At 39.4% G+C, this 45,173-nt stretch carries 37 protein-coding genes (1 of these 37 only partly in view); 5 read left to right on the forward strand and 32 right to left on the reverse strand.

The genetic code is table 11. From position 1 onward, the window contains the following. The 8 genes from VMW01_12835 to VMW01_12870 form a co-directional block, all read right to left on the reverse strand. Positions 1-915, reverse strand: the 5' portion of a protein-coding gene (locus tag VMW01_12835) for a YitT family protein (GenBank protein ID HUW07137.1). The gene continues 12 nt to the left of window position 1, outside the view; the window shows 915 of its 927 coding nt (coding positions 1-915); the start codon lies at positions 913-915; the stop codon falls past the left edge of the window. 49 nt (positions 916-964) lie between these two features. Then, on the reverse strand, positions 965-2,224 hold the full coding sequence (locus VMW01_12840) for a peptidase U32 family protein (protein HUW07138.1): 1,260 nt from the start codon (positions 2,222-2,224) through the stop codon (positions 965-967). 143 nt (positions 2,225-2,367) lie between these two features. Further along, a complete protein-coding gene (locus VMW01_12845) occupies positions 2,368-3,354 on the reverse strand; it encodes a glycosyltransferase family 9 protein (GenBank protein HUW07139.1) in 987 nt (328 codons plus the stop codon). A 5-nt stretch (positions 3,355-3,359) separates the two neighbouring features. Next, positions 3,360-4,091: a hypothetical protein gene (locus tag VMW01_12850; protein ID HUW07140.1), complete on the reverse strand. Its 732-nt coding sequence runs from the start codon at positions 4,089-4,091 to the stop codon at positions 3,360-3,362. 9 nt (positions 4,092-4,100) lie between these two features. Further along, positions 4,101-4,355: an ATP synthase F1 subunit epsilon gene (atpC, locus tag VMW01_12855; GenBank protein ID HUW07141.1), complete on the reverse strand. Its 255-nt coding sequence runs from the start codon at positions 4,353-4,355 to the stop codon at positions 4,101-4,103. Between the two features lie 11 nt (positions 4,356-4,366). Further along, positions 4,367-5,869: a F0F1 ATP synthase subunit beta gene (gene atpD / locus VMW01_12860; GenBank protein HUW07142.1), complete on the reverse strand. Its 1,503-nt coding sequence runs from the start codon at positions 5,867-5,869 to the stop codon at positions 4,367-4,369. Between the two features lie 85 nt (positions 5,870-5,954). Continuing rightward, positions 5,955-6,929, reverse strand: coding sequence for a polyprenyl synthetase family protein (locus VMW01_12865; GenBank protein HUW07143.1), 975 nt, complete (start codon positions 6,927-6,929; stop codon positions 5,955-5,957). Between the two features lie 11 nt (positions 6,930-6,940). Continuing rightward, complete coding sequence (locus VMW01_12870; GenBank protein ID HUW07144.1) at positions 6,941-9,334, reverse strand: efflux RND transporter permease subunit; 2,394 nt, start codon at positions 9,332-9,334, stop codon at positions 6,941-6,943. Positions 9,335-9,524: 190 nt separating this feature from the next. Here VMW01_12870 and VMW01_12875 point away from each other — a divergent pair, with 190 nt between their 5' ends. Next, positions 9,525-11,270, forward strand: coding sequence for a Na/Pi cotransporter family protein (locus tag VMW01_12875; protein HUW07145.1), 1,746 nt, complete (start codon positions 9,525-9,527; stop codon positions 11,268-11,270). Positions 11,271-11,330: 60 nt separating this feature from the next. Here the strand turns inward: VMW01_12875 and atpG are convergent, their stop codons facing one another. From atpG to VMW01_12925, 10 genes are all read right to left on the reverse strand, one after another. After that, positions 11,331-12,209, reverse strand: coding sequence for an ATP synthase F1 subunit gamma (gene atpG / locus VMW01_12880; GenBank protein ID HUW07146.1), 879 nt, complete (start codon positions 12,207-12,209; stop codon positions 11,331-11,333). Between the two features lie 10 nt (positions 12,210-12,219). Continuing rightward, complete coding sequence (gene atpA, locus VMW01_12885; protein ID HUW07147.1) at positions 12,220-13,803, reverse strand: F0F1 ATP synthase subunit alpha; 1,584 nt, start codon at positions 13,801-13,803, stop codon at positions 12,220-12,222. Between the two features lie 26 nt (positions 13,804-13,829). After that, on the reverse strand, positions 13,830-14,372 hold the full coding sequence (atpH, locus tag VMW01_12890; GenBank protein ID HUW07148.1) for an ATP synthase F1 subunit delta: 543 nt from the start codon (positions 14,370-14,372) through the stop codon (positions 13,830-13,832). Between the two features lie 5 nt (positions 14,373-14,377). After that, positions 14,378-14,872 carry a F0F1 ATP synthase subunit B gene (gene atpF / locus VMW01_12895; GenBank protein ID HUW07149.1) on the reverse strand — a complete coding sequence of 165 codons (495 nt, stop codon included), beginning with the start codon at positions 14,870-14,872 and terminating at the stop codon, positions 14,378-14,380. A gap of 18 nt (positions 14,873-14,890) precedes the next feature. Continuing rightward, entirely contained in the window at positions 14,891-15,151 is a 261-nt protein-coding gene (gene atpE / locus VMW01_12900; protein ID HUW07150.1) for an ATP synthase F0 subunit C, read from the reverse strand. Between the two features lie 24 nt (positions 15,152-15,175). Further along, positions 15,176-15,955, reverse strand: a complete 780-nt coding sequence (atpB, locus tag VMW01_12905) for a F0F1 ATP synthase subunit A (GenBank protein HUW07151.1) — start codon at positions 15,953-15,955, stop codon at positions 15,176-15,178. An 845-nt stretch (positions 15,956-16,800) separates the two neighbouring features. Continuing rightward, positions 16,801-17,208, reverse strand: coding sequence for a polymer-forming cytoskeletal protein (locus VMW01_12910; GenBank protein ID HUW07152.1), 408 nt, complete (start codon positions 17,206-17,208; stop codon positions 16,801-16,803). A gap of 70 nt (positions 17,209-17,278) precedes the next feature. Then, complete coding sequence (locus VMW01_12915; protein ID HUW07153.1) at positions 17,279-18,007, reverse strand: rhomboid family intramembrane serine protease; 729 nt, start codon at positions 18,005-18,007, stop codon at positions 17,279-17,281. Between the two features lie 385 nt (positions 18,008-18,392). After that, positions 18,393-19,397: a two-component regulator propeller domain-containing protein gene (locus tag VMW01_12920; GenBank protein HUW07154.1), complete on the reverse strand. Its 1,005-nt coding sequence runs from the start codon at positions 19,395-19,397 to the stop codon at positions 18,393-18,395. Between the two features lie 128 nt (positions 19,398-19,525). Next, positions 19,526-21,766, reverse strand: coding sequence for a tetratricopeptide repeat protein (locus VMW01_12925; protein HUW07155.1), 2,241 nt, complete (start codon positions 21,764-21,766; stop codon positions 19,526-19,528). A gap of 44 nt (positions 21,767-21,810) precedes the next feature. Here VMW01_12925 and VMW01_12930 point away from each other — a divergent pair, with 44 nt between their 5' ends. Together VMW01_12930 and VMW01_12935 are read left to right on the forward strand one after the other, a co-directional pair. Beyond that, a complete protein-coding gene (locus tag VMW01_12930; GenBank protein HUW07156.1) occupies positions 21,811-24,429 on the forward strand; it encodes an AsmA-like C-terminal region-containing protein in 2,619 nt (872 codons plus the stop codon). Between the two features lie 66 nt (positions 24,430-24,495). Next, entirely contained in the window at positions 24,496-25,653 is a 1,158-nt protein-coding gene (locus VMW01_12935) for a HAMP domain-containing sensor histidine kinase (GenBank protein HUW07157.1), read from the forward strand. Positions 25,654-25,726: 73 nt separating this feature from the next. On the opposite strand, the gene VMW01_12940 is transcribed toward VMW01_12935, so the two are convergent. The 14 genes from VMW01_12940 to VMW01_13005 form a co-directional block, all read right to left on the reverse strand. Continuing rightward, entirely contained in the window at positions 25,727-27,382 is a 1,656-nt protein-coding gene (locus VMW01_12940) for a S41 family peptidase (protein HUW07158.1), read from the reverse strand. A gap of 298 nt (positions 27,383-27,680) precedes the next feature. After that, the gene (locus VMW01_12945) at positions 27,681-28,106 is read right to left on the reverse strand and encodes a ribonuclease P protein component (protein ID HUW07159.1); all 426 of its coding nucleotides are present in this window, start codon (positions 28,104-28,106) and stop codon (positions 27,681-27,683) included. 28 nt (positions 28,107-28,134) lie between these two features. Beyond that, entirely contained in the window at positions 28,135-28,893 is a 759-nt protein-coding gene (locus VMW01_12950; GenBank protein ID HUW07160.1) for a uroporphyrinogen-III synthase, read from the reverse strand. A gap of 18 nt (positions 28,894-28,911) precedes the next feature. Beyond that, positions 28,912-30,015, reverse strand: coding sequence for a DUF4271 domain-containing protein (locus VMW01_12955; GenBank protein ID HUW07161.1), 1,104 nt, complete (start codon positions 30,013-30,015; stop codon positions 28,912-28,914). A 189-nt stretch (positions 30,016-30,204) separates the two neighbouring features. Beyond that, a complete protein-coding gene (uvrC, locus tag VMW01_12960) occupies positions 30,205-32,001 on the reverse strand; it encodes an excinuclease ABC subunit UvrC (protein HUW07162.1) in 1,797 nt (598 codons plus the stop codon). A gap of 3 nt (positions 32,002-32,004) precedes the next feature. After that, on the reverse strand, positions 32,005-33,642 hold the full coding sequence (gene ade / locus VMW01_12965; protein HUW07163.1) for an adenine deaminase: 1,638 nt from the start codon (positions 33,640-33,642) through the stop codon (positions 32,005-32,007). A gap of 64 nt (positions 33,643-33,706) precedes the next feature. Continuing rightward, positions 33,707-35,581 (reverse strand): tRNA uridine-5-carboxymethylaminomethyl(34) synthesis enzyme MnmG, encoded by a 1,875-nt coding sequence (mnmG, locus tag VMW01_12970; GenBank protein HUW07164.1) that lies wholly within the window; start codon positions 35,579-35,581, stop codon positions 33,707-33,709. Between the two features lie 42 nt (positions 35,582-35,623). Then, the gene (gene ybeY, locus VMW01_12975; protein ID HUW07165.1) at positions 35,624-36,046 is read right to left on the reverse strand and encodes an rRNA maturation RNase YbeY; all 423 of its coding nucleotides are present in this window, start codon (positions 36,044-36,046) and stop codon (positions 35,624-35,626) included. 1 nt (position 36,047) lies between these two features. Beyond that, positions 36,048-36,443, reverse strand: a complete 396-nt coding sequence (locus VMW01_12980) for an ATP-binding protein (GenBank protein HUW07166.1) — start codon at positions 36,441-36,443, stop codon at positions 36,048-36,050. 88 nt (positions 36,444-36,531) lie between these two features. Beyond that, entirely contained in the window at positions 36,532-37,707 is a 1,176-nt protein-coding gene (locus tag VMW01_12985) for a peptidoglycan DD-metalloendopeptidase family protein (GenBank protein ID HUW07167.1), read from the reverse strand. Further along, a complete protein-coding gene (locus VMW01_12990) occupies positions 37,708-39,408 on the reverse strand; it encodes a hypothetical protein (GenBank protein HUW07168.1) in 1,701 nt (566 codons plus the stop codon). 37 nt (positions 39,409-39,445) lie between these two features. Further along, a complete protein-coding gene (gene dut, locus VMW01_12995; GenBank protein HUW07169.1) occupies positions 39,446-39,877 on the reverse strand; it encodes a dUTP diphosphatase in 432 nt (143 codons plus the stop codon). Further along, a complete protein-coding gene (locus VMW01_13000; GenBank protein HUW07170.1) occupies positions 39,858-41,357 on the reverse strand; it encodes a polysaccharide biosynthesis C-terminal domain-containing protein in 1,500 nt (499 codons plus the stop codon). The genes dut and VMW01_13000 overlap by 20 nt, the downstream gene beginning before the upstream one ends. Then, entirely contained in the window at positions 41,344-43,659 is a 2,316-nt protein-coding gene (locus VMW01_13005; GenBank protein HUW07171.1) for a patatin-like phospholipase family protein, read from the reverse strand. The genes VMW01_13000 and VMW01_13005 overlap by 14 nt, the downstream gene beginning before the upstream one ends. A 54-nt stretch (positions 43,660-43,713) precedes the next feature. Between VMW01_13005 and VMW01_13010 the strand changes: the two genes are divergently transcribed. Continuing rightward, the gene (locus tag VMW01_13010) at positions 43,714-44,532 is read left to right on the forward strand and encodes a peptidylprolyl isomerase (GenBank protein HUW07172.1); all 819 of its coding nucleotides are present in this window, start codon (positions 43,714-43,716) and stop codon (positions 44,530-44,532) included. 1 nt (position 44,533) lies between these two features. After that, a partial coding sequence (locus VMW01_13015; protein ID HUW07173.1) for a hypothetical protein occupies positions 44,534-45,173 on the forward strand: 640 nt, incomplete at its 3' end.

Consider the following 45,173-nt stretch of genomic DNA (forward strand, 5'->3'; position numbering starts at 1 on the left):
CTGAAGCGGTTTAAACCCATTCCCTAATATTTCCGTTGCATCAAGTACGGTAATAAATGCCGCGTTATCGACCTCTCGAATATAATCGGTTAGCATTGACAACTCCCGTCGGTTGACAACCGTGTAAATAATTTTTTTCTCCTCCTTTTTGTATAGCCCAACACCGGGTATATAGGTGCCACCACGATTAATGTCAAAAAGAATTTTTTCGCGAATCTCTTCGTGCTTGTCTGAGACTATTAGCATACACTTTTCTGCACTAATACCAGCCAAAACGGTGTCTATAACTTTCCCCGTAACAAAAATGGTAATCCATGAATAGAGTGGAATTCTCCAGTCGCGGAAGACAGCGAGGCCAAATATTACAATGATTGAATCCACCGTCATAAGGAGTTGTCCGAGCGGCATTTTGGTATACTTCTCCAGTATCATTGCAATGATATCAGAACCACCAGAGGTAGCCTTTGATTTAAAAATAAGCCCAAGTCCAAAGCCGATAAGAATGCCTCCAAAGATACTCGACAGAAGTGGGTCAACATCGCTGTTGGCAATGAGTGGACGTACTGTAAGCCAACTGTAGTCCATAAATACCATGCAAAGCACAAAACCCACAATAGTTTTAACGCCAAACTTTGGTCCAAGCACCCTAATTCCTATAATAGTAAGCGGAATATTTAATAAAAAGCCCAAGGTGCCGATGGGGAACCCACCATTTTCTGCACCAAGATCTGGAAACATTCCTGCAGTGAGGTAATTCACCGCAATACCAATACCGTAAACACCTCCAGGAACAATGTGGTGGGGAGAAATAAAGTAGTTGAAACCCACTGACATTATGAAGCAACCCAATACAATAAGGCCATATGCCTTAAACCATCGCTTAGAGAAAAGCTTCTCCTTTGTAACGTATGTCATATAAAGTTAGTTATTAATTTTTTTACTTAAATCAAAAACAACAAGCTGCTTAAACGTTACCCTGTTCTACCTCAACCAGCTTATATAAACGATCTGCACGACGTACGGGCGTGGACACTTTAACAGAAAAAACATCTCCTTTGGCGGCCGCCTCCACTGGACCATTATTTCCGTGTATCTCCATTGCCACTCCTTCAACAACCCCGGTTGTTGGACCAATAATGACAAAATCATCGCCTCTTTTAAAGTAGTCGCTTTCTACCAACAGCTCAGCAACACCAATATTAGAAAAGTAATTTACCACTCGAGCAACATATACCTTTCGTGTTGTAGCCTTAGATCCATAGGCATCATTCCACTCTCCCAACTTTTGGCCAAGATAGTAGCCATCCCAAAATCCTCTATTAAAAACTCGGCTAAGACGAACCATCCAACCATCAACTTTCACCTTGCCAAATGTACCGTCAGCCACGGCTATAATCGCCTCGTCGTAACAGCGAACCACCGTTTTTACATAATCGGCAGATCGAGCACGACCCTCAATTTTCAAAACACTTACACCCGAAGCAATCATCTTATCAATAAAACCTATTGTACATAAGTCCTTAGGAGACATTATATACTCATTATCTATTTCAAGTTGATATCCACTTTCCTTTTCCGTTACGGTGTAAGCCTTTCGACAGGTTTGCTGACAGGCGCCCCGGTTGGCCGATGAGTTTTTCTCATGAAGGCTCATGTAGCACTTGCCAGAAATGGCCATGCATAACGCTCCATGGGCAAACATTTCAATCTTAATTTGCCGTCCTGAAGGACCAGTAATATTTTGAAGTGAAATTTGTCGTGAAATTTCAGCCACCTGGGTTAGATTCATCTCCCGGGCTAGCACCGCCACATCTGCCCAGTCAGAATAAAATCTTAACGATTCAGAATTGCTAATGCTTAGCTGGGTTGAAATATGTACCTCAACCCCCTTTTGGCGAGCGTAGGAAATGGCCGACTGGTCGCTCACAATAACAGCAGAAACGCCAGCAGAAGCAGCGGCGTCTACCACCTCCTTCATCAACGCAAGCTCCTGTTCGTATACAATAGTGTTAACAGTCAAATAAGACCTCACGCAATGCTCCCGACAAATCTGAACAATTTCAGGCAACTCGTCCAGCGAAAAATTATTGGCCGAACGTGACCTCATGTTTAGCACATCGGCGCCAAAATAAACTGAATTGGCCCCCCCCTGGATGGCTGCCAGCAAGCACTCCCTGTTACCCACTGGTGCCATCAACTCTATATCGTTCCTTTGAAATAACATTCCACAGAATTTTGGGCAAAATTACTCATTTCGTGCTATTTTCATTTTAAAAGCACACCGAATGTTGTAAAACACACATGCAGGGTGCTGTGGTGGAAAGAAACGCCACCATTAATAATGAAGTAAGCGAGAAAAGATGAATATCAATTGGTGAGCTTGTGCACTAGGTCAATAATAGCAGAATAGTCAATATTCTCCATGCACCGAAAGTGACCCTTGGGGCATTTATCGTATCCAATTTTTGAGCAAGGTCGGCACGATAATCCAGAAACCTCAAAAATTTGACTTCTATCGCCGCTGCGGTAAGGATACATCCCCAGCTCAGGTGTCGTGTTCCCCCACAATGAGATTACGTTTCGTTTATATGCGGCTGCAATGTGCATTAGACCAGTATCGGAGGTAATAACCAAGCGTGCATCCTTTATTGCCGCAGCGCTCTCCATCAATGACAACTTGCCGCAGGCACTAATTACATGAGGTCCGGACTCTAAAGCAACCGCATTCCCAAGTGTTTCATCTTCCGGACCGCCCAGAAGAACAATGGGTGTTTTTATTGATGAGCACAACTCTACAATTCGATGTTGCGGTATTCGCTTGGTAAAATGCTTGGCGCCTACAACAATTGCAATATAACCGTTATGAAAAATGGTTGGCATCACATCGAACGGACTCTTTAAGTCCGGAGGCAAAAAAAAGTCAAGTCCAAGCCCATCGTTATGAACATCGAGCGAATCAACGGATTTTAGGTATCGATCAACAATATGAACAGCGGGCATAACTTGCCATTTCGTTCTTATGTAAATCCATTTTCTAAAATTAAGTTTACTAAATGTAAAGGATTTAACACCAATCAGCTTAAGTTTCAGTATGGTTGTTCGAAGATTATGGTGCAAGTCTATGATATGGGTATACTTTTCACTGCGAAGTGCGTTAGCAAGGTGTGATAGGCTTTCATCTAGCTGGAAAACTTTATCTATATAAGGATTATGCCGAACGAGGTCAACAAAGGCTCTCTTAGTAACAAAGTGAACCTCTGAATTCGGAAATCTATTCTTAATGGCCCTTACAACAGGAGTCGTAAGCACAATATCGCCGATTGAACTAAAGCGAATGATTAAAAATTTCGGCATATACCTTACTTGGGTAGTCTATTGAAAAAGAGGGTTAGTGCTAACCACATATCTTTGCTCTCCGGGCTCGACTCCCAAAAAGTTTTAGCACCGTGGCAACCCCGAAAATTCCCTGGTCCATTAATAACCAGATTTGCCTGAGGAATGGACGATACCATGCGTTTTATATAGGGAATTTCGAGCTGCGTCCCGGTAATAAAAACATTTTTTTTGGGAAGTTTAATTCGAGATTGTACATAGGTTGTGTCTCCAAAATATTCTCCTGGCGAACAGGCTATTACACCACCTACCTTAACTGATTCAGAAGCTATAATAAGGCTAAGAGATGCGCTATAACTTGAGCCAAATAAAATTACAGGTTTTCGAACAAGCGCTCTAGCGTAGTCAATAGAGGCAAGTATATCAGGAATAGCATCTAGGTAATTTTGGGAGAGTTTTTCCTCTTTTGCCCTTTCTGCGGTTTCATTCACAACAAAGTTTTCCTCCCCCCCAGATCGTAAATCAACGGCAAGGCAACTGTAGCCAAGGTTAACCAACTTTGGTGCAATTGCACGATACTCGCCTCTACTTGAACCGGCTTGGTGTAGCAGAATTATTATGGGTGAGTTCGGCTTCCCCAAATAGAGGTCGGCAGTTACTTGCAAACCATCAGCTGCGTTGTAAGTCACCTTCTGCTGAGCGTAAGAAGCGGCTACAAGCAAAAACAGGAAACAAAAACTAAGCAACCTTTTAACCATGCTATTAACCTATGGAACTACGGTAACCTTCTCTCCACAAATAGTTACTTTGCTATTGACTACCTCAACAAAACCAGACTCCACGTCGAATAGCAAAAAATCCTCATTCTTCATGGTGATTTTTACTACGCCGCTTTCCAACGAAGAAATTAAAGGAGCATGGTTGTCGAGCATTGAAAAAGAGCCCTTTTTCCCAGGGACTCTAACCATTTTACATTCTCCAGAGAAATAAACTTTTTCGGGTGAAACTAGCTCAACAATCATTCCTTTAGTATTTATTCAGCACGCATTTTTTTTGCTTTTTCAATGGCCTCATCAATTGTTCCAACGAAGCTAAAAGCGTTTTCAGGCAAATCGTCTACATCGCCATCCATAATCATGTTGAAACCACGAATGGTCTCTTCAATTGAAACCAACACACCCTTAAATCCAGAATATGCTTCAGCCACATGAAATGGTTGGGAAAGGAATCGTTGCACGCGCCGTGCTCTGTGCACCACCAACTTGTCCTCATCTGAAAGTTCTTCCATGCCAAGAATAGCGATAATATCTTGCAACTCACGATAGCGCTGAAGGAGCCTTTTTACTCGTTGCGCAGTATTGTAGTGAACCTCTCCAACCACTTCCGGAGATAGAATTCTAGAAGTGGAATCGAGCGGATCAACGGCAGGATAAATACCCTGCTCCGAAATTTTCCGATTGAGGACGGTGGTTGCGTCGAGGTGACTAAAGGTGGTTGCTGGAGCGGGGTCAGTTAAATCATCAGCTGGCACATACACTGCCTGAACTGACGTAATAGATCCCTTTGTTGTGGAAGTAATTCGCTCTTGCATTCCCCCCATCTCTGTCGCCAACGTTGGCTGATAACCCACGGCAGAAGGCATGCGTCCCATGAGGGCAGAAACCTCCGAACCAGCTTGGGTAAACCTAAAGATATTGTCGATAAAGAATAGAATATCCTTACCACCACCCTCGCCACCACCATCGCGATACGACTCAGCGATAGTAAGCCCAGAGAGTGCAACGGTAGCACGAGCTCCGGGTGGCTCATTCATCTGCCCAAAAACCAAGGTCGCTTGTGATTTTTGTAGCTCATCTCGATCAACTTTCGAAAGATCCCATCCGCCTTGCTCCATGCTGTGCCTAAACTCGTCACCGTAACGAATAACACCTGACTCAATCATCTCGCGGAGTAGGTCATTGCCCTCGCGGGTTCGCTCGCCAACACCAGCAAAAACGGATATTCCATCATGCTTCTTTGCAATATTGTTGATGAGCTCCATGATAAGCACTGTTTTCCCAACACCTGCGCCACCAAAAAGGCCAATTTTTCCACCTTTAGGATACGGCTCAAGCAGGTCAATAACCTTTATTCCAGTATATAGAATTTCATTTTTTGTTGAAAGGTGCTCATAAGAAGGCGGCTCTCGATGTATTGGGTAGGAATTTTTGTAAGACAACGGGCCAATACCATCAATCGCTTCTCCGATCACATTCAGCAAGCGCCCCTTTACTTGATCACCAACGGGCATACTAATGGACGAACCAAGACCCAGCGCCTCCATTCCTCTTTTTAGACCATCGGTGGAATCCATCGCAATACATCGAACGGCATTTTCGCCAATATGCTGCTGGCATTCTACAATTAATGCACGTCCATCTTCACGAATAATTTTGATTGCATCATGAATACTGGGAAGTTCTTCTGAGCCCTTGTCGAAAACGACATCAACGACAGGACCAATCACCTGAATAATTTTCCCTTGCTTATTTTCCATACTATCATGCATTATTGGAAAAAAAATAAATTCTGTGTGGCAAAATTAGCACAAAAAACAACCAATGGTTAAACGATCTTGCTTTTTAGCTATTCCTTGCCATCATTTTATTTGCCAAATTTTCTAATACAGCGATTCTCCCGTCTGATGTGTTAATGCGCCTTAGGTTGTCAAAGCTAAGGGTGAAGTGTTTATCAATTAACTCTTCCGCCAGGTAGTCTACCTTTAGCTCTTTGTAAATGGATAATATACCACTTATTTTTTTCTCTGGTTCAATTTCCGTAATGTTTAAATAGCTGTTTAGGAGATCGTGCTGACTTCCTCTTGCCAGTCGCAGCGCATTAATTAGCAATATGGTTTTCTTGTTTGCGACAATATCACCTCCAATCTTTTTCCCAAAAACATGAGTATCGCCAAACGAGTCAAGCAAGTCGTCCTGAAGTTGAAACGCAATACCAAGATTAAGCCCAAAGTTTTTCATCAGCTCCTGGTCTGTTTCGCTCGCGCCGCCACAAATGGAACCGATGGAGCAGCAACCGGCAAGGAGTGCAGCGGTTTTCAACTCAACCATTCGAATATATTCGTCCTCGGTAACGTAGGTCTCCTTCTCAAAATTCATGTCCAGCTGTTGCCCTTGGCATACCTCCAATGCTACCTTGTTAAAAACAGGAAGCAGCTTGGCAATAAAGTTTTTATCCGACTTTTGAAGCATTTCATAGGCAACAACCATTAATGCATCGCCAGAAAGAATTGCCGTATTTGTATCCCATTTCCGGTGAACAGTATCTTGGCCTCGACGCATGTCGGCACCATCCATAATATCATCATGAATTAAGGTGAAATTATGAAACAGCTCCAACGCCAAGGCCGGCTCAACAGCGCCCTGAACATTGTCGTTAAAAATATTGCAAGCCATTAAGGTAATAATAGGGCGAATGCGTTTCCCTCCAGCGGAAAGCAAATACCTAATTGGAGCAAAAAGTTCAGAAGGTTCACGGTCAAGCTCTAACCCCAAGAGGCCTTTTTCGGCAATTTTCTGCAGATCCTCAAATGAATACATGCGTAAACAGTTTATTGGTTATCAACATCATCCTTAATCTTAAGTTCGCTGAGCTCGATATCCAGCTCCTCATCGTATATGGAAATAAGGGGATCGCTGAAGAATTGTTTTTTCCTTATCTTTTCTAAGGTAAGCAATAGCGTTGGCAACACAATGAGATTACTAAACATAGCAATTAGCAGGGTAAATGAAATTAGAACGCCGAGTGCCACGGTACCACCAAAGCTGCTAGCCGCAAAAATTCCAAAGCCAAAGAAAAGAATTATGGAGGTATAAAGCATGCTCACGCCCGTCTCCCGAATGGCAAACCTTACCGATTCTCCAATATTATTTCCGGAAAGCAGCATTTCCTGTTTATACTTTGCTAAAAAGTGAATGGAGTTATCCACTGAAATTCCAAAAGCAATGCTAAAAACTAGAACGGTAGACGGTTTCAGCGATATACCCAAATAACCCATAAGCGCGGCCGTTAACAGCAGAGGAATTAAGTTTGACAGCAGTGCAAAAAGGACCATTTTAGTTGAACGAAACATGCCCGCCATAAAGACCACAATAAGCAGTACGGCTAGAATTAAACTCGATATTAAATTGTGGACGAGGTATTCACTCCCCTTGGCGTTTACCACGCTGCCACCCGTTATGGAAACTAACGATGATTTAGCGCCATAAACGTCGTGAATATTTTGCGAAATACTATCGAGAAGGACGTTCATCTTCTGGGTTCCAACGTCGGCAACATTATACATAATGCGCGCATACCGGCCAGAGGAGTCAACAAAGTTGTTAAATATTGCATTGTCCGATTCCCCCCTAGGTAAATAGGACATAATAAAACCCACCTCCATAGAAATTGGAAATCGATACGCCGAGGCCTGTCCGTTAAAGTATCCTTGCCGAGCAAACGTCACTGCCTCAACAATTGAAAGAGGCTTGGAAAGTTCAGGGTAGCGTTTCAACTTGTTCTGGAGCTCATTTATATGCTTTAGATTCTCGTATTGCATTAAACCCTTGGGTCGTTGAGCATCTATCAGAATTTCAAAGGGCATCAAACCAGAGAAGTTTGACTCAAAAAATTTTAGATCACGGTAAACCTTGGAGTTATGGGGTACATCATCAACCATGTATCCATTGCTCTTAACCATTGATAGCCCAATGATGCCGACCAGAATTAAAAAAGCAGCGATGCCAAAAATAACTTTTCGATGATAGAAAGTAATGTCCACAATAAACTTGGTTACCCTTCGCATATACCTGTTTTCGAGATGCTTAAGGTGCTTGTCGGTGGGTGGTGGGAGAAAGCTGAAAATGACAGGAATAAGGGTTATGGAAACGATAAAAACGCCCAGAATATTAACAGAGGCAACTAGTCCGAACTCCCGCAATATTTGTGTTCCAGCAATAACAAAAGTTCCAAAACCCGCGGCCGTTGTTAAATTTGTCATAAAAGCAGCGCTACCAACTTTTTGAATTACACGCTGTAGCGCCTTGATCTTATTTCCGTGGTAACGGTATTCTTGGTGATATTTATTTAGAAGAAAGACACAGTTGGGGATGCCAATTACAATTATCAACGGCGGAATTACTGCAGTAAGAATTGTTACCGGATAACCAAAAAACGCCAAGGTGCCCATTGCCCAAATTACAGAAACACCAACAACAACAAGAGAGAATAGGACGACCTTAAACGATCGAAAAAACAGGTAAAGAATCAGTGCTGTTACTGCTATGGCAAGAAAAATGAAAAAAAACATTTCCGACTTAACCATCTCCGCCATGGTAACTCGAATGTATGGAAGGCCTGAAACGTGGGCTGTCAAACCAGTTTGACGCTCGTAGTGGTTAATCGTCCCCATAATGCTATCGAGAAGGGTGACGCGTTGGGCACTTTGGAGAATTTCCTTATCCAACGAAACCATCATGATGAAAGTAGAGGCGGTGTCGTTATAGAGAAATCCCTTATAAAATGGCAAGGTGTATATAACCTGCTTTATGCTATCAAGTTGTTGCTGGTCTTCAATGCCAACCTGTACAATTTTGGTCAGCTGAAACTTTTTTGGCTCAGTATTTTTCTTGAGGGTATAAATGTCGTAAATTGAAAAAGCCTCTTTAACTCCCGTTATCGTCTTGAGGGAATGTTGTAAGTCGCGCCAATAACAATAATGCTTATAAGTAAAAAATTTGTTGTCGGTAATACCAATAAAGATAGCGTTGCCACCAGCGCCAAACTTCTTAGTAAACCGATCGTAGTTTACCTGAACGCTATCGTCAGCTGGCAGAAGTGAGGCCGGTTCATAAAGCATTTTAAGCTGGGTTGCCTTATATCCCATCACCAGCGTAATTAAGGAAATAATAACAATAACAACAGGCCGGTTCTTCAGGATCAACCTAGCAATAATTCGAAACATCAGAAGTGACATTTAAGAATATGGTTTCTTATTTACTTGAAGAAGGCAAAGATAGTAAAGTAACAAAAATTCTCCTGCTGTTTTGATCCACCACTAAAAAAGGAATGTAGAAACCTGCCCCAAAAGTTTGTACTTTCACAGTGCAACAATTTGTTTTACATTTGTCTGCTTCACTTGAAAAGAACGAGTAATGAGTAATGCTTTTTTTAGTTTTTTAACACTTGTTGGCTCCTTGGGCTTATTCCTATTTGGAATGAAGCTGATGAGTGAATCATTGCAAAAAGTGGCAGGAGACAAGATGCGGAATATTCTTGCCGCCATGACCACGAATAAGGCAACACGCATACTTACAGGGGTTATGGTAACGGCTGTAATCCAATCATCTTCTGCTACCACAGTAATGGTCGTAAGTTTCGTCAATGCCGGTTTAATGTCTCTTACACAGTCTGTTGGCGTAATAATGGGGGCCAACATCGGAACCACAGTAACCGCATGGATTATTTCAATTCTCGGTTTTCAAATTGACATTAGCCATATAGCACTACCACTTATTGGAATCAGCTTTCCGCTTCTGTTTTCGAAGGTTCATCGTTATAAATTTACTGGTGAACTTATTACCGGTTTTGCGCTCCTCTTCATTGGATTGGGCTATCTAAAAGATTCCGTTCCTAGCATAAACGACAATCCCCAAATTCTTGAGTTCATTAAAAACTATACTAACCTAGGATTACTCTCCACCATAATTTTTGTGGCCATTGGTACCCTGCTCACCATTATCATTCAATCATCAAGTGCAACGATGGCGCTTACCCTTGTTATGTGTTCAAACGGTTGGATTTCCTTTGAAAGTGCGGCCGCAATGGTGCTGGGCGAAAATATTGGAACCACAATAACGGCAAATATTGCAGCCATGGTGGCCAATGTTTCAGCTAAGCGCGCCGCAAGATCCCACTTCATCTTCAATGTTTTTGGTGTAGTTTGGGTAATTGCACTATTTCATCCATTTTTAAAGTTCATTTCGTTCATTCTCACCTCAGCTGGAGCATCATCGCCATTTATTTCAATTGCGTCAATTCCAATAGCGCTATCCCTTTTCCATACTGTTTTTAATATCACCAACACGTTGCTTTTGGTGAATTTTACTGGACTAATAGTAATGGTGGTTACTAAAATGGTCCCAGCAAAGGAAGATGAAGAAGAAAATTTCAGACTCAAACATTTGGAAATTGGATTACTTTCAACATCAGAACTATCTCTTCTTCAGGCAAAAAAGGAGATTATCACCTATGCTAGAAGAACCAACAAGATGTTCTCTTTTGTAAGAGAGCTGTTTAAGGAAACTAATGGGAAAAAATTTGAACAAATACTTAACAGAATAATTAAGTATGAGGAGATAAGTGATAGAGTTGAACTTGAAATTGCCACATATCTTACGCAGGTTGCCGAGGGGGATTTAAGCGAAGAGGGGGCAAAGCGTATTCATGCCATGCTAAAGGTGATCAGCAACATGGAAAGCATTGCTGACTCGGCCTACAACTTAGCCAAGACCCTTGACCGAAAAAGGCAAAACAATATCTGGTTTCCGCAGGAGCTGCGCAACAACATTAATGGAATGTTCGATAGGGTGGATGAGGCATTTGCAGTAATGCTTGAAAACTTAGAGCTCGGCTATGGTAAAATCTCGCTTGATAAAGCAAACGGAATAGAGCAACAGATTAACTTGAAGAGAAATATGCTACGGGAAGAACATATACAAAACGTTGAAAGCAATAAGTACAAATATCTTGCGGGTGTAGTTTACAACGATCTTTTCTCTGAAAGCGAAAAATTGGCCGACTACATAATCAATGTCTCAGAGGACATTTTCTCCATAAAGCCAATCCCTTATGAATCGAAGCCCCAAAATAAGCACATACCTAACGAACAAGATAATTAACATACAAAGCCCGCTGAAGACTTTTCCTCAACGGGCTTCGCTATCCCAATTTTAGGGCAATTAATTCTTTAGTGCTTCAGCTCCAGTGGTAATCTCTGAAATTTCATTTGTAATTGCTGCTTGACGAGCCTTATTATACTGCAAACTAAGTTGTTTTATCAGGTCTGTTGCATTCTCGGTTGCAATATGCATTGCTGTAGTTCTTGCGCCATGCTCAGAAGCAACCGACTCAAGTAGGGCGCTAAAGAGCTTTACCTTTATTGCTTGGGGAATAATTTCTTCCAAAAGTCCCGCCATGTCAGGTTCTAGAATATACTTTGGCATGAACTTAGAATTTTCATTCACCTTTGCAGTAAATGGTAGTATTAATTCCCTGCAAGGCTGCTGTATTCCAGCGCTGATAAACTTGTTGTAAATCAACTCAACACGCTGAGTTTTTTCCAATGAAAAAGATGAAATTAACCCATCTGCTAAAACGGAAAGTACTTCCCTGTTTGGCTTGTCAACCAATGACCGGTAAGGTCCAGAAACATTAATTCCCTTTTTTACAAAGTGCTCGTGCCCATGCCGACCTAAAACAATAAGATTTACGCCAATCCCCGCATTGCTTGTTTTGTATTCGGCCATGATCTTCTCTGCCAATTTTATGGCATTGGCATTGAATGTTCCACAAAGGCTTCCGTTGGCAGTAAATATCACAAGCGTCACATTCGAAAGTTTGACAGGCGTTTTGGCAAGGGGAATATTCTGCACAATCTCCTTGTCTGCCGCCAAATTCGAAACCATATCGAACAGCTTAGTGCTGTAAGGCCGAATTCTAAAGATGGAATCCTGTGCCTTTTTTAGCTTGGCTGCGGACACCATTTTCATAGCGCTGGTTATCTTTTTTGTGGAAGTAACCGACGTAATTCTACTTCTGATCTCCTTTAGAGATGGCATCCTTCATCAATTATTTAGAAAATCGTTTAGCAACATCTGTAGCAACGTCTGTCAATATTTTGGCAAGGTCGTCGTTTATAATACCGCTTTGTAAGGGTGCGAGCACCGAATCGTTATATTTTGAATCAAGCAACTCAAAAAGTGACAACTCGAACTCCTTCACTCGTTCGGCGGGCACATCCTTCAATAGCCCCTTTGTACCGCAGAAAATAATAGCAATCTGCTTTCCAACTGGCATTGTAGCGTGAAGCCCTTGCTTTAGAATTTCAACATTTTTAGCCCCTTTATCCAAAATTGCCTTTGTTCCGGGGTCAAGGTCACTGCCAAACTTCGAAAAGGCCTCCAGCTCTCTGTATTGTGCCTGGTCGAGTTTTAAGGTGCCAGCAATTTTTTTCATCGATTTCAACTGGGCGTTTCCGCCAACTCGAGAAACAGAGATTCCAACATTAATTGCCGGTCTGATTCCTGCATTAAAAAGATTTGACTCAAGAAAAATCTGGCCGTCGGTAATGGAGATTACATTTGTTGGAATGTAGGCAGAAACGTCACCAGCCTGTGTTTCAATAATGGGTAATGCCGTAAGTGATCCTCCGCCCTTAACCATCCGACGAATTGATTCTGGTAAGTCATTCATCTGGATGGCGATATCATCAGATTTAATTATTTTTGCTGACCGCTCGAGAAGGCGGCTATGTAAATAAAAGATATCGCCAGGGTATGCCTCACGTCCGGGAGGACGACGGAGTAGTAACGAAACTTCACGATAAGCAACAGCCTGCTTAGAAAGATCATCATAAACAACCAGTGCGTGTAGACCTGAGTCTCTAAAAAACTCGCCAATTGCAGCACCCGCAAATGGGGCATAGAACTGCAATGCCGCGGGATCAGAGGCCGGAGCAGCAACAATAATAGTATACTTTAAGGCGTCATGCTCCTCAAGAGTTTTTACGATGTTAACAACGGTGCTGTTTTTTTGACCTATTGCAACGTAGATGCAGTAAACAGGGTCGCCATTTTCAAAGTATTGCCTCTGATTTAAAATAGTATCAATGGCAATTGTGGTCTTGCCTGTTTGCCGGTCCCCAATAATAAGTTCGCGCTGCCCCCGCCCAATTGGGAACATGGCATCGATTGCAATCAAGCCTGTTTGCAGAGGCTCATTCACCGGTTGTCTAAAAATAACACCCGGGGCCTTACGCTCTAGCGGCATTTCGTAGAGCTTTCCGGCAATTGGTCCTTTCCCATCTATGGGTTGGCCGATGGTATTTACCACACGTCCGAGCAATCCTTCTCCCACATGAATAGAGGCGATTCGACCGGTTCCTTTTGCAGTAAAGCCCTCCTTGATTTCTTCGGAAGAACCCAGCAGCACAACCCCAATATTGTCTTCTTCGAGGTTAAGAACGATACCCATAATACCATTTTCAAACTCAATGAGCTCATTTGATCGCACGTTGGTCAGCCCATAGAGACGAGCAATGCCATCACCCACCTGCAGCACTCTTCCAATTTCCTCAAATTGGCTATCTGCCTTTAAACCGGCTAACTCCATTTTAAGGATTTCGGCTATTTCCCCTGGCTTAATATCGGCCATATTGCTTTTTTGTTAAATTAATTACTCTAGTTTGCCTCAAGTATCCTATTTTTCAGACGCTTCAACTTGGTTGCAATACTTGCATCTAACATAATATCGTTCAGGGCAAGAGTAAAACCACCAATTAATTCAGGCTTTGTTATAAAGTCCAGCTCAACTGTGCCAACCAGCAACTTCTTTAAATTGATGATAATACTTTTGCGCTCCTCTTCGTCCATCACCACCGCAGAGGAAAACGCTACTTTCACAATTCCTGCGGATTTTCGATAAATTAAAAAGTAGGAAATCAATATGTTTTTCAGAAAGACCTCCCGTTTTTTCTCCACAAGAAACTTCAAAAATCGAAGTGACACCATTGAAACTTTCCCCGTAAAGATTTTCTCAACAATGCCAGATTTCATTGAGGGAAAGATAACGGGAGAACTAAAGAGTTCCTGTAGTTCAGGGGTTGCATTTAGCACTGAATAAACTTTTACCATATCGCCATACACCACATCGGTTGCATGTTGGTCAACAGAATACTCATGCAGAGCACGAGCGTATTTTACAAAAAGACGACTTTGGTTCATTTTTGTCAGCTTAGCTTAATGTCTTTCAGCAGCTCGTTGATCAGTTTTTCCTGCTCGGTGTTATTTGCAAGTTCCTTTTTTAAAAGTTGCTCGGCAATATCAATAGAAAGAAGGGCCGCTTGGCGCTTTAAATCAGCCATCGCCTTCTCCTTTTCTTGCTGAATCATAATTTTGGCAAGCTCCATCTGCTTTCGCGTCTCCTCTTGAGCCGCTGAACGAGCCTCCCCAATAATATTTTCTTTTAGCACGCGAGCTTCTTTCATTATTTCCTCCTGCTGAGCACGAGCGTTGGTCAAAACAAGACTTCCTTCCTTTTGCAACCGACCAAACTCTTCCCTTGCTTTTTGTGCCGATTCAAGGGAATGCTTTATGGTTTCCTCCCTGCTCGTTAGGGCACGAAGAACGCTTGGCCAAGCATATTTTTGGAGGATAAAGTAAACAATTGCAAAAGACAATACCATCCAAAAAATCAAGCTGAAGTCGGGTATTAGTAGTCCCATATTACGACTGTTTACCTTTTAGAGAATGAGCGCTAAAAATGAAATAATAATGGCGAAGAAAGATACACCCTCAACCAACGCGGCACCAAGAATCATGTTCGAACGAATATCCCCAATTGCTTCTGGTTGACGGGCAATAGCCTCAAGAGCAGAACCACCAATTAGTCCGATTCCGATACCTGCACCAACAGCAGCCAGACCAGCACCTATTGCGCCACCCAACTTTGCTAAACCAATACCTGTAGAGGCTGCCTGAAGAATAATGCCTAATGTTACCATGTTCGTTATTTTTTTTAGGTTAAACTATTTATTGTGATGCCTCAACTCTACTTTAGCCATACCAAAATAGATAGCGGAAAGCATTGTAAACACATACGCTTGAATAAAAGCAACAAGCAACTCCAGCAAAGTCATAAATACGGTAAATGCTATAGTGAAAACAGAAAAACCGTACCCTGCCACTGCTGACATTTGCCCAAAAATGAAGATAAGTGAAAAGAAAACAATTGCCACCATATGTCCAGCCAGAATATTTGCAAATAAACGAATCATCAAGATGATTGGCTTTGTGAATACGCTTGTAATTTCAACTAATGGCATCAATGGAATTGGATATTTTAAAAACCAAGGGATTTCCGGATTGTTGAAAATTTCTACCCAGTAATCCTTATTGGTGCTTATTGTGGTAATAATAAAAATAAGCACAGCCAAAACCATTGTTATTGCAATATTTCCCGTCACGTTTGCACCACCTGGAAATACAGGTATAATTCCTAAAAGATTTGAAAACCAAATAAAGAAGAATACTGTTAACAGCAATGGCATGAACTTATTATATCTTTCCACACCGATTGAAGGGATTGCTATTTCATCGCGAACAAAGATTATGATTGGTTCAAAAAGATTCTGTATCCCATGCGGTGCTGTATCTGGATTTTTTTTATACCGGTTAGCAATGGTTAAAAATACCACAAGCATTATCGCCGAAATAACGAATAGGGATACCACGTTCTTTGAAATCGAAAAATCGAGGGGTCTCGACTCTTTGGTGGCACCATTAGCACCAACTACTGATTCAACCAACTTTCCTTGGTACACCCCCTTTTCGCTGATGTGAAAGCTTCCGTATTTTCCAGAATGAAGTTGCGATGAGAGAAAAAAACAAAATCCGCTATGTTTTGAGTAAAGCATGATTGGTAGCGGAATGGTTATTTTTTTACTACCAATGTCGGTAATATGCCATTGGTACGAATCCTGAATGTGCTCCATCACAAAATCACCCGGCAGGAATTTTTTTGTGGATTCAGTTCCGTTTTCTTGACACATCGCTGGCACGAAAAGGGCCAAGAAGGTAAGTGTTCCTAATAGTTTCTTAAAACCAATCACGATATTTTTTTGGGCGAAATTTAATTCTTTTTCTTGGTATGTGCCTCCGATTTTTGAAGTAATATGAAAATGTCAAAGATTAGAAAAGCTAAATACAAAATTGACAGAGAGATAAGAAATGGTACTGCTTGAACTTTTATCAGAAAAACGTAAGTTGCCATAAGTAGAATCATTAGAAACATTTTCAATGTGCTGAAAAGGAGAAATCTATTTAAAAAAAGGCTAGGGTGACCGCTCATGGCTTTGCCAAGAACCCGTTGGCTAATAAAAGAATAGGCGGAAAACAAAAACAGGAGAAAGGGAAAGAATGTAAAATATGAGCGAGGTGAAATAAAAACAAAAATAACAATAGCCGCAAGCGCTATCGCTCCAACGAACATAAAGAGTTTATAATCCTGACCCGAAAAAAATTGTTTCTTCATTTCTATATTATGGTTAGAAGAAAATTCTGCTCATCTTTTAAAAAAGAATATTGGGTGCATGAGTAACAAGATAAGCGGGTGAGGCATTAATGCCTCACCCGCTTATGAAATTGTGACACCCTACATAGTGTCATTTTCTTTTTTGGATATTTCCCCTGTAAAGATATTTTGAGCAACATCGGTGTCGGTCATATTACAGTATCCAGTAAACCTTGAGCCGGGTTCCACTGAAAATTTCCCTGTTGTAATATCTCCAATAACACGACTTGAAGATTTAAGTGCAAGAAGGTCGACAACAGAAATCTTGCCCTCAACCGACCCGGATACATCAGCATTCTTGCAAGAAATTTCTCCTTTAATACGTCCTGTTTCGCCCACTACAACTTTCCCTTTTGTTGTTATGTTCCCAGTCAGAATGCCATCAATTCGAAGATCACCGTTTGAATTGATGTCTCCTGTTATTTCAGTTCCACCACCAATTAAGTTGATGTTTGCAGAGATTGTTTCTGTTTCGTTGTACTTAGCCATAGCAATGAAATTAATGAGTCTTTTAATCGTGACAAATATAAAAAAATTGAACGGTACCTAATAATAAAAATTACGAGGTAACTTGCAGAAAGAGGTAAACCCAAGCGATATCTACGAATGAATGGCTTGTTAGTTTCCCTTCACCCTCTATTTTTTCGTCTTCGTCACTCATATTTGGCGATTCCATATCGTCTGCATCACCTTCGTCAACATCATCAAGCCAAACATTTCTGGGAAATTCCGGTCCCTTATTTCTCAAAATAAAGGCAAGAACAAATCCAGCTGCACCTCCAAACAAGTGGCCTTCCCACGAAATTTCAGGAAAAATGGGCAACAACCCCCAAACCATACCGCCATACTCAAGCACGACAATGAGTGAAACTGCCAGTAGTCGAACATTCTGCCGAATCAGCCCACTAAAGAAAAGAAACGACGCTAAGCCATATACCACTCCAGATGCCCCAACGTGGTATGCTTCTCTACCATAAAACCAAGTTAAGGCTCCTCCAGCAAGCCAACAGCCGACCAACACTATAATACCAAGATCCTTGTAGAAATAGAATACCCCCGTAAGCAAAACAAAAAATGCAATGCTATTGGAAGCAAGATGGCTCCAGCTTGCATGAATAAATGGAGAAGTTAAAATTCCAATTGCACCATGCAGATCTCGTGGCAATATGCCAAACTTGTAGCCAACAAAAAGACCGTTTTGCTCCAATATAAAAATCAAAAAAAATGAAAAGATGAACATAAATGGGATTACTGAACTTAACAATAATCGCTTAGGAGAATTATCCATATGTATGCAATCTTTCTGCTACGATCAACAAACAGTTTATTTTCATTACCTCGACATTGTTTCTCTTCTTAAAAACAGATACCCTAAGCCACTATTATTAATTAATTGAAGGTGAAATCAAAGCCTAAGAGATTTCTCCTTTGGGGTCTGCATTATATTCATTTTTAAATTCATAAAAAAGCGCAAAAGAACAAATAGCTTGCAATTGTTACAAGCTATATTTCAATCAAGAACATGTTTTCTAACCACCAAACTCCGTTTTTGTAACAGGGTAAATAACAAATCGTTAAAAAAAGTACCGCGCTAAATACCACAACATTCGAACCGAATACTTTTTTTTACTAGCCAAATAAATATGTTAATTATTCTGAACAATTACATTAAGTTAATTCGTCAATGACTTGTTAATTAAATTTATATCGCCAGTGAATACTCCTTTAATTGTAGAAACCCATAGAGTACCTTCAGCATCTTCAAACAAGTAGAATACACGGTCATTGGTTATTCCCTCCTTCATCCCAAACTTATGCCATTTGCCTAGTTTGTAATACGATAGCCCAAGTCGGCTCCTTTCCTTTAAACTTCCACCACACCAAATTCCGCCGAACCTATCGGCAAGCAAACAATCAACAGAATACTTTCCAATTTCAGGGAAAGAATAAGTATGAAATTGCCCATTGTTCAACATTGTTATTCCGCCAGATTGATTATCGTAATAACCGCCAAACCACATTCGGCCAAGATAATCCTCCACAATTGTCCCAACGCAGTTGTCAACTAAACCATCATTCATGGTATAGGTGTGCCACTTTAGGCCATCATAAACACTAATACCTTGGTTGTCAAATTTTCCACCAGCCCAAATGTAGTTGCGGGTATCTTCATACAGGATAGTCGCCTCCGGTATTATATAAGCATCTTCAAACCCATGAAATCGTCCTTCGGAGTACTGACAAATTCCCGATTCGGTGGCGATCCAAATTCGACTGTCTCTATCTACCAAAATATCATTAATCTTAATGTCGGGCAAGCCATAATTTTCACCAATTGTAGTCCAGCCGGTATCGTTTTTCTGCAATATTCCGCCAAAGGTTGCCACCCATATTTCATTTTTCGGAATTTCGCAAATCTTGTTTATAACTGGAAATGCAGAGTAGTTTTTTATCGACCAGGTTGTCCATTTTGAATGCCTATAGTTTGCGAGAACAATGGCATTGGATTGTTGAGATGAAATGCCACCCACCCAAATAGATCCATCCGTGGCTACCATTACTTTTTGATATGTAGCCACCGGTAAACCATCGTCCGTTGTGAAAAACTTTACCTCGCTACCCTTCTCCATTACGACCCCTCCTTGGCCATATCCATCGCCTGTTGCAAACCAGAGCACGGAGTCGGTAGTTTCACAAGCAGAAAATACGAGAAATTTAAAGGCGGTTTCTGGTTTAAATAAATTCTGAGCAAACCCTGATCTGAAAGAAAATAAAAATAAAGTAAGAAGGTAAAAGCGATACATACCTACAGTTTTATACCAACCACTAATATATCGTCTATCTGCTCGTTGCTACCTTTCCATTGTAGAAAAACATCCTCGAGTAATGCTGGTTGATCATAAATCTTAGAATTACTAATATCGAGCAATGTGTTTACGAAGTTTTGACGCATAAATTTTTTTCTATTCGCCCCGCCAAACTGGTCGATAAAGCCATCGGAAAAAAGGTAAATGATATCATTCGATTTCAGCTGAACCTGATGACTCGTGAAGTGTCTATTCAGTTTTCTGATAGAAATGCCAATTGAACAAGAATCCGGTTTGATCTCAAATGTTTTCCCGTCTCTTATATAAACAAGGGGGCTTAATGCGCCACTATATTCGAGCATTAAGGTTGTGGTGTCGAGCGAACAAAAAGCAATATCCATTCCATCCTTAAGAACAAGGTCCTCTTCATCCTTCCGTAATGAAACACGTATTTGGTCATTCAGGTATTCCAAAATGTCAGCCGGCCGAGTAATGCCATTTTCATTCACGGCACGATTAATCAGGTCATAGCCAACAATACTCATAAATGCACCAGGTACGCCATGGCCTGTGCAGTCAGCTACCGCAAAAAGAATTTTATTATCACGCCGACCAAACCAATAAAAGTCTCCGGATACGATATCTTTGGGTTTAAGGTATATAAACGACTGCTTGAATAGTTCGGTGATTACCTTGGCCGGAGGAAGAATTGCCTTTTGTATTTGCTCAGCATATTTTATACTATCGGTAATCTTGTTTATGTAGTCCTCAATTATACGATACGCCTCCTCAAGGTGCTTGTTTTTCTGACTGATACTGTTCCTTTGCTTTTCAATCTCCTCCTTTTGTGCAAGAGTTTCCTCTTTCTGCATACTGAGCGCAAGGTTGATTTCTTCTATCTCCTGCTTTTGTCCTTGCAGCCTAAGTGCAGCACGTCGTTTGATTCTGAAGGCATTATAGACCAACGTGACAAGAAGAAGCGCCATAACAATTCCAACAATCAGACTAACTGTAATAACCCCCTGGCGCTTTATCTCCTTGTCCTGAATTTCCTGATTTTTCCGTAAGAGCTGATTTTCCTTTTCTGCCTTCTCTGTTTTATAAAGTGTTTGAAGCAGCGTTATACTCCTTTGCGCTTTTTCGTTGAGGATTGAATCCTTATAAAACATTGCCGTGTGAAAATAGCGTAGCGCTTTGACTGGGTCTTGGCGTTTTTCTTCTAGCACCGACAACAACTGGTAGACCTGCTGCAATTCCCACTTCGCGCCAATATCACGAGCCTTTCTCTGTCCCTCAAACAGAGAAAGAGATGCCTGATCGAGGTACCCAAGGGCAAGTTTTGCTTTGCCAATGTTAATGTAGCTATCCGCTATAAACTTCTTATCGCTCAAAATTTTGTCAATGGACAGTGCTTTTTGATAATAATCGAGTGCAGTAAGGTAGTCACCAACGTTAAAGTATGTATTTCCAACACCATTGTAACATATAGCCAAGCCTTTTAGGCTGTTAATGCTCTTATTTATCTTTAAAGATTCAAAATAGTAGGAACGTGCGGATTTTTGATCACCCTTATATTCATATACCTCACCTATATTATTCAGGTTTATTGCAATACCAAGTTGGTTATTTTCACTTTTGGCGATTTTCAATGCTCGAACAAACATTTCTAGGGCACCCTCGTAGTTCTTGTTAAGGTTGTAAATGTTTCCAAGGCTATTTAACGAAATAGAAATACTATACTGATCACCGACCTCTTCAGCATAGTTGAGTGCTTTGTGGTGGTAAAAAGCGCCTAATGAAAATTCATCCATTCGACGATATACAACTCCAATATTATTGTAAATTTTTGCTAAAAGGTGTTTATCCTGAAGCCGTTCAGCTATTTCCAATGCTTTATTATGAAAATCCAAAGCATTATCGTAACTTGAAATATCACGGTAGTAAACGCCATAAAGATCATAAGCATACGCTGTGAGAACGGGGTTTTTAATTTTTTTTGCAGTATTAATAGCCTCTTGCAGATAGAGACGTACATCACCAAATTGCTGTGGTGTCTTAATAAGTTTTTCAGAAATTTTGAGAAGAAGTTGCACCTTTGTGCTATCATCGTTGGGCGAAAGCGAAAGCTGCATATAGAGAGAATCAATCTCTTTAATGGGTTCCGCCGAATACAATCTACCTACACCTAAATAAAAAGTGCAAAAAATAGTATAGATAATTAGTTTTGTAGTGATTTTCATGGGTGATTTTACACAACTTGCAAGATAATAACTTTTACAGTCCAATGCGTGAAAATAAACAGTTTTCGTTAAGGATGCTGCCTGCTTCTACCTGGCGAGCGTTTCAGAATATTCTCAAATGGGCAATTCCTTCAATAATTGCATTTATTACCATACTTATCTTGCTTGGTGCAATTTTTCAACAAAGAGTTATCATCTGGGTAACCAACAATATCAAGAATGAAATTGCGATTCCAGTTAATGTGGCCAATATAAAATTTTCACTAATTGAAAACTTTCCCAATGCCTCAGCAATACTAAGTGATTTTGTAGCCTATTATCCTGACGTTTCTCACCCCGATACTCTAATAAGTGTCAATAAAATTTACCTGAATATAAATATCCTTTCGCTGCTAAAAGGAACGGTTTCAATTCGTAGTATCGATCTCAAAACAGGAAGTGCAAACTATATCGAAAACGCAAACGGCTCGGCGCCCTCGATTAAAATATGGAAAAGCAAGCTGTCCATTTCCAACACCCCTTTTAGCATAAGAAGCATATATGTAAAATCACTCGCTCTACGATATTGGAGAACGGGGGACGAAGCAAAAAAAGTCATTTTTGTTGATAAACTCAACTTCCACGGAGACGTGCTAAGTGACAGAATTCGGGGAAATGCAACCATCGGCATAACTGATTGTCACGTTGATTCAGGTTTTATAGATCAGGCAATTGACAACTCGGCAAAAATAAAACTCACCGGCGAGTATGTGTATCTTCAAGGTATATCGCTGAAAAATATAACCGTCATAACGACCAAAATAGAGGCACGTGGAACTCTTACTGTTCAAAACAAAGAAGGTAAAAACAGAGGTAAGTTTCAGTTCATAGTGCAAAAAACAGATCCGAAATTTATCCAACGCTTGGTCGGAATAAACAAGCTAAGTATCGGCACCCTCGGGCAGCAAAAGATAACCTTCAACGGAAATATTTTCGGACCCGGCCTCACCGATCTTCATTTTGTTGCCAATTGGGAAATACATGGTGGCATCATTAACATTAGCAACGATTTAACGATTAATAATATATCTTACAATGCCTATTTTGAAGGTAAAATTAATCACAATATTATTCATCCGCTGAAGATTACTTGTGATGACCTAATTTTCAACTTAAATGGAAAGTCTATTATTGGGAAGTTCTCTATTATTCCTCCAACTAAAACGGTTACCATAACTTCTCAGGGAGATATTTCACCCGCCATCCTAGCGCGTATACTTCATATTAACTCGCCTAATTTTTCAGGAGACAATATTAATTTTTCACTTTCATTAATATCAGATAATTTATTAATTAGTAAAGTAGTATATTCTGATCTGAATATAAAAGGATCAATAGATCTTAATAAACTAAATCTCCAATTAAATCATTTTAATCTGCATGATATTTCTGGCCGATTGGAAATTGGAGATACTCTATCGTTTAAAAATCTAAGCATTGACGGTGATTTAGGCAAGCTTAACCTTGACGGAATTATACCACACTGGAAACAATCCTTTCTATCTTCGACAAACCGCTCGCCGATTGAAATTATAGGAAGTGTGAAAAGTCCGCTACTCAACCTTGACCTCCCATCGTGGGGAATTAGCCAGGACAACAACAACACAATACCCGTCGAAGACACATTGGGAACCCCCCTGAAAATTGGACAGATAAAGCTGGACTTTTTTGCCAACAATTTTATTATTTACCGACTTAGGGGTGATAATGCTCGAGGAACCTTAACCTATATTCCAGGAGAGTTATTTTCCATTGCTAACACATCGCTGAATTCGTTTGGTGGACAAATAAATTTTTCACTTGTAAATAGGCTAAAGGCGAAAACTACTCCTATATCTATTGAGGGGAATATCGAAAAGGTTGATATCGATAGTCTCTTTAACGCCTTCAACAATTTTAACCAAAAGTTTATAACATCTGAAAACATTTCGGGAAAGATCACGCTTGATTTTCATCTGTTGGGGGAAATGCAAAAGGGTACCTTGCTTAACGACAGCCTTCACTGCATAACCAATTTAGCTATTGAGAATGGTGTTTTGAAACATTTTGAACCGCTAAAAAAACTATCTAAATTTATTAGCCTAAAGGAATTGGAGACCATAAAATTTCAAAAGCTTACAAACGCCATTCACATTGATAAAGGAATAATTACAATTCCAAAAATGTATGTTGAAAATAGTGCCCTCAACCTGAGTGTTTCTGGCACGCACGAACTTAGGGGCACCTTTGATTACCGGCTACAACTTAGGCTGAGCGACGTGCTGTGGCGTAAAAAAAAGGAATCGTCCACTTTTCGTCCAGACTTAGGAATTGTTGAGCAAAAAGAAACGAGTGGTGGTTCCGTTTATTTAAGGCTTTTTGGAAATATCGACAGCTACAAAGTTGTCTACGACAAGAAAATGGCAATAGAATTGCTCAGCAACAAGCTGAAGGACGAAGGGGCTGAACTTATTAATATTTTCAAGTCCAATAAAAAGACTACTAAACAAGAGTCACAAAGCAAGAAGAACAGCAAATTTGTGATCAAAGAGGAGATAACCAACCCAAATCAAAATGTGGAAAGCGATACCTCGCAAGCTGCTCCCCTAAAGAAAAATTCCGGGTTTAAAATTGACTGGGACTAAACTTGCACCGGATGATAATATGTGGGGATTATTTTCGTTATTGTTTTTCACAACAATAAATGGCCCATGATAAAATTTTACAGCAAAAAGTTTAGAATAAAGATATTAATCCTGTTCGTTCTCACAATTATAGCCATATCTTCTTTATGGGTTACCCGCGATCTTGTTCACAGTTTAGCCGTTGAAGAAAAAAAGAAAATTGATTTATGGGCGGCGGCCACAGAAGAACTAGCAAATCAGCAGGGGGAAGAGAATATGGACTTTTCTTTTGTATTCCGTGTACTGGAGGAAAACAACACCGTTCCAGTAGTGCTTACCACTCAAAAACGAGAAATTGTAGCATTTCGAAATGTTGATTCAGCAAAAATTTCCACCCCCAAGCGCGCGAAACAGCTGCTGGACATCATGGAAAAAAATCACAAGCCTATTGTTGTTAATTTGCCAAACAATGAAATAAATTTGGTTTTTTATGAAGATTCAAATATCCTAAAGAAACTTTATTACTTTCCAATTGTTCTGCTGTCCGTCTTGTTTCTATTTATTCTAGCTGCCTACATTGCCTTTTCCTCAATCCGAAATTCTGAGCAAAACCTTGTGTGGGTAGGTTTGGCAAAAGAAACAGCACATCAACTTGGAACTCCTACTTCCTCTCTCCTCGCATGGCTTGAAGTTCTTAAAAATCAGGATATTCCGCCAGCATATCTTGATGAACTCGAAAAAGATATTCATCGACTAGAAAAAATAACCGACAGGTTTTCAAAAATCGGCTCAGCACCTTCACTAAAACCTGTTAACCTAGTAGAACAAATCAACCAAATTATCAGCTATTTAGATAAAAGAGTCTCAAGTAATATTACGTTTATTAAAGAATATAACGCTCACGATGAGATATATATAAATATTAACGATTCCTTGTTTGAGTGGGTTATTGAGAATATTGTAAAAAATGCAATTGATGCTATGCAAGGAAAAGGAACCATTTCCTTTAAGGTGAGGGACGATATTCAGGTGGCCTATGTTGACATTACCGACCAGGGGAAAGGAATACCCAAAAAAATAGCGAAGACCATTTTCAAGCCTGGCTTTACCACTAAGGTTAGAGGCTGGGGGTTGGGGCTTTCATTATCGAAGCGCATAATTGAGGATTATCACAAGGGGAAAATTTTTGTTCTCAACTCTGATGCAGTAAGGGGCACCACATTTCGCATTGTTCTTAAAAAATAGTTCGCTACGACATACCAAAACAAAAGCGGAGTACCCTAAGAGCACTCCGCTTTTGTTGCTATATAAAATCAAATTACTTGTTTAAAAGCTTCTTGTAACGAGCAGTATCATCAACAATTGCGATCGATTTAGAAAGTTGGCTATCGAACTTGAAAATTGCAGGATAGGTTCCCTTCTGGAAATAATATCTCCGAACAATTTCGTCGGTTAAGAAGTAGGCAAAATCTTCACGGTTTTCCTTAACTAGCTCGGGAATTCCACGTGAAATATCCTCGCGCAGGTTGCGAACCTTACCATCGAGCACAGCCCCATTTTTATCTTTTTTTACCAGTGAATCGAGCCGATCTAATAGTGCCTCCTGTTCTGTTTTATAGGTAAAACCGCTTTTAACCAAATATTGAATAAAGCCATTAATAAGGGTATCGCTAACAACAAAATTTGCTGGAGCTGGTATTGAAGAATGAGAGCGATAGTAAATATTCGCAAAATCGAAAAACCGATTCTCGGAATAGGCCTTAACACAGACACGGCTCAGCGTGTCTGAACTAAGTGCAACATCAGGTGAAATTCCACCCCCATTGTACACCGTTCTGCCATCTCTAGTTTTAAATGCACGTATCAAAGAATCTGGAATATGCCCAACGCTTCCATCTGGATTACGATGTGAGTAATCAATTGCCTGAATACACCTGCCGCTTGGAATATAGTACTTGGCCGTGGTGACTTTCAACTGACCGCCATAACTTAACTTCCGTGTTGTTTGTACCAATCCCTTTCCAAATGTTTTAGTCCCAACAATAACGGCCCTATCCATATCTTGAAGTGATCCCGACACAATTTCACTTGCAGAAGCGCTGCTGCTATTAACAAGTAGCACTAGCGGCATTAGTGTATCAATTGGTTGATCGTTAGTTATATACTTTGTGTCAAATTGGGTCGCTTTACCGTGAGTAAAAACCACAAGTTGATTTTTAGGAACAAAGAAATTTACGATTTTCACCGCTTCATCAAGAATCCCACCGGGATTTCCGCGAAGGTCTAGAATTAACTTCTTTGCACCCTGGCTACGTAAATCCAGAATAGCAGCCCTTAACTCGTCCGAACACCCAACCGTAAAGCTAGATAAACGGGCATAGCCAACCCCCTGCTGAACTATGCCATAATAAGGCACGCTCGGCATTTTAATTCTTTCGCGAACAACATTCTTGGTGAATACTGAGTCGGAATAGTCATCGCGCAAGGTTAATTTAACTACTGAACCTGGATCGCCTTTTAAGTGACTACTAATCGCCTCCACCTCCATCTTCTCAACAGGAGTTCCGTCGATGCTGGTAATTACATCGCCCACCCTAATTCCTGATTTCTGCGCAGGTGATCCTTCATAAATTTCCATAATTTGAGCCCCCTTACCATTCTTTCTAATCAACGCACCAATTCCGCCATACTTACCAGTAGTAAGAAAATCAAAGTCGGCTTTCTCTGATTCGGGGATATATTCAGTATAGGGGTCTAATGATGCCAGCATAGCATTAATGCCAGTTGTCACCAACTTTTCAGGATCAATATTATCCACGTAAAAGATATCTAGCTCCCGAAAGAGCGTAAAAAAGATATCCAAACTTTTCGACATTTTGAAATCATCGGAAGTGAAGGCAACTGTTCCAAACATTGTTAATCCAACAATGATGGTGATGGAGCTGGCAACGAGAATTTTTTTCAAACGGTTCATCAGAAAATATTTTTAAGTTCATCTATGATTCTGTTCCATTAAAGAAATTTTTCAAAATTCTAAGCGACGAAAAACCTATCAGCAAGGAGTAAAGAAAAATTAAATTTCTGGCGGAAACTAAGGTACCGGATCATAACCATGTCCGCCCCACGGATTACATGATACAATTCGTTTTAACGACAACCACAAGCCCTTTAATGGTCCATGTTTGCGTAGCGCTTCAATAGAATAGGCAGAGCAAGTTGGCGTATACCTACACACAGGAGGTAAATAGGGGGAAATAGCAAGCTGGTAAAACCTAATGGGTAATATCAGAAGGGCAATCAATAATCTTCTCATTTTTAATCCTTTTTACCATATCTTCTAATAAATGTTGGATGGACGAGGATATCTCAGAAAAACTTAATTCCTCAGAGCCGGCATATATAAGCATAAATGTAACCTTTTTGTTCATTTGCTCCAATTCATCATAAATGCGGGGCTTAATCAGGCGATAGGCCTCTCTCATGCGTCGTTTGAGCAGATTGCGTTTAACCGCTCGTTTAAAGCGCTTTTTGGGCACAGAAAATGCAACTTGAGCCCAATCTGGAATAGAGTTTTCTTCAACAACAATATAAACCAGCCTAACCGGGAAGATAAATAGAGATTTGCCTCTTGAGAAAAGGCTCAGAATTGCTTTTTCACTCGTTAATCGTTCTTGTTTAGATAAGGAATATAGCTTCATAAAAAATGGGGGAACAATTCCCCCTGCGCTATTTAGAACCGTTTTCCTTGTTAAATTTTTTGATGAAATGCTCAAGCGCCATTGTCATGGATGGATGCTCTGAGGTGGGCGACTGAATATCCAGCCTTAGCCCAGAGTCTTTTACAGCCTTTGCCGTAGTAGGACCAAATGATGCAATTTTCATCTCGTTCTGCTTGAACTCAGGAAAATTTTGGAAAAGAGATGTGATACCGCTCGGGCTATAAAAGACGATAATGTCATAGTTAAGCAATGAAACTTCAGAAAGATTGCTGCTCACCGTTTTATACAATATGGCCTTGGTATATTTAATTTTATCCTTGTCAAGAGCCTTGGGAATTTCGGGCTTATGGATATCACTAAGCGGAAGAAGAAACTGCTCCTCACGATGCTTAAGAATATCGCTCATTAGATCCTTAAATGTGCCATCACCGTAAAATATTTTACGCTTCCGATAAACAATATACTTTTGAAGATAAAAGGCTATTGCTTCAGAAATGCAAAAATACTTCATCGTTTCTGGTATCGTCACCCTCATCTCTTCGGAAATTCGGAAGAAATGATCAATGGCCGTTCTGCTGGTAAAGATAACCGCAGAAATTGCCTGGAAATCGATTTTTTGCTTTCGTACCTCCTTTGCGGGAACGCCTTCAATCTGAATGAATGGCTTAAAATCAATCTTCAGATTATAGCGTGTTGCTAACTCTAAAAAAGGAGATTTGTCGTTCTGTGGCTCAGGCTGTGAGACCAAAATTTTTTTGATTTTCAAGGCCGTATTATTTAAGGATTAGGCAATAATAACTAACCTTTTGAAGCCAAAATAAAGACCTGCTAAAGGCAAAACTTCAAGGGCACAAAAGTATAAAATCCAATAGAAAATAGAAAATCTGTTACGAATAAAAAGCTGAAAAGATCTTATCGTCCTAAATATCAGCACTATTAAAGAAAGAGAGATTCCGATAAGTATTGGCAAAACTTGCTCGTTTGATGGCAAATAGATCGACAAAAACACTGATATTATTACAATTAGTGTAATAATGAAATTATAAATAAAAAGATTGTAGTCGTGGAGTTGAAAATATTCTTGCTCGTTGCTAATTAAGCGAATTAACGAGCCAACAATATTTCTATAAAACATATAAACGGCAGTTACTGCTATCAAATATCCGAAAGAACTTAGTGAGGCTGTAAAATTCAGATCAAACAGGTGCAAAAAATTAAATGCAAGGAGGCTTATCCCCATCAAGAGTATCGAATATGTAATTATCTTAATTTGAGAATACTGACTCATCTTGCTGGAATAAAATCGCACAGCCTCCCGTGAATTGAGCGCACCAGCAACAATTAAGGCGAAAAACTTTCCGTAGAAGAGCTTAAAGGAAGCAAAACCAACAACCACTAGAAATATTATGGAGAAAAACCATCCATCATGGAGGCCATTTTGCTGAATAGTTTTAATGGGGCCGATGACGCCACGCTCGTCTTTTTGCTCTAAAAATACTGTCTGGCTGAATGGCCCAAAATTATAACAATCTTGGCGTGATGTAAAAACGGAAAGTTTGAATCGAGTGACTAGGCTTGAGTCCACCAAATTTATAGCGCGAGAGTTAATGCCTTCCGCTGATAAATGCCTTGAGTAAAGAAAGGTCGAATCAACAGGATCCTTGGCACTGATGGCAACACTGGTTGAGCTTTCACTCTGTGCCAATGTTTTTTTAACATATACTTGCCGAATCGCTGTACCAGAATCAAGCCTCGTTGCTTGCGTTGAAGGTTTGGAACTGTCGGAAGAGACAACATGAACACTATCTGAGGAGACAACATGAATAATGGAGTCCCGGCTGTGTGTTTTCACTAAAGTTGAATCCGACAGTTCGTGGCAAATTTTCATACTTCGGCTGTAAAGCAAATATCGCGCAAAGATAGCACGAAAACTGAAGAGTTATATCTTGCCCAGAATCTATTATCATGCCCCCTAGATGGGGCCGTTAGTTTTTAAGGAGATTATCAGAACATATTAACAATGAAAACCAACACAAAACACTGACATACAGTTACTTATGTAGTTTTCAATATTATGCTACTTATGAAAATGAGCATAGATTTTGGTGGCAATTGACTTATGAACAGTGCTTAAAAGTTCGTCGAGTGTTAGCAAACGAATTTTCTCAACCGACCCATATTTCTTTAAAAGCAAAAGTCGACTTTTCTCCCCCACTCCAGCAATCGTATCGAGTTCGCTGGTAAGAAACTTACCACTGCGTTTTTTCCTATGAAAAGAAATTCCAAATCGGTGTGCCTCATCACGAATTTGCATCAAAACCCTTAAAGCTTCAGAATTTTTATCGAGGTATAAAGGTGTTGGGTCAAATGGCACATAAATCTCCTCCAAGCGCTTTGCAAGTCCAAGAATTGGTACCTTGGTCTCCAACTCTAGCATAACCAAACTTTCGTATGCTGCCGAAAGTTGTCCTTTGCCTCCGTCTATTACCACCAAATCAGGTAGTGGCTGTTGCTCGTCTATAATGCGACGATATCTCCGATAAACAATCTCTTGCATAGAGGCAAAATCATTTGAACCCTCTACTGTTTTAATATTAAAATGTCGATAGTCACGCTTTGATGGCTTACCATCCAGAAAAACAACGCAGGAAGCAACAGGATTTGTTCCCTGCAAATTAGAGTTGTCAAAACACTCAATGTGGTGCGGCGGTTTTGGCAGGTGCAAACTTTGTTGAATCCTCTCTAGGAGAATTTCAGATCGTCGACCTGGATCAAGCCGATCTAGCATTTTGAGCTTCGTGGCATAATGTTCTCTACAGTTTTTTTCAGCAAGATCGAGCAACAACTTCTTATCTCCCTTTTGCGGAACAACAAATTTTATATTTGCAATCTCAACCTCTGCGGGTAAGAAAGGAACTACAATCTCCCCGCTCAGAAATTTATATCGAAGCAATACCTCCTCAAGTAAAAAAGCAAGTAGCTCTTCGCGCGTCTCATCAAGATTGGTTTTCAGTTCAAAAGTCTGTGATTGAACAACGCTTCCATTTACTACTCGAAAAAAACTAGCTATTGCGAAAGAGGATTCCTGAAAAACAAAAAACACATCAAGGTTAGAAAGCGTTGAACTTACCACCGTAGATTTAATTTGCCAATCGGATAGGTTCTCCAATCGAGTCTTATACTGCTGCGCCAGCTCAAATTTTCTTTGAAAAGAGGCCTCACTCATTAAACTTTTCATCTCTTTTACAACTTCAGACGAATTTCCCTTAAGTATTGATATAATTTGATTTATAGCCTCAGAATAAGTCTCCTTATCTTGTCGTCCCTCACATGGCCCCAAACAATTTCCTAAATGATACTCTAAGCAAACCTTATAGTTGCCATTACTAATTGTTTCCTCGGTTAACGGTAGTTTGCATGTTCTAATCTTATATAGCCCACGAAATAATTCAAGCAGACCCCTCAAGTTAAACGCAGATGTATAAGGTCCAAAATATCGCCATCCGGGAACAGCCTGCTTTCGCGTAATAAAAACACGAGGAAAATCTTCTTTTGTAACTACTATCCAGGGATAAGTTTTATCATCCTTAAGCAAAATATTATACCGAGGTTGAAACTTCTTAATAAGGGAGTTTTCAAGTAATAATGCATCTGATTCAGAGTTGACGAGCGTATGCCTTATCTCAGCAATCTTACTTACCAGAACACGAACTTTACCACTTTGATTGCCGCGATTGAAGTAGGATGAAACACGTTTACGCAAATCCTTTGCCTTGCCAATATATATAATCTTACCAGTATTATCGAAAAACTGATAAACACCAGGTAGGTGTGGAAGTGAATTAACAACAAGCCTTAATTCATCCGCAAGCATAGGTTAAGCGTAAATATTAATAAAACCAAAGTTTTTGGTAGAAAACAATCCGCGATCAGAAAGTTTAATTTCAGGAATAACAATCAATGCCATAAAAGAGAGAGTCATAAACGGGCTCCTTAATGGTGAGCCAAGTTTTCTAACGATAGTTTCTAGCTCATCATATTTATCTGCTGTATCAACAACAGATAGACTCGACATTAACCCAGCAATTGGGAGCTGCAGTAAATTAGCCGCATTGTCATGGTAAACGCAAAGGCCGCCTTTATGATCAATAATGGTATTTACAGCGCTTACAATATCTTCATCTTTCACGCCAACGCATATTATGTTGTGGCTGTCATGAGCAATGGTGGTAGCAATGGCGCCTTGAGATATCCCCATTCCTTTAATAAACCCAACACCAGGTGGGCTATTTTGATATCGATTTACTACAACAATCTTAAGAATGTCGTTTGCGGAGTTAGATATCAAGTTATTATTCTCAACAATGGGTGATCCGACAACCTCCTTGGTAACCAGTTCACCGTCCACGATCTGAATTGCCCTAACCTTGTCGGACTTTGCCGCCACAGCAATATCAATTGTAGTAATGCGACCCCTCTCAAACTTATTGGGCAAAGGAGACGACAATGACACCTTTGACTTGAACGGCAAAGCAGAATCCCAAACACAAGCACCATTTATATACGTTTGGGTAATATTAAAATCCTTCAGATTATCAACAACTATAAAATCAGCAGAATCCCCAACAGCCAAGAGGCCAACGGGTAATTTATAATGCAGAACCGGATTGACACAAGCAATTTTCAGAACCGTAAAGAGATCGTATCCTAAGGCCAAAGCACGTTTAACAGTTAAATTAATATGCCCATATTGAAAATCGTTTGGATGGCAATCGTCGGTGCAAAACATAAGCATTTCTGGGCTGTCAAGGATAAGTGGATGTAGTGCATTAAAATTTTTTGCAGCACTACCCTCCCTTATTAATATTTTCATTCCCAACGCAATCTTCGCTCGTGCCTCTTCCACGGTAAAACACTCATGATCGGTGGATATCCCAGCGGAAACATACTTCTCCAAATCAGCACCACCAACACCGGGAATATGCCCATCAACGGGTTTCCCAACCTCCTTAGCATGCCGCAACTTCGCCATAACTCGTTCATCGCCGGCTATCACCCCGGGGTAGTTCATCATCTCAGCCAAGAAATATATATCATCTCTTTTCAGCAACCGTCCAACTATATCCGAATCAAGTTCGGCACCAGATGTCTCAAAGAAAGTAGCCGGAACGCACGAGGGTACACCGAAAAAAAACTTAAGGGAACTTTCCTTTGCGTTTTCAATCATAAAATTGATGCCCTCCTCGCCAACCACATTTGCAATTTCATGCGGATCAGAAACAACAGCAACAGTACCATGCTGCACCGCCATGGCCCCAAAGCAAGAAGGCGAAACCATCGAACTTTCAACGTGAACGTGAGCATCAATAAAGCCGGGCAAAATATAGTTAACCCCTGGCCGTTCACCAGCCGAAACCAGAACAGACACAATCTTACCTGCATCAAAAACCACCTCTCCGTAGCCCACCTTGCCACCCGCAACATCTACGATATTGCCAACGATACTATTTTTCATGACCAATAATTATTGTTCCACGTGGAACCATTAAACCAATAAAAACGAAATGTTCCACGTGGAACTAGCGACCGAAGTAAACCAAAAGTACATTTATGTCAGATGGTGAAACACCAGGAATTCGACTTGCCTGCCCGATATCGGCAGGCCTTATTCGAGACAACTTCTGTCGTGCTTCTGTTGACATTGACTTCATTGACATGTAATCAAAGTCGGGGTTAATCTTAATGTGTTGAAGCCGCTTTTGCTTATCGGCAACTATTCGTTCACGCTCAATATATCCAGCATACTTAATTTGTATCTCAATTGCTTGTGAAACTTCGTTGTACAGCTCGCCGCATTTTTCCCTAAACAGAGAGAATCCATCAATAATTGATGATAAATCCTCGATTGTAACAGCGGGGCGAAGCAGGAATTCGACTGCCTTTCGAGCCTGAGGCGTCTCGGCACCGCCACGCGCAACAAGTATTGGGTTCACAAGATCAGGCCTTAAGCTAGAATTTCGCACCAGGGCCGCCCCTTCCTTTATTAAGTTCTGCTTGAGAACAAAGTGATGGTGTCGTTCTTCATCTACTAACCCAATTTCATATCCTCGTGGGGTTAGCCTATCATCGGCGTTATCCTGCCTTAGCAGTATCCTGAATTCTGCCCTACTAGTAAACATTCGATAAGGCTCATCAACACCCTTGCTGATCAAATCATCAATTAAAACACCAATATAAGCTTCGTCCCGTGAAAGAATAAACGCATCCTTCCCGTCACAAAAACGATTGGCGTTAATACCGGCAATTAATCCTTGGGCGGCAGCCTCCTCATATCCAGTGGTTCCATTTATCTGTCCAGCGAAGAATAAACCAGAAACCAACTTCGTTTCCAATGAATTCTTAAGTTGGGTTGGTTGAAAGAAATCATATTCAATAGCGTAACCTGGTCTAAATACTTTAACATTTTCAAACCCGGGAACACATTTCAATGCTTCAAGTTGAACCTCAAAAGGTAAAGAACTGCTAAAACCATTAAGGTAATACTCTATATTATCTCGACCTTCAGGTTCTAAAAACAACTGATGCTGATCCTTATCGTGAAAGGTGCGAACTTTATCCTCAATGCTTGGGCAGTAACGAGGTCCGATACTTTTAATAGTCCCATTAAATAGAGGGCTCTCCTCAAAGCGCGACTCTAAAATACGATGAACGGTTCTATTGGTATAAACAGTGTAACATGGTAACTGCTCTGAAACTGGTTCTACAACCTCAGAAAAAGAAAATTTCTCTGGAAACACATCACCATGCTGCTCTGTCAATTTACTATAATCAACAGAACGACCATCAATGCGCATAGGTGTTCCTGTTTTCATTCGACCTACCTCAAAGCCAATATTTATTAAATACTCTGATAATCCAAAAGAAGAAGGCTCACCAGCGCGTCCTCCTGTGACGTGAGTGCTTCCAACATATATTAATCCATTCAAGAAAGTTCCATTTGTAAGGACTACACTTTTAGCATAAATGGTTTGTCCAAGTGCTGTGACAACACCCAAAACCATATTGTTTTCAACAATAAGACCAGTTACGCTATCCTGCCAGAAAGAAAGATTCTCAACCTTTTCAAGTGCTTTCCTCCACTCAATAGAAAACTGAACCCGATCGCATTGCGCTCGTGGGCTCCACATGGCAGGTCCCTTACTCCTATTAAGCATCCTAAACTGAATACTCGTTTTATCTGTAATTAATCCGGTATAACCTCCCAATGCATCAATCTCTCGAACAATTTGGCCTTTTGCTATACCACCAATTGCAGGATTACAACTCATCTGTGCCATCTTGGTCATATCCATTGTAATTAACAATGTCTTACTACCAAGCTTAGATGCTGCTGCCGCTGCTTCACATCCAGCATGACCTGCTCCTACAACAATAACATCATATGAAAAATTCATTCGAATAGAATTTCAGATAATTATGCAAAACAGGAAAGAAACCTATTTGTTCTCAAATAAAACTAGATATTTATCTTCAAGAAAACGCATGTGCCGATTCTCAACATCTGATTTGTCATTATAGCCACAAAGATGAAGAACTCCATGAATAACCACTCGGTTAAGTTCTTCATCAAACAGAGATTGGAATAGTTTCGAATTTTCGAGAACGGTGTCTACGCTAATAAAGATATCACCAGAAAGAAAATTCTCAGTTGAATAATCAAACGTGATTACATCGGTATAATAATCATGCTTTAAATATTCTCTATTAATGCTGAGAAGATACTTATCAGAGCAAAAAATAAAATTGATATCACCAGAGCGTTTTTTCTCAATAGTTACAACCTGCTTAATCCAGGCCGTAAGAGCTCTTTTATGGGAAGGTGTATATGGTGTATCTTGGTTGAAATATTTTATAGCCACTTTACAAATTGAATTTCAACTCAACGGTTGAACCCTCCTGCTCAAATGAAACTGAATCGGAAAGATGTTGCATTAAAAAAACACCCCTACCGTGGATATTCTCAATATTCTCAGGTGTCGTGGGGTCAGGAACATTGTGGAAATCAAAACCGGGGCCTTGGTCCTTGATAGCAATTTTTAAAATATGACCATCAGAAAACACAGCAATTTCCACTTTCTTTTCTGATTTAAGTTTGTTTCCATGCACGATACCATTATTAACGGCCTCAACCGTAGCGATTAAAACTTTACCGTACAACTCAGAACTTAGTTGAAGTGCATCCGATATCTCATCGATCAGCCTTTCAACCATACAAATATTTTCAAGTCTTGAAGAAATTATTAACCGCTTCTCCATGAAATTAACATTTACTCATTTAAGAACGAATTAAAGGAAAAACGAGTTACTAAAAATACGAGTTTTTTTTAAAAAAACATCTCTTTTATCATTTTCTTAACCAAAGCTCAGGATCTAAGGGCTGATTTTCCTTCCATATTTCAAACCCGAGGAAACTACCGTTACGCAGATTTCCAATACTTTGACCTAAAGAAACGTGGTCGCCAGGTTTAACATAAACCTGGAATAAATTGTGATATACAGTCAAAAATTTTCCATGACGAACAATAACCGCATTATTTGAACCCAATATAGAGATAACCTTCTTAACCTCTCCATCGAAAATTGAAAAAACAACATTGCTTGTAGAACTCGTAATTTTCACTCCATTGCTTTTAATTTGAACATCCTTAAGAACAGGATGGTTATGCAAACCAAAACCTTCAACGATAATTCCATTTTCAATTGGAACAGGGAATTTTCCACGATTATCTTCAAACTTTGTGCTCAATCGAAGTGCATCAGAAGAATAAACAATCTTTCCTCCAACTGATGACTTCCTTCGTTCTTCAGCCAACAAACTTTCAATCTCCTTCTCAATTCTCAAGCTCTCCTGTGTTAGACGCCTCTGATCATCACGAAGCTGTTTGCTCTTCTTTTTAAGTTCACCTATAAGTTCAGTCACCCCATGCTCATCACTTTGTAAAGTTTCAATTTCATTATTCTTAGAGCTAATAGCCGCGGCTAATTCAGCTCTATGTTTCTTCACAAGATTGAGTTGGTTTCCCATCTGCTTTGAAGTCTCAATAATATCTTGTCCCTTACGTTCAATAAGGTCGCTAAACTCCTTAAAATAACGCATACGTTGATATCCTTGGTTAAAATCCTTTGCACTAAAAATAAAAAGTAATTTCTGCTGATTATACCGAGTCTTGTAAGCTGCACTAATTAAACCAGAATAAGCCACCTTAAGATCATTCAATTGCTTATTAAGAGAGGAAAGATTAAGTTCCCCTGATACAATTTCAACATTTAGTGCTTCAATCTCATCGTTTAAATTATCAATCAATTTCTTGCGAGTGGCCATTTGACTTCTAAGTAAGAGAAGCTTATTCAAAGAAACCTCCTTATCATTATCTGACTTTCGAATTAAATCCTGAGTCAACTTAAGCTCATTAAGAATCCCAGATTTACGTTCCTGCAAATCCTTAACTCCCTGACCAAATACAAACAAGGGTAGAAGAGAGAAAGACAAGCAAAAGAAAAAACTAAGTAAATATCTCATCTACAAATGTTTTTTTGATATCTTTTCCATTAATCCTTTTCTTTCCGGTTCGATTTTTAAACTCATTTTCCAATAAGTTAAAGCATCAGCAATATTTCCTAACATGAACTTGGTATCGCCATAGTGTTCAAGTACTTCAGCATTATCATCAGCCCCATTAACAATGGCTTGTCTGATAAATGATTCAGCCTCGTTGTAACGCTTTAATTTGAACAAAATCCAGCCATAAGTATCAAGAAAGGTAGAATTATTAGGATCTTGATTAATGGTTATTCTGCTCATCTTCAGTGCGTCATCAAGGTTTTTTCCGTCAACACTAAGAAAATAGCTATAATTATTAAGTACGCCAAGTTGGTTAGGATTAATCGCTAACACCTTATCGTACATTTTATAACCCAATTTTTTCCTTCCTATCTCATGGAAAATATCGCCCATTGTAGAGTAATAATCAGGCTTCAGTGATGGACGATAAGCAAGACGATCTTCATATTTTTTCAAAATCTCAATAGCCAACTTAGCTTTACCTTGCTGCCAAACAGCGATCGCTTTAATGAAAGGGATAAAGGGATTCTTTACAAAAACATTAACCAAAGAATCAGTTATAGCAGCAATTGAATCATGCCGTTGAAGTTGAAGCTCTATGGAAAGATATCTCTCCCATATCATTTCACTAGAATATTCTGAATGTACAACATATTTCAAATTATCTAATGCCCCAGCATAATTTCCTTTTAAGATATTAACTTGTGATTTCAGGTCAGCAATCAAGGGATTGTTACCAAACTTATTCACAAGACTACCTAACGATGCCTGAATAGGCACCACGCTTTGTGCAGCAACCTGGGGATTAGTTAATAACTTAGAAAGTAACTGATAAATATCCTCAATTGCACCATTAGAGGCAATAAGCTGATTTAGATATGTAAAGTACAAATCAATATTGCCAGTAACCAAGTAAAAGTTACTTAAGTTTAAAAGCACCAAAGCATTGGTGCTATCTAAAAGATAGCAATCGCTAAGTTCCTGCTTTGCCAATTGAATTTTTCCAGCGGCAAGATAGGTATCGTAAAGCATTAAACGATAACGAATATTAGTACTATCGGAAAGCACTAATCGTTTAGCTTCAACAATGGCATCATCATAATTCTTTTGCTTAGTTAGAATGTCAATCTTAGAACCTGAAATAACATCCTGAATTCCATAAAGTGCCTCGGCAACATTTAAGGTTTTTAATGCATTTGGTAAGTCCCCAACCTTCTGATAAAGAAATGCTAAATTGAGGAAATCTTCAATAGCGACAGTCTTTGAATTAACAATTTTTTGGTAAACCCACACTGCTTCGAGATTCTTTCCGGCAAACGCTAGCACTTGAGCATACTGTAAGGCATAGTATTTATTTGAAGAATTGCCATAGTAAGCCTTTGATGCGTAACTTAAAGCTTCATCGACCTTATGTAGATTATAAGAAACAATAGAAAGTTCATAGTAATAGTCAAGATTATCCTTCTCGTAGGCGATACATCGTTTTAGCAACTCATAGGAAACGGCATAATTTTGCATAAATTTATTCCGAATTGCTTCATGGAAGTAATATTTTGCCTTAACACTATCTTCTGCGGCCTTAGATTCAACATGAACCAGCTTTTGAGCAAGCAAGAGATTGGGAACTAAGAATAATGAAAGAAGAATAAACCGTTTCATCTAAAGAAATTTAAATTAACGTTTAGTGGTTAGAAAGTTATTTTCCGGTGTGGCCAAAGCCACCAGAACCTCGATCGGTTTCCGACACAACAGTAACTTCATTCCAGCGTATTTGTTCTACCTTCGAAAAAACTATCTGAGCAATCCTCTCGCCAGGATTAATTGTAAACTCGGCTGTAGAAAGATTCACCAAGATTACCTTCAATTCACCTCGATAATCAGCATCGACGGTCCCAGGGCTATTTAAAACTGTAATTCCTTGTTTGGCTGCAAGACCACTTCTTGGTCTAACCTGTCCCTCAAACCCTACCGGAATTTCAAAGAAAAGTCCAGTTGGGATCAATACTCTTTCAAGTGATTTTAAGACAAGAGAATTATCCAACTTAGCCTGAATATCTAAGCCTGAACTTCCATCGGTTGCATATGAAGGTAAAGAAAAACCACTATGGTTAATGACTTTTATTTCCATAACTCAATAGAATAGATTTCAATTTATTACGAACATCAACTTCCCTAAACAAAAAATATAGTAAGAAGAAGCAAAGCATGAAAAACCTTATCAGAGTAAAAAATATGTTAGTGGTTTCTGGCATTAGCCTACTAAGAAAAAAAAGTGCAATACTTAAAGCAAAATATTCAAATATTCGTTTAAGGTCATAAGGAACAGGAAATATTCTTTGCCCAACAATATAGGATAATACAACCATCACAAAGTAGCTAACTAGCCGAGCCCAAGCACTACCATAAAAACCATATATAGGAACCGTAAAATAGTTAATTAAAACATTCACAAGTAAACCCAAAATTGTAAAAGTCACCGCGAAACGAGTTCTATCAGTAAGTTTAAACCATACGGAAAGATTAAAGTAGAAACCAAAAAAAACGTATGATAAGAGAAGTATGGGAACAATTCCAATACCTGAACGATAATTCCCACCCAAAATCATTTCAAAATATGAAATGTAAAAGGATATAAATAGAAAGATAAACAAGCTTACAAAAAAGAAATACTTTGCTGAATCAGCATAGAACTTCTTAGAACCTTTAGAATCCGAGGTGGTGAAAAAAATCGGTTCAGCAGCAAACCTATAAACCTGAATGAATAAATTAAGAAGTATCGATATTTTGAGTATTCCACCATAAATACCCAGCTGATACATTGGATGTTGTTCAGGAGGAATCATATACTTAATAAAAAAACGATCAGCCATATCATTAACAATTCCAGCAAGACCTCCAATCATTAGTGGAATAGAATAGGTAATAATCTCCTTAATTAATTGATAGTTAAAATTGAGTTTTATCCTTAAAAATTCCCTGTAGAAATAAGCAAGTGTAGCAAGGCTTGCAATAAAATTAGCAATAAAAACAAGAACAACTAGACCAGAATTTTCAAAAGCGGGAATTTTGTGAAGCTGGTTAATAAAATAGGTATTCGAAAGAAAAACAAAATTTAAGGCAACGTTAATTAATATATTCCCGCTTTTGACCAAAACAAATTCAAGTGCTTTGCCATCAAGTCGCAATTTTGAAAATGGAATAGCAACAATAGTATCAAAGAAAAGAATCAGAACGAAAAGAAAAACATATTCAGGGTTAGAGGAGTAACCGAGAAAACAAGCAATTGGATGAAGGAAAATAGAAGAGAAAAGTAAAAATAGTAGGCCGTTGGAAAAAAGTATTAAAAAGGAGTTACTAAAAACTTCAGCATGACTTCGATCTTTTGAGGCAAAACGAAAAAAGCCAGTTTCTAAGCCAAGTGTCAAGAGTATTTGAAGAACTGCAGTTAAGGCATAAAAATCAGTGATAATACCGTAAGTAGCCGGACCAAATATTCGAGTATGGTACGGAACCAAAAGATAATTTATGAATCGACCACCAACACTACTAATTCCATATATAGCAGCGTGGCCAAACAGTGTTCTAAATAGATTCTTATTGGATTCCACGGTTGTTAAACAAAATGAAGCCAAAGTTAAAGGTTATATAGAGATTCTTATTTTCCTTGTTGTAATAATTAAGGAAAATACTTGCAGGCCCAAAAGTAGTTTGATAAACCATACCGGCTGCCCCCATAAGAATAAATTTTGGCCATTTTGGAGAATAGTATGCAGAATAAGTCACATCATTTCGAAGAAAACTCCTATACGGTTGAAAAAAATAGCCCTCCAAACGAAGTTGCAAGTTATTACTCAGCTTTAAAATTGGGATTACTCCAGCAGCTATGTAGCTATTTGCATGATAATTTGGCAGAAAAAGAGTTTTCGAATGTGGATTAGGTGTAAATCCGCTACTTGAAATTAAGGTAGAAGTATAATTTTCAAAAAAACGCTTGCTCGAATATACCCCATCAATAATAACACCCATTCTAAACCCTCTATATATCTTGTGGTATGATTCATTGAGAAAACGTAACTCATACCAATCATGATTAATAATAGCATCGGTGTTTGCCGGCGGGCTTGTAGTACCTGGAGAATAATTTTCATACCCGCTTATATAGCTGAAAGAAATTTGACGGAATATGCCACGATCGGCATATTGCTTATAGTTTAGGCTATTCATTCCGAAACTTGTGCCTACATTTATATAGGTGAAATCGGTTACATCAGGTATATCGCTTTTCAAAAAATCGGTAGTTTGGTAGTATTGCGAACGCTCTATACCGCCATTTGAATTAAGTTTTAAAAGAAACTGAGTGCCAAGTGCGAAACCAACAGAAAATGAACCATACGATTCAGTTTGAATCAAATAGCTTGGCTTAACATCCTCAAAAAAAGGGTCAATCGAACTATTATAGTAGTCGAAACGATTTAAACACAAATTGAGATCGTAGTATACCGGAATTTTCCAAGGGAAATCACGCTTTACACCAAGAAGAAGAGAGCTATAAAGCCGTCCAAATCCAACATTCATATATAAACTAGTTGCACTATGTCGAAAGAATCGATATTCTGCTCCAAGGAAACCCTGATTCATAGAGCTGGAAGAAATATTTCCACCAAAAGAGAGATCTAAAAAATTATCAGTTTGAATCTTCAAATTAAGGTCAAAAGCATTAGCAGTAGAATCATAGTGTGCAAGAGGATAAATGGAAACTACGCTCTTATCGCTAAGTAATTTGAAATACTCACGTTCTAGATCATTCATATTAAACGTCTTATGCTTATTCCTATGAAAAGAACGATAAAAATAATCCTCCTGATTACCCTTTAAACCGGTAAGAACAACCTTGTTAAAAGTTAATTTTGGAAATTTATCTTGAAAAGCAACTCGTTTTGCAGCCAATTCCTGTGGGTTATTTCGTCTATGAACTCTAGTCTTTATGGAATCGATAAATTTGATAGTCTGATCATATCCTGCCTTTTCAATCTCGTCAATCTTATCAAAGTCCAATAATCCAACATCGTTAAAAGAAGTTTCAATTACCAATCCCTTATCCTTTGGAAGCTTATAATTCGTCTTCCCCATAATCATGTTCTCAACCTGAGCTAAAATATTGTCTTCATCAGGGCGTGGCGAATTGTGGCTAACCTGACTACCAATTATGATATCCGGATGAAAATCTTTCTCCATAATATCCCAAGGAAAATTGTTGTAAATACCTCCGTCAAAAAGTAATACAGAATCAATGGTGATTGGCTTGTAGTAAAAAGGAAAAGTCATGCTAGCTCTTATTGAAGAACCAAGGTCGCCGGAAGAACAAATAAATTGACGATTATGATATACATCCGAGGCAACGCAACGAAAAGGAACAAAAAGATTATTAAAATTGTAGTCACAAGAAGCAGAAGCACCAGCAAATATTTTAAGGAATGCCAAGTCCATCTGGTGAGTAGGAATTATATTCGTAGGTAATTTAGGACGTGGAACACTATCTTTGAAACTGATCTTAATTGAGAACTGCCCACTATTCTGTAATCCTCGCTTGAAATAGTATGTGAAATTTTCATCAATAACACCCCTGGACCAGTTTTTAAAATCGTCAGTTCGAAAGAGGGAATCCATTTCGTGGGGTGAGTATCCAATTGCATATAATCCACCAATTATAGCCCCCATCGAGGTACCAGTAATATAATCGATGGGGATACCATTTTCTTCAAGCGCTTTAATTACACCAATGTGAGCAAGCCCTTTAGCCCCACCACCACTAAGCACGAGACCCACAGATTGGCCAAAGAGTAGATCAATTCTTAGCATGATTATAACCAACACCAAAAAAAAACTGTTTACTTTGCCTACAATTTTCATTTTCATCTACTTTTGCATGACAAAGTTACATTAGCTTATCCAAACAATAACCGAATGAAAAAGCTTTTTTTAGCTAAGATATTGATTGCTGTGTCAATGCTATTAATAATAGCCAGCTGCACACATAAAACTGGACCCACAAAGGTTCTAATAAAAACATCAGAAGGAAATATCGTTGTAGAGCTATTTGATGATACTCCAAAGCATAAGGCTAATTTTTTAAAGCTAATAAAAGAGGGATACTACAACGGGCTACTGTTCCATAGAGTAATCCAAAACTTTATGATCCAAGCCGGCGATCCCAACTCAAGAAATGCAGAACCAGGAAAAGTCTTGGGAGACGGTGACCCAGGCTATACTATTGATGCCGAAATACGACCAAATCACTTTCATAGAAAAGGTGCACTAGCCGCAGCAAGAAACTCCGATGACGTGAATCCAGAAAAAAAATCATCGGGATCACAATTCTACATTGTCCAAGGTAAGACCTTCACTTCGCAAGAACTTGATAACCTAGTTGTTAAGGTAAACAACACAAGAAAAACATCAATGTTTTCAAATATTCTGAAACAAAAACTTGAAAAACTGGGAGATAACTACTCACAGCAAGAATTTCAGAAAATAATGGACAATGTTAAAGACAGCGTTGAAAACATTCTTATGCCCAAAAATACTTTTGCTATCCCAGAAGATCGCAGAAAAGTATATATGACAGAAGGTGGAACACCCCACCTAGATGGTAACTATACTGTATTTGGACAAGTGTTAGAGGGCTTTGATGTAATCGATAAGATTGCAAGTGTTGAAACAGACCAAAATGACAGACCCAAAAAAGATGTTGTAATTTTGAAAATATTTGAAAAAATACTATAAAATGCTTGAGAAAATAAAACAACTGGAAGAAGAGATAGAACGCTTCAGCTGCGAGGTAGAAAAATCCTTGGAAGATTGGAGAATCAAGTTGCTTGGAAAGAAAGGAGAAATTACCCAACTTTTTGAAGAGTTCAAAAATGTTATTCCAGAGCAAAAAAAAGAATTTGGTCAACGACTAAATAACCTTAAGAACAGTGCTATAAATAAAATAGTAACACTCAAAGAACAACTTGAAGACAAGGATGTTGATGATACCAAAGAGGACAAAACGCGACCTTCTGAAATGGTTGCCATTGGAACTCGACATCCTATTTCATTAGTGAAAAGGGAAATCACTAGTATTTTTTCTAAGCTTGGGTTTATTGTCGAAGAAGGACCAGAAATTGAAGACGATTGGCATGTATTCTCAGCACTCAATTTCCCACCAGAGCACCCAGCCAGGGACATGCAGGATACTTTTTTCATTGCAAAGAATCCAGATATCCTACTGCGCACACATACTTCCTCTGTTCAGGTAAGGGTAATGCAGAATCAAAAGCCACCAATTAGAGCAATCATGCCAGGGAGAGTATTTCGTAATGAAGCCATCTCTGCAAGGGCACATTGTATTTTTCACCAGGTTGAAGGCCTCTATATTGATG

This window comes from Williamwhitmania sp., assembly GCA_035529935.1.
Taxonomy (GTDB): Bacteria; Bacteroidota; Bacteroidia; order Bacteroidales; family Williamwhitmaniaceae; genus Williamwhitmania.

Coding starts and splice junctions, on each gene's coding strand:
- VMW01_12840 (HUW07138.1), bottom strand. CDS start 2,224: ATGTTATTTCAAAGGAACGATATAGAGTTGATGGCACCAGTGGGTAAC.
- VMW01_12845 (HUW07139.1), bottom strand. CDS start 3,354: ATGCCGAAATTTTTAATCATTCGCTTTAGTTCAATCGGCGATATTGTG.
- VMW01_12850 (HUW07140.1), bottom strand. CDS start 4,091: ATGGTTAAAAGGTTGCTTAGTTTTTGTTTCCTGTTTTTGCTTGTAGCC.
- atpC (HUW07141.1), bottom strand. CDS start 4,355: ATGATTGTTGAGCTAGTTTCACCCGAAAAAGTTTATTTCTCTGGAGAA.
- atpD (HUW07142.1), bottom strand. CDS start 5,869: ATGGAAAATAAGCAAGGGAAAATTATTCAGGTGATTGGTCCTGTCGTT.
- VMW01_12865 (HUW07143.1), bottom strand. CDS start 6,929: ATGTATTCATTTGAGGATCTGCAGAAAATTGCCGAAAAAGGCCTCTTG.
- VMW01_12870 (HUW07144.1), bottom strand. CDS start 9,334: ATGTTTCGAATTATTGCTAGGTTGATCCTGAAGAACCGGCCTGTTGTT.
- VMW01_12875 (HUW07145.1), top strand. CDS start 9,525: ATGAGTAATGCTTTTTTTAGTTTTTTAACACTTGTTGGCTCCTTGGGC.
- atpG (HUW07146.1), bottom strand. CDS start 12,209: ATGCCATCTCTAAAGGAGATCAGAAGTAGAATTACGTCGGTTACTTCC.
- atpA (HUW07147.1), bottom strand. CDS start 13,803: ATGGCCGATATTAAGCCAGGGGAAATAGCCGAAATCCTTAAAATGGAG.
- atpH (HUW07148.1), bottom strand. CDS start 14,372: ATGAACCAAAGTCGTCTTTTTGTAAAATACGCTCGTGCTCTGCATGAG.
- atpF (HUW07149.1), bottom strand. CDS start 14,872: ATGGGACTACTAATACCCGACTTCAGCTTGATTTTTTGGATGGTATTG.
- atpE (HUW07150.1), bottom strand. CDS start 15,151: ATGGTAACATTAGGCATTATTCTTCAGGCAGCCTCTACAGGTATTGGT.
- VMW01_12910 (HUW07152.1), bottom strand. CDS start 17,208: ATGGCTAAGTACAACGAAACAGAAACAATCTCTGCAAACATCAACTTA.
- VMW01_12915 (HUW07153.1), bottom strand. CDS start 18,007: ATGGATAATTCTCCTAAGCGATTATTGTTAAGTTCAGTAATCCCATTT.
- VMW01_12925 (HUW07155.1), bottom strand. CDS start 21,766: ATGAAAATCACTACAAAACTAATTATCTATACTATTTTTTGCACTTTT.
- VMW01_12930 (HUW07156.1), top strand. CDS start 21,811: ATGCGTGAAAATAAACAGTTTTCGTTAAGGATGCTGCCTGCTTCTACC.
- VMW01_12935 (HUW07157.1), top strand. CDS start 24,496: ATGATAAAATTTTACAGCAAAAAGTTTAGAATAAAGATATTAATCCTG.
- VMW01_12940 (HUW07158.1), bottom strand. CDS start 27,382: ATGAACCGTTTGAAAAAAATTCTCGTTGCCAGCTCCATCACCATCATT.
- VMW01_12945 (HUW07159.1), bottom strand. CDS start 28,106: ATGAAGCTATATTCCTTATCTAAACAAGAACGATTAACGAGTGAAAAA.
- VMW01_12955 (HUW07161.1), bottom strand. CDS start 30,015: ATGAAAATTTGCCACGAACTGTCGGATTCAACTTTAGTGAAAACACAC.
- uvrC (HUW07162.1), bottom strand. CDS start 32,001: ATGCTTGCGGATGAATTAAGGCTTGTTGTTAATTCACTTCCACACCTA.
- ade (HUW07163.1), bottom strand. CDS start 33,642: ATGAAAAATAGTATCGTTGGCAATATCGTAGATGTTGCGGGTGGCAAG.
- mnmG (HUW07164.1), bottom strand. CDS start 35,581: ATGAATTTTTCATATGATGTTATTGTTGTAGGAGCAGGTCATGCTGGA.
- VMW01_12980 (HUW07166.1), bottom strand. CDS start 36,443: ATGGAGAAGCGGTTAATAATTTCTTCAAGACTTGAAAATATTTGTATG.
- VMW01_12985 (HUW07167.1), bottom strand. CDS start 37,707: ATGAGATATTTACTTAGTTTTTTCTTTTGCTTGTCTTTCTCTCTTCTA.
- VMW01_12990 (HUW07168.1), bottom strand. CDS start 39,408: ATGAAACGGTTTATTCTTCTTTCATTATTCTTAGTTCCCAATCTCTTG.
- dut (HUW07169.1), bottom strand. CDS start 39,877: ATGGAAATAAAAGTCATTAACCATAGTGGTTTTTCTTTACCTTCATAT.
- VMW01_13005 (HUW07171.1), bottom strand. CDS start 43,659: ATGAAAATTGTAGGCAAAGTAAACAGTTTTTTTTTGGTGTTGGTTATA.
- VMW01_13010 (HUW07172.1), top strand. CDS start 43,714: ATGAAAAAGCTTTTTTTAGCTAAGATATTGATTGCTGTGTCAATGCTA.